The organism is Pseudomonas sp. WS 5051 (assembly GCF_012985715.1).
GTDB lineage: Bacteria > Pseudomonadota > Gammaproteobacteria > Pseudomonadales > Pseudomonadaceae > Aquipseudomonas > Aquipseudomonas bubulae.
Map to the genome: position 1 here is coordinate 114167 of NZ_JAAQWV010000010.1, position 52893 is coordinate 167059.

Below are 52893 nucleotides of genomic sequence, written 5' to 3' on the forward strand. Positions count from 1 at the left end.
CGGTGGTTTTGTGGTGGACGAAGGCGCGGCAGGTGCCGACCGAATTGTCGAAGACAGTACTGTGCTGCAATACCCCTTCAAAACCGCCAAAGACCTGTTGCGCCAATGCGTAACCCATCACCTGTCGATCAGTGAAGTGATGATGGCCAATGAAAGCGCCTGGCGCCCGGAAGCCGAGACCCGCAGCGGCCTGTTGAAAATCTGGCAGGTCATGCAGGACTGCGTAAGTGCCGGCTGTCGCAATGAAGGGATTTTACCCGGCGGTTTGAAGGTCAAGCGCCGTGCCCCGGCCTTGCACCGTCAGCTCTGTGCCAACCCGGAAGCCGCGCTGCGCGATGCCTTGTCAGTACTGGACTGGGTGAACCTGTACGCCCTGGCCGTCAATGAAGAAAACGCCAACGGCGGGCGCGTGGTCACAGCGCCTACCAACGGTGCGGCGGGAATTATCCCGGCCGTTTTGCATTACTACATGCGCTTTATCGGCGGCGCCAATGAAGACGGCGTGGTGCGTTTTCTGCTCACTGCCGCCGCCATCGGCATTCTGTACAAGGAAAACGCTTCGATTTCGGGGGCCGAAGTCGGCTGCCAGGGTGAAGTCGGCGTGGCCTGTTCAATGGCGGCCGGCGCGTTGTGTGAAGTGCTGGGCGGCAGCGTGCAACAAGTCGAGAACGCCGCCGAGATCGGCATGGAGCACAACCTCGGCCTGACCTGCGATCCGATTGGCGGGCTGGTGCAAGTGCCGTGCATCGAACGGAACGCGATGGGCTCGGTCAAGGCCATCAACGCAGTGCGCATGGCCCTGCGAGGTGATGGTCAGCACTTTGTCTCGCTCGACAAGGTGATCCGCACCATGCGCCAGACCGGCGCCGACATGAAAAGCAAATACAAGGAGACCGCCCGCGGCGGTCTCGCCGTCAACATTATTGAGTGCTGATTTTCAAGGAGTCTCGAATGTCCACCGAACAACTGCTTAAAACCCCGCTGCATGCACTGCACCTTGAACTCGGCGCCCGCATGGTGCCGTTTGCCGGCTACGACATGCCCGTGCAGTACCCGCTAGGGGTGATGAAAGAGCACCAGCACACCCGTGAACAGGCCGGGTTATTCGATGTATCGCACATGGGCCAGATCCGTCTGACCGGTGCTGACGCGGCCAAGGCCCTGGAAGCACTGGTACCGGTGGATATCATCGACCTGCCGGTGGGTATGCAGCGCTATGCCATGTTCACCAACGAACAGGGCGGCATCCTCGATGACCTGATGGTCGCCAACCTGGGCAATGACGAGCTGTTCCTGGTGGTCAACGCCGCCTGCAAGGATCAGGACCTGGCCCACCTGCGCAAGCATTTGAGCGCCCACTGCCAGATCCAGCCGCTGTTTGAAGAGCGCGCCCTGCTTGCCCTGCAAGGCCCGGCTGCAGTCAGCGTACTGCAACGCCTGGCACCGCAAGTGGCGAACATGACCTTTATGCAATTTGCCCCGGTGACCTTACTGGGCGCGGATTGCTACGTCAGCCGCTCGGGTTATACCGGCGAAGACGGTTTTGAGATTTCAGTGCCGGCCGAGCACGCCGAAGCACTGGCCCGCCGCCTGCTGGCCGAGCCAGAGGTTCAGGCCATCGGCCTGGGCGCACGGGATTCGCTGCGCCTGGAAGCGGGCCTGTGCCTGTACGGCCACGACATGAACGACACCACGACGCCTATCGAAGCCAGCCTGCTCTGGGCCATCTCCAAGGCCCGTCGCGCTGACGGCCCGCGGGCCGGTGGTTTCCCGGGTGCCGAGAGCATCTTTGCCCAGCAGCAAAACGGCGTAGCGCGTAAACGAGTGGGCTTGCTGCCCCAGGAACGTACCCCGGTGCGTGAAGGCGCACAAATCGTCGATGCCGACGGCACCGAGATCGGCACCGTATGCAGCGGCGGCTTTGGGCCAACGTTGGGCGCACCCTTGGCAATGGGTTATCTGGATATCGCATTCACACCTGTGGACACTGAAGTCTGGGCCATCGTGCGGGGCAAGCGCGTGCCGATGAAAGTGTCGAAAATGCCGTTTGTAGCGCAACGTTATTACAGGGGTTAAACAGTAAGTTATACAGTTGCATGTTCACGGTGCGTACGTGTCATGCAACTGCTACATAACAGTGCAAACTTTCGATAGCGAAAACAGTCTTTATTACACGAAAATAATTGAACACCTCTATAACGATCCGCTCTTTGACTCTGCGTTTAGAGTATTAAAAACAGCGGCCCTGCGGCGTATTTAAAGGGGCTTGTTTTTTCAATTACAGTTTCGTAGAGTTTGCCCACTGTGTTTGCATGGGTCGCTGGAATCGTGACCTGGGCAGTAGCTCAATGCTTGCTACATCCCGTTCTGCGTCTCTTACTTTCCTGCAACCCAGCACCAGTACTCTTTCATGTGAAAGAGGCTGTCATTAATTGTTAGCGTCAAGGAATTAAGAAATGTCTCAACGTCAGAGCGGTACGGTCAAGTGGTTCAACGACGAGAAGGGGTTTGGTTTCATCACCCCTGAAAGCGGCCCGGACCTGTTTGTGCACTTCCGTGCCATCCAGGGCAACGGCTTCAAAAGCCTGAAGGAAGGCCAGAAAGTGACCTTCATCTCGGTACAGGGCCAAAAAGGCCTGCAGGCTGACGAAGTTCAAGCAGAAGCTTAAATCTCGTGCACAAAAGCCTCTGATGGTGACATCAGAGGCTTTTTTATGGCCGTTATTCCGTAAGATGGCTGTTTTCCTTCACGAGACCCTGCCATGTCGAAACAACCGCTTAGCCCTCAAGGCGACTTTCCCGCCGTTGGCCTGGGGCGCCGCCTGGCAGCCATGTTCTACGACTTTCTGCTGTGTACCGCCCTGCTGATCGTCACGACCTTTATCTACAAGCTGATCATGATGGGCTTTATCGGCGAAGCCAAAATGCGCGAACTGTCAGAAGCAGGCGCCCTGGATGGTGACCCGCTGCTGTCGACCCTCCTGTTTTTCGTCCTGTTCGGTTTCTTTGCCAAGTTCTGGACCCACTCCGGGCAAACCCTGGGCATGCAGGTCTGGGGAGTTCGCGTACAGAACGCCGACGGCACGGCAATCAGCCTGTGGCAGGCCCTTCTGCGTTTTATCGTGTCCATAGGCTCGTGGTTGTGCCTGGGGCTGGGGTTTGTCTGGTCGATCTTCGACAAGCAAAAACGCACCTGGCATGACATGTATTCCAATACGCAGTTGGTACGCGTCCCCAAGCAGAAGAAATAAAAAAAAGCCCGTATCTCGCGATACGGGCTTTTTTATTGCCCTTGTGGGAGCGGGCTTGCTCTCGATGAAGGCAACGCGGTTTCGCCGTTGAACCGCGCCGATGCTATCGCAAGCAAGCCCTCTCCCTCACGGCTGTGCGGCTTACTCCGCCAGCTTGAACGTGATAAAGCTGGCACGCCCCTGACGCAGAACCCGCATCGACACCGAACGGTTCTTCGGCAATGCCTTGGCGATCTCGGTGAACTCCTTGCCATTGGTGATGGCCTGATTGTTCAAGTGCGTAATCACGTCGCCAGGCTGCAGGCCGATCAAGGCCGCAGGACCGTCCTGAACGTCAGTAATGATCACACCGCCCTTGATGTCGTTGGCTTTCTTCTGCTCTTCACTCAAGTCCGCTACGGACACGCCCAGGCGGTTGCTGCTTTGTTCAGCGCCGCCACCCGAAGCGATGTCTTTTGCATCATCAGGGATAGCGCCCACGGTCAGCTCCAGATTCTGGCGCTTGCCGTTACGAATAACTTCAAGGTTGGCCTTGCTGCCGGCCTTGAGTGCGCCAACCAGGTGCGGCAAATCTGCCGACATGACGATCGGCTGACCATTCATGCTCAGAATCACGTCGCCCACTTGCAGACCGCCTTTGGCAGCCGGGCCGTCATCCAGTACCTGCGCCACCAGTGCACCGGCAGGTTTTTCCAGACCGAAAGACTCGGCCAGGTCCTTGTTGACCTCCTGGATCACCACGCCCAACCAGCCACGGCTGACTTTGCCGCCAGCCTTGAGCTGATTGGCAACGTCCATCGCCACATCGATCGGGATTGCAAAGGACACGCCCATGAAACCGCCCGAACGGGTATAGATTTGCGAGTTGATGCCCACGACTTCGCCCGCCAGGTTGAACAGCGGACCACCCGAGTTGCCCGGGTTGATCGGCACGTCAGTCTGGATAAATGGCACATAGCTTTCATTCGGCAGGCTGCGGCCCATGGCGCTGATGATGCCCTGGGTCACGGTGTGGTCGAAACCAAATGGCGAACCGATCGCAACCACCCACTGGCCGGCCTTGAGGTCCTGGGACTTGCCCAGTTTGAGCACCGGCAGGTTCTTGCCATCGATTTTCAGCAAGGCCACGTCAGAGCGCGGGTCAGTGCCCACCAGCTTGGCTTTCATTTCACTGCGATCGGACAGGCGCACAATGATTTCATCGGCATCTGCAACCACGTGGTTGTTGGTCAGGATGTAGCCATCGGGCGAGATGATAAAGCCCGAGCCCAGGGACTGGGCCTCGCGCTGACGCCCGCCTTTGCCACCGGGTGCAGGTGGCAGGCTGCGCTCAAAAAAGTCGCGCAGGCCAGGCGGCAGGCCTTCCAGGTCGGGCATTTGGCCCATGCTGGAAACCCGACGCTCAGGCAGCTTTTGCGTGGTACTGATATTCACTACGGCTGGCGAAGCCTGTTCAACCAGTTGGGTGAAATCAGGCAACTGCGCTTCAGCCATCACCGGCACTGCCTGCCCGAGCATCAGCACGGCTGCAAAAATGGGTAGATAAGATTTCAATCGCGGCATCGACATACAGCTCCCGTTAATAACAGCAGAGTTAAGCGACAGGCACCTAAAAACAAGTCAAAAGCATAGACCGTTTTTCAGACCCCGGAAAACAAACAAGGCCAAAGCCCTTTGGGGCTCTGACCTTTATAAAAAGAGATAAAAATGGCAAATCGAAAATTGTCACCCGCCATGTCGATGCAACCCTATGGTTTAGCCTGAGCATCGTTTTCACCGACACGCATCGACAGGGCAATTCGTTCAGCAGTGCCCATGGGAATTTCACCCACCACCGTGGCCATCATGTCTCCCTGAGGCGTGCTCAGGTGGCGCGTGACCGCAGCTGTGGGCCCGAGCTGGACGCGGGCATCTGGAACAGCAGCGCCCTTGACCGGCTCGATAAACACCGAAAAACGGGCAAGGCCATCGTCATACAGAAGGCTGGTGACTTCGGATTTGGTCCGCGGATCACGGCGCACCGTACTGCTGACCTGCTCAAAACCGGAGGGCAGCCAGTCAGAGTGCCAGGCCTGAACCGAATTGACCTGCCCGGCCCCTTTGTCGGCAGGGGCAACAGCACGGCACTGCCCCGCAGGCGTGAGCTGGCTGTCATCAGGAGGCGTGGTGGCAAAGGTCGTAAACTGGTAGCGCTCAAGCAACTGCCCCTTGTCATTGAGCAACAAGGACTTCAGAGGCAAACCGGTTTCACGATCCAGATACAGCTCAAAACCGTAGCGATGCTGATCACGCGGAGCAAACGATATGACCACTACCGGGCGACCGGCGACCCTGGAGTTGCCCTCGATTGCCACGGCATACAAGTCATTGAACTTCTGGACATCGAATTGACGCGCCGCGACAGCCGTGACATCGCCCAACCCGGAGGCCTGTTTGCCAGTGACACATTCAGTGCGCCCATCCGAGCGGATCACCTCTTGCGCAGTGCCATCAAGCTGCATCAACCGCTCACGAACCTTGCCATCCTGCACGCGGTGCCAGATGCTGTGGGTAGAAAAACTACCGTTACGCTCGTAAACGAAAGTACCCTGATAGCTATGCTGTTGCTCGGCCTGCCCAAGACGTTTTAACCAGTCCTGGGCTTCATCGGCGTGGGCCGGTACTGCAAACCAGCCACTGAGCAGAAGAGGTAGCAAAGGTAGGACGCGCATGATGGTCCTTAACGGTTTTCGAGGCTCGCAGCACGAGCATAAGGCAGAGGGCTTTCAGCCCCTTTCAGCGCTGCTTGCTCTGCGTGCTGGCGCAGGTAGCCAGGCAAACGCTGATCTTGCCAGCCCGGCTGACCTTGCAGGACACCGTTGGCCATCGGGCCGGTGGCCTGATCGGCACTCTCGCTGTAGTTGGCCAGTACTGCCGGACCTTTGGCCATCGGTGCACTCAGGCTCTGCGCAGGGTTCTGCTGGGCGAGCTGGTTGCCAACGATGTCATCCTGGTTGTACAGCCGCACACCCGCCAGAACAGCGACGGTAACCGACGCGGCTACGGCCAGGCGACCAATGCTGCGCCACGGCCCGCGGACAACCTTGGCCGGGGTTTGCTCTTCAGCCAGCGCGGCCGAAACGGCAGATGCGATGTCCAGGCGCGGAATCAACAGGTCCTTGTGCATCACAGCACGGGCCACCTGATAACGGGACCAGGTGTCACGGGTTTGTGTGTCGTCGAAGGCATTCAATACCCGACGTAGTTCCAGTTCGTCCGCTTCGTTATCCATCACTGCGGACAGCGATTCCTGCAGGGCTTCACGACTCATGGCGGTTCCTCTCTTGGCTGTCGCCGCTGTCTCAGTTTTCCTGCAACAACGGCTGCAGGGCTTTATCTATGGCTTCCCGGGCGCGGAAAATCCGGGAGCGCACGGTACCCACCGGGCATTGCATGACGCTCGCAATGTCCTCGTAACTCAGACCATCAAATTCACGTAAAGTTAAAGCCGTACGCAAATCTTCTGGCAGTAGCTGAATAGTGCGATGAACGGTGCCTTCGATCTCGTCTCGGAGCAAAGCGCGCTCCGGCGATTCGAGGTCCTTGAGACCGTGATCACCATCATAAAACTCGGCATCTTCCGAACTCACATCGCTGTCAGGCGGACGTCGACCGCGTGACACCAGATAGTTTTTCGCCGTGTTAATGGCGATGCGATATAGCCATGTGTAAAAGGCACTGTCGCCGCGAAAATTACCAAGTGCCCGGTACGCCTTGATAAAGGCCTCCTGGGCAACGTCCTGGGCTTCATGGGTGTCGTGCACGAAACGCACGATCAACCCGAGAATTTTGTGTTGATACTTCAACACCAGCAGATCGAACGCGCGCTTGTCGCCACGCTGTACGCGCTCGACCAGCTGCTGATCCTCTTCCTGGGCTAGCATGAATACTCCTCATAAGACCGGGAGGAAGATTGCTGTGCTAATTGATCAGGCTTGCAAACATAGACTCGGGCTTTTCGCAAAAGTTCTCTCCCCCCTGGCAAGTTTCCTGCGTGCCCGGATTTGGCACACACGAAAACGCAGCTCGGGCCTGGCCGGCTGCGTCAATAATCTTGTCGTCAAATTCAGCTGTCGAGTCGAAAAAACAAACCCCGCATCAATCTGGACGCCGTTCCCCTGCATCAAGGGCAGCCCACTATGGAACCCCTGGCTATACGAAAAGTTCAAAAACTTCGTATAAAACAAGCCCTGCAGTACCTTGGAAGCGTATCAGAACCCGCGCCATTCCAGAGCACTGCCCCAGCATGCAGATTAATTGTGCAAATCAACATGCAGACCCTTCGTGTCTGAGGCACACTTTGCGCCCGCTGTAATTTCACAATGCCATAAAGGCCCGGCCATTGTGCCGATCCCCCCCTCTATATACTAGAGATACCAGAGGGCGTTTTTTTGCGGATGTGAGAAGAATGAGCCAACATTTTCAACATGATGTGCTGGTGATTGGCAGCGGCGCTGCCGGCTTGAGCCTTGCGCTCACGTTACCCAGCCATATGCGTATTGCAGTGCTGAGCAAAGGCGATCTGGCCAATGGTTCGACGTTCTGGGCCCAGGGCGGCGTCGCCGCTGTCCTGGATGACACCGACACGGTGCAGTCCCACGTCGAAGACACCCTCAATGCCGGTGGCGGGCTGTGCCACGAAGACGCGGTACGCTTTACCGTCGAGCACAGCCGCGAAGCCATCCAGTGGCTGATCGATCAGGGCGTACCCTTCACCCGCGATGACAGCATCGACCCCGAGCAACAGGGCTTTGAGTTCCACCTCACCCGAGAAGGCGGGCACAGCCACCGGCGCATCATCCATGCGGCCGACGCCACCGGCGCGGCGATTTTCAAGACATTGCTCGAACAGGCCCGCCAGCGCCCCAATATCGAACTGCTCGAACAGCGCGTTGCCGTCGATCTGATTACCGAACGCCGCCTGGGCCTGGAAGGTGATCGCTGCCTCGGTGCCTATGTGCTGGATCGTGCCACGGGTGAAGTCGACACCTTTGGCTCGCGCTTCACCATTCTGGCAACCGGTGGCGCAGCCAAGGTGTACCTCTATACCAGCAACCCGGACGGTGCCTGCGGTGATGGCATTGCCATGGCCTGGCGCTCGGGTTGCCGGGTGGCCAACCTGGAGTTCAACCAGTTCCACCCCACCTGCCTGTATCACCCGCAAGCCAAGAGCTTTTTAATCACTGAAGCCCTGCGGGGCGAAGGCGCGCACCTCAAGCTGCCCAACGGCGAGCGTTTCATGCATCGCTTCGACCCGCGGGGCGAACTGGCCCCGCGGGACATCGTCGCCCGGGCCATCGACCATGAAATGAAGCGTCTGGGCATCGATTGTGTGTACCTGGATATCAGCCATGAGCCCGATAGCTTTATCAAGGCCCACTTCCCGACTGTATATGAGCGCTGCCTGGCATTTGGTATCGACATCACTCAACAGGCCATCCCGGTAGTACCTGCGGCGCATTACACCTGCGGCGGCGTGATGGTCGACGAACATGGCCACACCGATGTGCCGGGCCTGTACGCCATCGGCGAAACCAGCTTCACCGGCCTGCATGGTGCCAACCGCATGGCCAGCAACTCGCTGCTCGAGTGCTTTGTGTACGCCAAGTCGGCAGCGGCAGACATCCTTGCCCAGTCGCCCGAAATCGCCGCCCCCGTCGCACTGCCGAGTTGGGATGCCAGCCAGGTGACCGACTCCGATGAAGACGTAATCATCGCCCACAACTGGGATGAGCTACGGCGCTTTATGTGGGACTACGTGGGCATCGTGCGCACCAACAAGCGCCTGCAGCGGGCCCAGCACCGGGTGCGCCTGCTGCTGGATGAAATTGACGAGTTCTACAGCAACTACAAGGTCAGCCGTGACCTGATCGAGTTGCGCAACCTGGCGCAGGTGGCCGAGTTGATGATCCGCAGTGCCATGACCCGCAAGGAGTCGCGCGGCCTGCACTACACCCTCGACTACCCGCACATGCTGCCCGAAGCGCTGGACACTATTCTGGTGCCAGCCACCTACGCCGACTGAACTTCAGTCGCACGCGCAGGCGCCGGTGCTGATCCGGTGCCAGCGCGGCGGCAGGAATGCACACCGCACGCACCCGCCGCTCACCCGGCAAGCGAAAGCGCACCACTACCACCAGGGGTAGCGCCAGGCTGTCACGGCGCAGTTGCACGGCCTGCCAGCCTTGGTCACGACTCCACAACTGCCAGCCATCAACATCATGACGCAACCGGGTAATGGCACTGCCATGGGTCAGGCGGATATGCCTTGGCGACACCCAGGCCCCGTGAGCCAGACACAGCAATGCGCCGAGCAGGTGTGCCCAGGCAGGGATTGAAAGAAGGCAAATAGATATCAGCGCCAGCGACTGGGCTGCAAGATACGCCGCCAGCAATTGCCCCGAGGCATGCCAGCGGCATTCAAAATAATTACTTGGGCTGGACACGGTCCAGAATCATCCGGACCATGCGCTGCAGCTCAGGGTCCTCGGACTCGCTGCGCTCCATAAACCAGCCAAACATGTCCTGGTCTTCGCACTCCAGCAGCTTGCGATAGCATTCGCGGTCTACGTCATTAAGGGTGGCGTACACCTCCTTGACGAAAGGCACCAGCAACACGTCAAGTTCAAGCATGCCGCGGCGGCTGTGCCAGTAGAGACGATTGAGTTCAACATCTTCGACCATGGAGCGCTCCTCAAATAGAACGCAAGTATACAGGCCGATCCGTCATAGAACAGTCGGCTTTGGTCGGCCCCGTCCATCCTTTGCGAACTACCCATTTGCAGGGCGCACCTCTATGATGTATTCCAGACTTATTCAACTGCGATGACCCATGGCCGACTCTGCTTTTTTTTGCACCCTGAACCACGAAGGCATCCTTGCTGTGATCGGCAACGACGCCAGCAAGTTTCTGCAAGGGCAGCTGACCTGCAACCTCAACTATTTGAGTGAAACCCGCTCAAGCCTTGGCGCCCGCTGCACGCAAAAAGGCCGTATGCAGTCGAGCTTTCGCATCGTGCTGCAAGACAACGGCTGCCTGCTGGCAATGGCGCGCGAACTGGTTGAACCGCAGTTGGCGGACCTGAAAAAGTACGCGGTGTTCTCCAAGTCCAAACTGACCGATGACAGTGCCAACTGGGTACGCTTTGGCCTGGTAAATGCCGACTCGGTGCTGCAAAGCCTGGGCCTGGACCTGCCAGCTGAAACTGACAGCGTTGCCCGCGCCAGCGACCTGATCGCCATTCGCGCTTCTGAAGGCCGCGCGGAACTCTGGGCCCCTGTCGAACAGACTGAAAGCCTCGTTCAGCACCTCAAGGCACAGCTGCCCGAGGCCGACCTCAACCAATGGCTGCTGGGCCAGGTTCGCGCCGGCATTGGCCAGGTCATGGCCCAAACCCGTGAGTTGTTCATTCCGCAAATGATCAACCTGCAGGCCGTAGGCGGTGTCAGCTTCAAAAAAGGCTGCTACACCGGCCAGGAAATCGTTGCCCGCATGCAATACCTGGGCAAACTCAAACGCCACCTCTACCGCCTGTCCCTTGAGGCGGGGCATGCTGCGCCCGCCCCCGGCACGCCGCTGTTTACCCCGTCCCACGCCAGTTCCGTGGGCGAAGTGGTACTGGCCGCTAACGCCGAAAACGGTGTTGAGCTGCTAGCCGTGCTGACCAGCGATGCTGCGCAAGCCGGAGATATTCACTTGGGTGACCTGCAAGGCCCTGGCCTTTCACTGCTTGAGCTGCCGTATCAACTGGACCGCGATCGCGAAATCCAGCGTTGATTGCCACACATTGAAATGCAGTACCTAGAGAAATGAGCATGCTGGCGCACAGAGTCCAAATGGACTTGCTTAAGGCCATTGATAGAGATGACCTGGTTCTACCCACACTACCGGAAGTAGCGTTAAACATTCGCAAGGCCGCGGAAAACCCTGAAATCAGCGTCAGTAACTTGAGCAAGGTCATAGGTCGTGACACCGCGCTGTCAGCCCGACTGATCAAAGTGGTCAACAGCCCGATGTTGCGTGCCACCCGTGAGGTGACTGACCTGCACACGGCCATCACCCGCCTGGGTGTTAACTACAGCAGCAATCTGGCGATCGGGCTGGTGATGGAGCAGATTTTCCATGCCCGCTCCGAGGTGGTCGAGCAGAAAATGCGCGATGTATGGCGCCAGAGCCTGGAAGTGGCCGGCATCTGCTACACCCTGTGCCGCCGTCATACCTTGCTCAAGCCTGACCAGGCGGCACTGGGCGGCCTGGTGCACCAGATCGGCGTCTTGCCCATCCTGACCTACGCCGAAGAGCACAACGAACTGCTTTCCGATCCGGTTTCGCTTAACCACGTCATCGACAGCATTCACCCGCTGATTGGTGACAAGCTGCTGGCAGGCTGGGAGTTTCCGGAAATGCTGCTAAAGATTCCCGGGCAGTATCAGGACTTTTCCCGGCAAACCAAAGCCATCGACTACATCGATCTGGTGCAAATCGCTACCGTGTTTATGGGGCAAGACATGGAAGCACTGGTCGCCCTGCCCGCGCTCAAGAAGTTGAAGGTGCAAGCTGATGACCTGAAGTTTCAGGAGCAACTGCACGAAGCGCGCTGGATGCTTATCTGAACCTCTGAATCTGTGGGAGCGGGCTTGCTCGCGATGCAGACGACGCGGTCTGTCAGTTACACCGAATCGATTCAATCGCGGGCAAGCCCGCTCCCACAGGGGATTTGACGCCGGGTCGACTGGCCAGGGTATTTATCCATCCATGTCACAGGACTAGCGCCCATTGGCCGGCACAAAACTCACCCGCACTTTCAACCCGCCCTGCACGCCATCATGCAAACTGATATGGGCAAGGTGGGCGCGACAGATTTCACCCACAATCGCCAGCCCCAGCCCCGACCCGGCCACCTGCTGATTACGTCGATAGAAGCGTTCAAATACCCGTTCGCGATCTTCATGGGGAATGCCCGGACCATCATCTTCGACTTCCAGCACGGCAGGCGCTGTCACGCGCAAAATCACATTGCCACCCACCGGTGTGTGAGCCATGGCGTTGTCCACCAGATTGCTCAGCAGTTCATGCAGCAACGTAGGCTCACCGTACAGCCAGACCGGCTGGTCGGCCTCAAGCGCCAGGGCAAACCCGCGGGCATGGGCCAGCGGCGCCATGGCCATGCCCAGCTCGCGGGCCAACTGACTCAGGTCGAGCAACTGCGCACCGCCTTCGGCAATAGCCCGGGCGCCGTTTTCGATGCGCGCCAGCGACAGCAACTGATTGGCCAAATGGGTCAACCGGTCCGTACCCTGGGCCGCTTGCTCAAGGGTATGGCGCAAGGTCTGCGGTTCCTTTGCACGCAAGCCCAATTCAAGCTGGGCCTTGAGGACTGCCAGAGGTGTGCGCAACTCATGGGCAGCGTCAGCAATAAACTGCGCCTGACGAGCGAACTGCCCACGCAAACGCTCGGTAAAATGATTGAGTGCCTGCACCAATGGCCGTAGTTCTCGCTGCACCGACACCAGCGGCAAGGGTCGCAGATCATCCATCTCGCGCTCCTCCACGGCGCTGCGCAAACGCTCCAGCGGGCGCAGTGCGGCGCTTACGGCAAACCACACCACCAGTAATGCCCCCAACCCCAGCATGCCCAGGCGCAGCAAGGTGTCCGCCATCAAGCTACGGGCCATGGCCACCCGTGCTTCGTCGGTCTCGGCCACACGAATTTCCGCCATGCCGTTCATGCTGGGTTCGCTCACAGCCTTGAGCAAACTCACAACGCGCACGTTCTGGCCGAGATAAGTGCCATCATAAAAACGCGCCAACGCCGGATAATCATCGGTCCGCGGCGTGCCAGCTGGCGGCGCGGGCAGATTTTCATAACCGGAAATCAGCTTCTGATGAATATCATTGACCTGGTAGTAGATTCGCCCGGCGCTGTCGTAGGCAAAGGTATCAAGGGCAACGTAGGGCACATCCGCACTCAGGCTGCCATCACGCTGCGAGAGCCCGGCGGCAATGGTTCGTGCCGATGCCAGCAGGGTTCGGTCATACGCCGTATCGGCGGCCTCGCGACCGTTGAAGTAAGCGCTCAAGCTGCTCGCCAGCATCAACACAACCAGCAACAGCGTAAGGTGCCACAACAGGCTCCAGCGCAAGCTGTCGAGCTTAAACATCGCGGCCTTCCAGCAAATACCCCAGGCCCCTGAACGTCACGATCGCCACTGCCTGGCCGTCGAGTTTTTTACGCAGTCGGTGAATGTAAATCTCGATGGCGTCCGGGCTTGCCTCCTCATCCAGGCCAAACACCTGAGCGGCCAGTTGCTCCTTGCTCATGACCCTGCCAGGGCGCGCTATCAGCGCTTCCAGTACCGCCTGCTCGCGGGAGGTCAGCACCAGCAGCTCATCACCAAGGGTGAAGCGCCGGGTTCCGAGGTCGTACACCAGGGCGCCGCATTGCTGCAGCCGCTCACCACCCAGCACACTGCGCCGCAGCAGCGCCTTGACCCGGGCTTCCAGCTCCGTCAGCTCAAATGGCTTGGCCAGGTAATCATCGGCCCCCAGGTTAAGCCCGTGAACCCGGTCCTTGACGTCACTGCGCGCAGTCAACATCAACACCGGCAAGGTTTTGCCACGGCCTCGCAAACGCGCCAGCACTTCAAAACCATCCATGCGCGGCAAGCCTACATCCAGAATTGCCACGGCATACTCTTCACTGCTCAAGGCCAGGTCGGCGGCTACGCCATCATGCAATACATCCACGGTCAGGCCTGTGCCTTTCAGGGCTTGGGCAACACTCTCGGCCAGCTGTAGCTGATCCTCGACCAAAAGCACACGCATCGGTTTTACCTCGATTTTTTGTCCTGGCCGCAGCCTTTTGTGCGCGGAGTGTACAGACGGCAGGAGTGCTGTGAAGCGCAAAAACAGTGAATCTGTTTTGAAAGGTTAGCGAAAGGTTGGCCGGTTAGCATCGCGAGACTGACAGTAATGCCTGTCGCCGTCATGCGCTGCATAACGGCCCGAAAAACGCCTCGAAGCGTTTTCGCCAATAAGAACAATAATGGAGCACCTGCATGCTGACTTATCAGCCAAAAGCCCGCCATCTCTATATTTTTTCCGTACTAGCCCCATGCGCCTCTGCGCCTGCGAGCCGCTTTGTGCTGCCTGCACACTGCCCTCACTACGGCCGAGGATCGGCTCTGCAGCGATGAATTTGCACAATCAAAAACTGCTCTATAAAAACAAAAATTCCTGAGGAGACACTATGAAACTGCCCCTGCGCACTCTGGCTATTGCGGCCGGCTGCATGCTCTTCACTGGCCAACTGCTGGCTGAACCCAAACGCCCCGAATGCATTGCCCCGGCGTCCCCTGGCGGTGGCTTTGACCTGACCTGCAAACTGGCGCAAAGCGCACTGGTCAACGAGAAGCTGCTGAGCAAACCCATGCGTGTGACCTACATGCCGGGTGGCGTGGGGGCTGTTGCCTATAACGCCGTGGTCGCCCAGCGCCCGGCCGATGCCGGCACCCTGGTAGCCTGGTCCAGTGGCTCATTGCTTAACCTGGCCCAGGGCAAGTTCGGCCGCTTCGATGAAAGCGCCGTGCGCTGGCTGGCAGCGGTCGGCACCAGCTACGGGGCCATTGCGGTGAAGAAGGACTCGCCCTACAAAAATCTTGATGATCTGGTCCAGGCCCTGAAAAAAGACCCGAGCAAAGTGGTCATTGGCTCAGGCGGCACCGTGGGCAGCCAGGACTGGATGCAGACCGCCCTGATCGCCAAGGCCGCCGGGATCAACCCCCGTGACCTGCGTTATGTGGCCCTGGAGGGTGGCGGTGAAATCGCTACCGCGCTGCTGGGCGGCCATATTCAGGTAGGCAGTACGGATATTTCCGACTCCATGCCCCATATCCAGAGCGGTGATATGCGCCTGCTCGCCGTATTCGCCAACGAGCGCCTCGATGAGCCGGAGATGAAGGACATCCCGACGGCCAAGGAACAGGGCTACGACATTGTCTGGCCTGTCGTACGCGGCTTCTACCTGGGGCCAAAAGTCAGCGATGCAGAGTACGCCTGGTGGAAAGAGGCTTTTGACAAGCTGCTGGCGTCCGAAGACTTCGCCACATTGCGTGATCAGCGCGAACTGTTCCCCTTCGCCATGACCGGCCCGGAGCTGGACACCTATGTGAAAAAGCAGGTGGCTGACTACAAAGTCCTGGCCCAGGAATTCGGCCTGATCCAGTAACCGCCGCCGACCACTGGCTGTGCCCCTGCACCCAGGGGCACAGCCCAGGAGTAAACCATGCTTGCACAACGCGTATTTGCTTCGGCCCTGCTGCTTGTCTGCGCCGGTTTGGCGGCGATGGCCTGGCCTTATCAGGCAGCCTTTTCCTACGAACCCGTTGGTCCTCGCGCTTTCCCTTTGCTGATGCTGGCATTAATGGGACTGGGGCTGACCTACATGATCTTTCGCCCCTCCCCCGTGGTGCACAGCGAAGATGACCCCAAACTGGATCGTGAAACCCTGACCAAGATCGGCCTGTGTATCGTGCTGTTGCTGATCTTCGCCGGCACCTTCGAACCTCTCGGTTTTATCCTCAGCAGCATCCTGGTCGGCATCCCGCTGGCGCGTCTGTATGGCGGTCGCTGGCTGCCCAGCAGCGTGATCATCAGCTTGGTGAGCGTTGGCCTTTATTTACTCTTTGATAAAGCCATGGACGTTCCGCTGCCGCTTGGCCTGCTCGACGTTCTGGAGGACTGATATGGATACTTTCGGCTATTTGGGCCAGGGCTTCGGCGTCGCGCTCAGCCCGTACAATCTGGTCACAGCCCTGTGCGGCACCTTGATCGGCACCGTGGTCGGCCTGCTGCCGGGGCTTGGCCCAATCAACGGGGTCGCCCTGCTGATCCCCATCGCATTTGCCTTGGGCCTGCCACCGGAATCGGCGCTGATCCTGCTGGCGGCGGTGTATCTGGGCTGTGAATACGGCGGGCGTATCAGCTCGATCCTGCTGAACATCCCTGGCGAAGCTTCGACCGTGATGACCACCCTCGACGGCTACCCGATGGCGCGTAAAGGCCTGGCTGGCGTGGCGTTGTCGCTGTCGGCCTGGAGCTCATTTATTGGCGCCTTTATCGCCACCTGCGGCATGGTGCTGTTTGCTCCGCTACTGGCCAAGTGGGCGATAGCCTTCGGCCCGGCGGAGTATTTCGTGCTGATGGTGTTTGCCATTGTCTGCCTCGGCGGCATGGCCGGGGACCGTCCGCTCAAAACCTTTATCGCTGCGCTTATCGGCCTGTTTCTGGCCTGCGTGGGGATTGACGCCAACAGTGGCGTATACCGCTTCACCGGCGACAACATCCACCTGACTGACGGCATTCAATTTGTCGTGCTGGTACTGGGTTTGTTCTCCATCAGCGAAATCCTGTTGCTGCTGGAAAAAACCCATCGCGGCCAGGAAGCGGTTAAGGCCACCGGGCGCATGATGTTCAATTTCAAGGAAGCGTCTGCGGTATTCGCGGTGAATATCCGTTGCGGGCTGCTCGGTTTTATCATGGGCGTCCTGCCGGGTGCAGGTGCCACACTGGCCAGCGCCGTGTCCTATATGACGGAAAAACGCCTGGCGGGTACTTCCGGCAAATTCGGCGAGGGTGACATGCGCGGTCTGGCGGCCCCCGAAACCGCAATCGGTGCTTCCGCTTGTGGGGCGCTGGTACCCATGCTGACCCTGGGCGTGCCGGGTTCGGGCACCACGGCAGTGATGATCGGCGCCCTCTCGCTGTACAACATCACCCCCGGCCCGCTGTTGTTTCAGCAGCAGCCGGATATCGTCTGGGGTCTGATCGCGTCATTGTTTATCGCCAACGTCATGCTGGTGATCCTCAACATCCCGATGATCCGTATCTTCACCCGGATTCTGTCGGTGCCTAACTGGGCGCTGGTGCCCGCAATCGCCATCATCACGGCCATTGGTGTATACGCCGTGCACGCGACCACCTTCGATCTGTTCCTGATGATCGGTATCGGCATCTTCGGCTATATCCTGCGCAAGCTCGACTTCCCGCTGTCTCCGGTATTGCTGGGGTTTATTCTGGGCGGGCTGATGGAGCAGAACCTGCGTCGCGCACTGTCGATATCCAACGGTGCGCTGGATATCCTGTGGGCGAGCCCGATCACCCTGGGTGTCTGGGTACTGACGACAATCATGTTGTTGCTGCCTGTCATTCGTATCTGGCGCAAACGCAGCGCTCAACGTCGCGCTCTGGCCAATGCCTGATTCAGGACTCAAGCACTGGTGGGGCACGCCGCTGGTCGGCCTGGCTGGCGGCTACCTCGCCAGCCAGATCGGCTGGCCGTTACCGTGGATGGTCGGCTCTCTGCTGGCGATCATCCTGGTGCGTTGCCTGACACCCTGGCAACTGGCCGAGATTCCCGGCGGGCGTAAATGCGGGCAGTGGATTGTGGGCATCGGTATCGGCCTGCATTTCACACCTGTGGTGATGGAGCAGGTGCTGGCGCATTTCTGGCTGATCCTGGCGGGCGCCCTGCTCACCAGTGTGTCGAGTGTGATCGGTGTATGGCTGATGCGCCGCAGCGGTGAGGATCGCGCCACTGCGTTCTTCTCCAGCATGCCCGGCGGTTCGGGGGAGATGGTCAACCTCGGCGCACGCAATGGCGCCGTATTGAGCCGCGTCGCTGCTGGGCAGAGCCTGCGCGTACTGACCGTTGTGCTGTGCGTTCCGGCAGCCTTCAAGTATTTGTTGGGCGAAGGCACACCCGCCATGCATCCTGCTGCCATTAACCCTTACTGGCTCGCGGTGCTGTTTCCGGCAGGTGCCTTGCTGGCCTGGATCTGGCAACGCCTGCGCCAGCCAAACCCGTGGCTGTTCGGGCCGCTGCTGGTCAGTGCCAGCGTGAGTATTTCATGGGATTTGCATATAGGCCTGCCAGACGGCAGCAGTCAGATGGGGCAGTGGCTGATTGGCAGCGGGCTGGGCTGTCATTTCAATCGGGCATTCTTTCGGCGGGCGCCGTCTTTTATCGGCAAAACCCTGCTGGGCACAGCCCTGACCATGTTGATAGCCAGCCTGTGTGCACTGGGCTTGAGCGCCCTCACCCAACTCGATCTGCGCTCGATGACCCTGGGGATGATGCCGGGCGGCATTGCAGAAATGAGCCTCACCGCAGAAACATTGCAACTGTCAGTGCCCTTGGTTACCGCGTTGCAGGTGATGCGCCTGATCTTCGTGCTGTTTTTGGCTGAACCCCTGTTCCGCTATTGGGCTCGCCAGGATGAAGCCAACCCTTCCTGACAACAAGTGCTGGCACACCGGCTATTGCGCTGAGTGTGCCTTGTACCGCTGAGTCATGACTTAAACCGGTGGCAGTTTCCAGTCGATCGCAGCCAGGCCGTTTTGCTCAAGGAACTTGTTGGTTCGGCTGAAGTGGCCGTTGCCTATAAAGCCCCGATACGCCGATAGCGGCGATGGATGCACCGACGTCAGCACCAGGTGTTTGGTCGCATCGATCAGTTTTTGCTTGCTCTGGGCATGGGCGCCCCACAGCAGGAACACCAGCTTGGGTTGCTGCTCGCTGACCACCTGGATAATCCGGTCAGTAAAATGCTCCCAGCCCTTCTTGGCATGGGAGGCGGCATTGGCGCGCTCCACCGTCATCGTGGTATTGAGCAGCAAAACGCCCTGCTCTGCCCAGTGTTGCAAGCAGCCGTGAGGGGCGATATCAATATTCAGGTCACGCTTGAGCTCTTTATAGATATTGACCAGCGACGGCGGTGTCGGGATACCGGGCTGTACTGAAAAACACAAACCATGGGCCTGACCGGGGCCGTGATAAGGGTCCTGACCAAGAATGACCACCTTGATCTTGTCCAGCGGCGTCAGGTTAAGGGCATTGAAAATAAGCGGACCCGGTGGGTAAATCTCTTTTCCGGCCGCATGTTCCTGGCGCAGGAACTCGCGCAGCTCGGCCATGTAAGGTTTATCGAACTCCTCACGCAATGCCTGTTTCCAGACAGGTTCAAGTTTTATACGGTCATCCGGGGTCATGGGTAAGTCCTGAGAAACAATGGGGCGGACACTAGAAAACCCCGTCCCTGTTGTCAACATCCCCATCCGTCGCGTCCGGCGCCATGCAAGCGGGTCAGGTGCTTGTGCCGGGGTCATTGCCGGTTCGACCGTGAACGCTGATCTTGCTGAACCTTTAATACTGAATGAGGGGTGCCTGAACCTCTTGCACAAGCACAGGGCTATTAATCCCTTGATGATTCAGCTGTTCGCGCTGAATCAGCGGCGCCTGAACCTCTCGCACAAGCACAGGACTATTGATCCCTTGCTGATTCAGCTGTTCGCGCTGAATCAGCGGCGCCTGAACCTCTCGCACAAGCACAGGACTATTGACCCCTTGCTGATTCAGCTGTTCGCGCTGAATCAGCGGCGCCTGAACCTCTCGCACCAGCACAGGGCTATTGATCCTTTGCTGATTCAGCTGTTCGCGCCGAATAAGCGGCGCCTTAACTTTTTGCCTGACCACAGGGCTATTTACGCCCTGATTTAACAGTGGGGCGGAACGCACGTCGGCTCGCTGATGGTGCCTGGGATACACAGGATAATTTATACAAGCAGACAAGAATGCACTTATTAAAACAACAGTTATAACGCGAATATACATAAAAACCTCTCAAACCAAAGACAGTGCTCCCGCCCCATCGGAAGATATAAAAAACCGCGCACACTTCATTCAATATCTAAGAAACCAACCAAACACTCTCGAATTCACACCCCACAGCCATGCAGAGTAGTCAGCCAGACTCCCTGCCTGGCCGCATCAGCTGGATAAGGCATTACCGGACACGCAAATCAATTCCGTACCGAAAACGAGCACCCATTGGTGTCAGATGAGTTGCACTCATAAAAAGCCAGCCCAAACCCGCTGGTATACATCTTCCAGTTTCTAGCCTCCACCAGAGTCATGGCGTCACCGGAAGCATCCGGATTATTATAATGCAAGTTCAGAAGTGACCTGTCCGCCGCCCTGTACTCGCAATACCCGATCCGCCCCGTAGACCCTGCCTCGTTATTGGCTGGATAAAAAACAGCGGCTTCGAATGTTTTCAACGGTGACGCTGTCGGGGCGCTTGCCACAGCGATCCATTCAGCTGCGGAAGCATTGGCTGGCGCCGTATAGATACCATTTCTGAGCGTCACGGTTTCAGCACGCGGACAACTTTCAACCACACTGGCTAAAGAAACCGAAGAATAAAACAACATCGCACACAACAAGTACACGTATTTCATATACGCCCCCAATCAAATACTGAAAATTGTTCACGACAAGCAACTTGCCGCCCCCCCAATCCTAAACGGACATTATTATTTAACAACAGGTTATTATGTAGGGAATTTCCTGAGGATACGTGCGATCTTCTTTATCCTCAGCACCTAATCAAAAAGACCCAACCTCCACACTGATTATAAATAACGATCGTTTTCCTACCCTTGTAAGGATTATTATCAAGCCATCAACTATTTCCATGGACATGCTGAAATGACCACCCCTGACCTGTGCCCAGCATGCGGCGCTCGAAACGACTGCGCCATGGCCAGCCCGGATATCGCGGCTCAATCCTGCTGGTGCCATACCGTCAATATTGATCCCAAGGTCATACAGGCATTACCACTTGAGCTACGTGACCTCGCCTGCCTGTGCCCTCGTTGCGCGAACGTTGCAAGTCAATTGCCGCCTGCACGGGCGCAGAGCCTCACGTAAGATACGCGCATGAATTCCTTGTGATTGATCGCTATGCGTTTAGACCGTTTTCTGAGCAACCGCCCCCAGTTCAACCGCCAGCAAGTACGCTTGCTCCTGATAGAGAAGCGCATCCAGGTTGATGGGCAGGTTATCTGCGATCCACGTCACGAAATCCGGGCATTCAGCCAGGTTGAGTTCGACGGGCAAATCTTGCAGGCAGGCAAACCGGCGCGTTACTTCATGCTGCACAAGCCACCCGGATGTGTAAGCGCCACCCAGGATGCGGAACATCCTACGGTGATCGACTTGCTGGATGAGCCGGACAAACACGACCTGCATATCGCAGGTCGGCTGGACTTCAACACCAGCGGGTTGATGCTGATTACCAATGACGGCCAATGGTCGCGTCATGTCACTCAGCCCGAGACCAAGATGCCCAAGGTGTATTACGTCGAGACCGAGCAGGAAATTACCAACGCGTATATCAGCAAATTTCGTGAGGGCGTCTATTTCGCTTTTGAAGACCTGACCACGCAGCCCGCCGGGCTGGAACTGCTTGGCCCTTGCAGTGCGCGCCTGAGCATCGTTGAGGGCCGTTATCATCAGGTCAAACGCATGTTTGGCTTCTTCAACAACAAGGTCGTGCGCCTGCACCGCGAAAGCATCGGCCCCTTGGTGCTCGACAGCCTGCTGGCCCCCGGCGAGTACCGGGCGCTGAGCGAGCAGGAAGTTGTGCAATTCCAACCCACTCCAGCAAATTAGCCGGCAACGAGGCCCACCCCTTTCTGTAACAATCACAGAGCACCATCAGTCAGACCGACGCTCGATTCACTGGAATCTGACGCCATGATGAAGCCCGAAATTGCCGTGCTCGACATTCAAGGCCAATACCGTATCCATACCGAGCTTTATCGTTGCGATACGGCGCTAAACACCATCATCCTGGTGAATGGTTCGATGGCCACCACTGCGTCCTTTGGCCAGACCCTGAAAAACCTCCACCCGCATTTAAACGTTGTTCTCTATGACCAGCCCTACGCGGGCAACTCCAGGCCTCATAACCCTCATCAGAAGATGCTGACGAGGGAAATAGAAGCTCAAATTTTGCTGGAGCTGATAGAGCATTTTGACGCGAACTACCTGCTGTCATTTTCATGGGGCGGGACAGCGGCACTTACCGCCCTGGCGTGTGCGCCGCGACGCATCGAAAAGGCCGTGATCAGTTCGTTTTCGCCGCTGATCAACGACGCCATGCGCGATTACCTGGAGCGTGGCCGTCATTGCCTGGCAGCTTGCAACCGCACTCAGGTGGGCAACCTGGTCAACGACACACTGGGCAAGCATTTGCCGCCATTGTTCAAGCGTTTCAACTTCAGGCACGTCAGCAGCCTGGCCGAGCATGAATACGCGCAAATGCACTTTCATATAGACCAGGTCCTGAACAACGATCAGCAAGGCTTTCTCAGTGCCACGCAGGGTATCGATATACCGGTGCTGTTTATCAATGGCCAATGGGACGAATACACCGTGGCCAGCGACGCCCGGCACTTTGCCCAGCCGATTGCCAACAGCCGGTTCATCAGCCTGGAAAACACCGGGCATTTTCTCGATATGGAAAACAGGAGCGCCAGCCACAGCAGTAAAAACGCCCTGCTCGAGTTTTTAAAGCCAACCCGACCTCACCCACCCTCACTGTCGTTGTGAGGGTGCCCGAGGCAATCAACAGAACGAAAAAGCTGCTAAAACAACACATTTCAAGAATAAAACTTCTCATCGCTGCCATCTTCTGGTACAAAGTCAGCCGCTCTGAGCGGGTGTCGTATAATGGTATTACTCCAGCTTCCCAAGCTGATCACGCGGGTTCGATTCCCGCCACCCGCTCCATTTTTATGTTTCAACATGCTCAGACATGTAGCGAAACCCTAGAGAAACCGGCCCCTGTAGCCGGTTTTTTTGTGCCAGCATGTTCATGCTTGTCACCGCTTATCCTTGTATGTTTTGTATGGCTCTGTGTATGGTGCGGAAATCACATAAGTTTTCCATACAAAAAAGCCATGAAAAGATCTGATATCAAGCGTCGTCCCCTTGCTGATACCGTCCTCTCGACCCTCGAAGCAGAACTCAAGGAGTACCGAGAGTCATACGGTATCGATCGGCTGTACTTCGTTGTAAGCGCTAATGGCCGCAAGCGCTGGGAGGTACGTTATAAAAAGCCAGATGGCAAATGGGGTTGGCATGGCCTTGGAAGCTACCCAGACGTGACGGCCAAGAAGGCCCGCGAAAAGGCACAAGCAGCACAGACGCTGGTATCAGATGGTATCGACCCAATACACCACAAAGCAGCCCTGAAGGCTGCCCGCGAAGCCTCTGTCCTGAATCCTTTCCACGAGTCAGTAGCCTACTGGTTTCAGCGTAAAACCGATGACGGCCTTGCCGAAAGTACCCTGCGACTGATGCGCGGTTATCTGGACAACGACATATTGCCGGCCTTGGGCAATAAACCGATCGCCGAGATCACCCCGAGGGACTGCGCATTGCTTCAGGAGAAAATCGAGGCCAGGGGCGCAACCAACACCAGGGACAAGATTCGCGTGGCCCTACGCCAGATATTCAGCCAGGCAATCGCTCGAGGCTTATGCGAAGTCAATCCCGCCTCCGAACTGGTGAGCATCGCCACCAAGACTCCGAAGGCGAAGCACTACCCTCACCTGCTGGAACCTGAGTTACCGGCCTTCCTGCAAGCACTCTGCACCAGCACCAGCCGCACGCCAGCCCGAACGGCAACTTGGCTATGTCTGTGGACAGCATCCCGGCCCGGTATGGTTCGCTGGGCTGAGTGGTCAGAAATAGACTTCGTCACCGCTCTATGGACGATCCCTGCTGACAAGATGAAGATGCGCCGCGCTCATATGGTGCCACTGAGCAAGCAAGCCTTGGAGGCCCTACGCGAACTTCATCGAATCACCGGTCGGGGTCGCTATTTGTTCCCCGGCATCGGTGCGAAGCAGCCGGTTATCAGTGAGAACACCATAAACCTGACGCTACGCAAGATCGGCTACAAGGGCCGCTTGGTCGGCCACGGTACACGCCACACGGCCAGTACCCTCCTGCGCGAACACGGCTGGGACAAGGATCATGTCGAGGTACAGCTCGCACACAAGGAAGAAGGTGTAGCGGGCATCTACAACCAAGCCCAGTACCTACCACAGCGTCGCGCCATGATGCAGTGGTATGCCGACTATCTCGACTGCCTGGCCAGCGGCATGACGCCAGCCCAACGCGCCGACTTTGACCGACGCATCAACACCGTAGAAAGCAACGTTATCGAATTAGTGAAGCGGGCATAACCGGTTTTCGGTTGGCCTAGGGGAGCTCCCGAAAAGCAGGCACCCACCTGCGAGGCTGGCCGTTCTTTTTGTAGTTTTGGGCTCTTGAGGAAGAGAGAAAGTGAACGGTTCAACGAGAGTTGTAGATTATCTCCCGATCAAAGAGGCGGCCAAGTTTTTAACGGAACGTACCGGAAGAGAGTTCAAGGAACTGGACATTTTTCAGGAGGCCAGAAACGGTCACATAACGCTCTCTGCCGACTTTCTCGCCACAACCAAAGTCAATGTTGGCACTGTAGAGCCAATGATCAGCCTTCCTGGGAGCCGTGTTCAATATGAAGAATATCGGCATAACCCGCACTTCGGCGTAGTAAGTGGCACTTTCGACCTCTGGATAGAGGCGCCCGGCTCGAATATGCACGAAGTCATAGATGGTGACCTGCAAATTGGACGCACCCTTCCAGACGGCCTTCACTTCAGGACAGACCGTCTCCTTCGAGTCATTGAGCTACTCAACGACGATGGCACAAAAGCAAAAAAGCTGCCCAAGTATGCGCGCTGGGTCGTTCGCAGATCATCGCTGGAGCGCTATCTAAACCCCAATACTGCGCCTGCCGAAGAAGAAACATTTCAATCAAGGATTCAGACATATAGCAGGCTCGAATGGCTTACCTTAGAGCAGGCAAGCGACTGGATTGAGATTATCTCCGGCTCGGCAGTGGACGACAGCTATCTCTATGCAATGGCTGAGTTTGGCTACTGCTCAATGTACGTCGATGCCTTAGGCTTGGAAGGGCAAGCCGAGGTGAAGCAACGGCCATTTACTCAGCAAGCCGTTCGCGGCCTCGGAATATGCGAAGTCATTACACCCGTGGTAGGCAAAGGGGAGAACACGTACCTTTGCGGGCCGGCTGAGCCGATAGAAAGCTACGACGACGATAGGCAGGAACCAATCGGCCATTGGTGGATATCTCCAAATCAGGATTACGAGCCTCTGTTCAAACCTACCGAAGTCGAAAAAATCGGGAAGATGACTACAGCCTCTGGCTGGTCGTCACATACATCCGCTGTTGCCAAAGCCCCGCTAGCCGTCAAGCCAGCTGATGAAATCATCGAGGAAGCCGAAAGCAGCCAGGTTAGCGCCGAAAATGAATCTGGCGACCCCGTAGGCATGGCCCCGTCAGAGCACAACCAAACCCAGGACACACCCAAGCCTGAACAAACCGCAAAGAGGGCCGCTATGCAGGCAGCCTGCACTATGGCGACAGAACTATGGAAAGACCCCGAGTTTGAGAGCCTGCGTAAAATGGATATGGCTGGGCTAATTCGCGGGAGGCTAGTGGAGACAGAGCATAAAGACGTGTTACCCAATACAGCTGCCGCCATAGCTAAATGGCTGTTAGCCGGAGGCGTCGTGCCCGAGCACGCCAAAAAACCAGGCAGGGGAAAAGGTTTGTAGAGAGAGTTGGAAACGGTTATCTAGATTTCAGGCACGGTTATCTAGATTTCGAGGTGGCGAGATAGTTTTTTGCCCGCGTTTCCACCAATAGTCTTGGCATCGCCGATCAAATGGAGACAAGGCGATGCAAAACAACACTATCCTTCAAAACATTCAGGCCCACGTTCCTGGCCTGGCTCAATTGCTCACTATCAGCGACGTGTGTGGCCTGCTTCGCAAATCGCGCGGCGGCCTCTACCGTCTCATGGATACTGACCCTGCCTTCCCCCGCCCACTCAAGGACGGCGAAGCCCGAAGCGCACGTGCATTCTTCGTGGCAAGTGAGATTGCCAGCTGGCAACAGAACAAGCTGCAGGCGAGGGCTGCCTAAGTGACGGACACAAAAAAGGCCAACCAAACGGCCAGCCCTAAAAAAACTCACGTTGATCATACCAGTGAAGAGTCGCTCATCAAAGCGGCCAGCGCATTCAGTAAGCAATCTCGCATCCTGGCTCACCTGCTGGCTGGCGAGTCGCTTAACCGCTTTGATGCTGAGCGTTTGGGTGATCATTGCCTGCCGACCACTATCAGCAGCCTGACAAGTCGCTTCGGCCTGCTGTTCCAGCATGAGCCAGAGCAGGTGCCAAATCGCTTTGGTGGCCTTACTCGCGTGGTACGTCACAGCCTGCCGGAAAGCCAGCGTGACAATGCCCGCAGCGCCCTGGTGCGGATGTTGGACGGTAAAAATCTGAAGGTGGCGGCATGATCGCTCTTGCTAACACTCCTACCTGCATGTATCGTTTCTCTGTCGCTGCAAATTCAGCGATCGGGATTGGCGTCCCGAAGATTAGGCGGACACACCGCCACAAGAGCGGTTTTTTTGTGTCCGCAGCATGGCAGGCCTTTATGGGCGGGCCGTGTGGGGCCTCTTCGGAGGCGCCGGAACCTAATCCCGGTACGCCAACCTGCACGGTTCCTCCCACCCTGATTGGCGTCAGGAGGGCGGAGTCTAAAAATCAGATTAGGACTCAAGCCATGACTACTCGTCACATCCTCAGCCTCACCCCCTCCAAAGCTCGTGCTGCTTATCACCGCGCTATTGCTATGGCAGCCCTGCATGCCGACTCCTCCCTGTCCGTTCGCCTGAAACGCTACAACGCCGCCATGGCCAAAGCCCGTAGCTTTGAAGCACAGGAGGTGGCCCAATGAGCGCCGTTGCCCAACTGAAGAAAGCAGCACCTGCTAAACCGGCCGTGGACTTCCAAGCGCATGCCGAAAGCGATGCCATCCTTATGCGCCGATCTGGCCGCGCCATGGGGGCGATCGCGGGGTTGATAGGCGAGAACCTAAGCCGTCTTGATATCGAAGACGACAGCGACTTCCTGACCCCCTCCGCCTTGAGCGGCCTTCTGGAAGCCGTCCAGCTCCTTGCAGATCAACTGGCAGAGCGTGGTGAAGATCTTGGCGAAATTATCGCCGCTGGGGGTGTGTAATGAGCGCACCACTCACGGCAGTGCAAATCATCAAGAGCACTCACGACGGCATTAACAGTGCCTCAACCGTATTCGAACTCGATAGCGCGATGAACGCGGGCGATGGCTGCCTGAACACGTTGCGCCAGCTTGAGTTGATCGATAACGGCCAGTGGATCCGAGAAACCAACGATCTTTGCTCTCGCACGGAACGTCGTCGCACCGAACTGTTGGGGAACTAACTGAACATGAATAACCAAACCTGCAACACAGTGGGTGCGCTCCCGGCTTGCTCGAAGAAAGCCACCGAACTCTGGTACGTCACCCATCCGAAAGCCCCCAAGGCACTTCTCGGCCCCTTCCTGACTGAGGCCGATGCCGAGTGTGGCCGCGTCGTGATGCGCAGCGCCGATGCCGTGGTGACAGCCTGCCTGGTCGACTCAATCGATGAACTCACCTACTGGCACGGCGTGAACAACGGCCAGGTCTGCCGAGCCTTTGCTGGCGCTGATCGCCAAGGGGTGAACCATGAGTAAGACAACCTATCTCACACCTCAGCAGCTCTTCGAGGAATCGATGCGCAATATCGCCCGGTCGACTAGCCCTGCCGAAGTTGATCGGGCTGGGAATAAGGCCATGGATCGCTTCGACGCACTCCTGCTCATCGGCGAGATTGACCTGGCTCAAGCAGGAGATTGGGCCATGCAAGCCTGCCACAAGGCTACCGATATGTTGCTGCTGATCCGCGAGGCTGATAAACGCGCTGCTGAGGCTGGCGACGCCCAAGGGGGTGATTAATGGCCGGCGACTGGATCAAGATGCGCGTTTCCCTGGCAACTGACCCTGCAGTAATTGGCATGGCCACAAGTCTCGATCGCTCGGAGTTCGAAGTGGTTGGCATGCTCCACCATCTTTGGTGCTGGGCAGACGCTCATTCACGTGATGGTCACGCTGACGGCGTGACAGGGAAGTGGATTAACCGCTTCATCCAGTGTGACGGCTTCGCTGACTCCATGGTGAAGGTGGGTTGGTTGCAGATCACCGATACTGGAATCGTCTTCCCTGATTTCGACCGTCACAACGGTCAAAGTGCCAAGGCGCGGGGCTTGGCGGCCACTCGCAAGCAGAAACAGCGATCTACTGTCACGGAGCAAGCGGGACAATTGTCACGCATTGAGCGTGACAAAGACGTGACCAGAGAAGAGAAGAATAGAGAAGAGAAGAATAGAAGCAATACCCCCCCTCCCCCCGCGGGGGAGGATGGCAACGGCGCGCCGAAAGAGGTTGAACAGGACGGGCATGGATCTGGCCAATCGGGGCAGATGAGCCACGAAAATGATCTGCCTGAAGGCTTTGAAACGTTCTGGAAAACATACCCACGCAAGACAGCCAAGACGAACGCGTTGAAGGCTTGGGCGAAGCTGAAACCAAATGCCGAGTTGATCTACAAGATCATGCAGTCAGTTGCCTATCACTGTCTGTGCGCGGACTGGCTCAAGGATGATGGCCAGTACATCCCACACCCTGCCACTTGGTTGAACGGTAAGCGCTGGGAGGACGAACTTCGTCCTGTCGATAATGTTCATCACCTACCCGCGCGCCGGGGGGCAATAGAGCCTATCGACTTTGATTCGACCGACTGGCTCGAAAGGGCGACAGACGAGATGAACCAATGAAGCCAGCCAATAACGTCGCCAAGCCAGTCCAGCAGATAATCGCGCCCTACAAGGTTCGCGACGGCCATCTGCCAAGGGCTGCCCCATCTCGTCCGGCGCCCGCCGAAGTCCTTGCCACCATGACCCCGGAGGCCAAGCGCGCGGTAACCGTGCTGGTCAACTCGCTGTTCAAGGAAATCCGCGCCTGCTGCTCAGCGTGGGAGCAAGCCTGGGGAAAGACTGATCAGCTGGAGGCTGCAAAAATCCAGTGGGTGAAAGCCTTCATCGAAAACGACATCCGGGACTGGCAGCAGGTCGAGTACGGGCTTCGTGGCCTCAGAGCCTATGGCAAGGACTTTGTGCCGTCGCCCGGGGCGTTTCTCGGCTGGTGCCGCCCAAAGCCAGAAGATCTTGGTTTGCCGGCGGTGGATATCGCCTACACCGAGGCCTGCACGAAGTCGCACCCGTCGGCCCGGAGTGGAGCCAGGTGGAGCCATCGAGCCGTTTACCAGGCAGCGATCGAGGTGGGAATGGATTGTCTGGCCAGCCTATCCCGAGAGGCAAGCCTAAAGCTGTTCACTCATGCCTACACGGTGATAACTCGCCGAGCCATGGACGGGAAGGCGCTCGATGGTGGGCTGGCTTTGGCGATCGGGCACGACAGCCAGAAAGCCCCGCCGGTATTGGCTGATGAATTAGCTGAGCAGCTGCTGCGTCAGCGCATGGAGCGCCAAGGTATTCCGGAGAGTGGCCACGCCGCGCGCGACATCCTGAGAGCGAGAATGGGGCGCTCTGTCATGAACACCACCTAGCTTTGGGCTGTGAAACCTATGAGGCGTATCTGAGTCGGTCTGCAAGACATGCGTGGTTAGATTGCATGGTTGAAACATTCCCCCATTTTTGATTATTGCTCGGAGTACCAATGAACGCTGTCATGCAAGACGATGCGCCGAGAAAAACCATGGTGAACCCCGCCAAGGTAGCGGTGAAACAGCCTGTTTCAGATGAGCAACGCCGCCAGGTGCTAGACCTACGCCGCCGTCACTCTCTGCGCGAAGTGGCCGAGGCTACCGGCCTGCCCTTGGGGACAGTGAAGACCCTAGTTTCACGCTCCGGGGCGTTCCGCGACAACGACCAGCACCGCGCCCTGTTCACCTTGCCGCCGATCAAGGTCAGCCAAGAAACCCTGCCCAGCGTGCCTGAGCTGCCGCCGCAAGAGGTCGTTACCGGCGACAAGGAAGTGGACGCCGTGCTGTGGCTGCGCTCGATCATCAACACCGGCCTGGCCGCGCTGATCGAACTGGCCATGGAAGCGGCCAAGCGGATCAAGACGTCGCATGATGTGCTGGAGAGGCGGTACCGGGATTACCTGACTGCTACCAATCCCGGCAACCCGTTCGCCGCGATGTCATCGTTTGGCTTCGCTGACCTTGAGTTGCTGGCAAGTCGGGCAATCGAGCAGCACCAGCTACGACTGGAGGGTGTCGCCCGCTTTGATGGCGATCTGTTGGCTGATACCGAGGCTGACACTTTCTGTATAGACGCACTGCGAGGCCTGGAGGCATCAGGCCAGTTTGGAGACTTCGACAAGAGCGAAGTAGCCGCCCGCTTCAGCGCCCACCCGGAGCTACTGCCGCACACCCTGGCGGATTGTCTTTACGAGCTGGACTATTGGAATCAGCTCTACCGGCTACGCAATGCGGTAGACAGGGACGCCAGCGACGGGCCAGCCGAAGCGACGGCGCGAGATTGGTTTGTGTTCAGCCTACTGGCAGAGATCCGGCCACGGAACAAAGCGGAAGCGCTGGCAGTGTTCCGCTACCTGATCGCCAGTCAACGCGACGATATGACAGAAAGCGAAGCCATTCTCTGCAACCTGATTGGTTGATGCTGATTTCGAATCACCTGAGCTCACCTTGTTGATCAGAGCGCAGCCTTGCTAGGTTAGAAGTGACCACGTCCTTGACCCTCAAGTAGGATCGCACCAATGAACACGGATCAAACCACGCAAGAAACACAGCATGCCGATCTGTGTCAGCCCAAACCAATCAGCCCTATTGGTTCGGCAGCTCCATGTATCCGCCAGCTTGCGCAAGTCAACAGACTGGTCGGGGAACGCGTGAGGGAGGCCAGACGTCTGGCAGGGCTCAGTCAGGTTGCGATGGCTGAAAGGCTGGGGTTTACGGCCGGTGATCTCGCCGCGATCGAGAGAGGTCAAGGCTCCTTTGAGTCTTGGCACCTCCGCCGCATTGCTACTGCTTGCAAGGTCACAACTGACTTTCTTTTGGGGCATTCCGAAGAGTCAGAAGTTGGCGAACTGTGCGACGTTGTCAGAGAGCTGTTGATTCAGACGGATAATGATTTAGAAGAAGCTCGAGCGAAAGACGTAGTAGATAATGTTCGCATCCAGTACGCGTTAGCCTCCATCAAGGCTCTCTCCGATAAGTACGCGAGCGCTGTCCAAGAGCTCGAAGACGCAATGGAAAGAGTGGAGGCTGCAAATGAGTGGGCCGATATGCGCGGCGGTCTACGCCTCGCATCCGCTGTTGAGGAGTGCTGCTTAAAGGCTCGCCAAATCAACCACCGACTCAAAGGGGTTGCCCGGGGCTGATCGCTCGAGGCAAATCCTGAATCACCTCGCCTGCTGTGCCGCACACCGTACTTAGGCCAACCTGCAGGAAACCCAGACAATATGGGGAAAAATGCAGGCGATTACGCCCGATGATTGCTCCGAAATAAATACTTGGAGCAGTGTATGGATCAGCCACCAGTTATCACATTCAACCTCAAAGACCGGGGGCGAGAGCACACCGGCGTCAAGCGTAACTTCGACATTCCGCGCATCGTCGCGGCGATCAACTCGCCCAAGTGTCAGGAGCGCGTGCGCAATCGCGAAATGCTTGGGTACCTCGGCCATTGGCCTCGAAACCACTTCGGCGCGATTCCAGCTCTGGGTGTGATTGCAGCTGGCAATTCTTTCCCATTAGAACCTGCATTGGTCACAGTGATGCTACGCGCCTACCCAGACGGCACGATCGAACACAAGACCGAGTTCTTACTGACTAACGAGATGGGCAAGATCGCGGCGCGCGCCTTCGCGGGCAAGATCGGCGGCTTCTCCAGCGTGATCGACCACAACGTGCCCGAGTTTTACGGCTTCGACTGGGTGAATGATCCGAACTTCTCCACCAACCGCGGCTATGGGTTGTCCATGGATAGCGCCACAGGTAGCCAGGTAAGTGTGGCAGCCGGCCATGCAGAGCAAATGTCCTTGATGCGTTCTCTGCTAGACACGGCCGAAGGAAAGATCTGCAAGCTGCTTGCCGAAAACGACGAGCTGCTGAATATCATCGCCATACGCCTGCCAGACAAAATACCAGCGCGTAAAGTTTTAACTGAAAGTACGCCAGGGTACGAACAGCTGGCAGGGCGGTTCTTTAGCCATGTTTGAGCCAGTGAAGGAAGGCCTGGGTGAGTTCTTGCAAGGCTTCTATGCCGAGCTGGTGCCCACCACCAAGGACATGAACGAGTTTGTGACTCGCGGTTTCCCATACTGCTTCGCCTGGGCGCCCTCGCGTATGATTGACCAGGTGAACGAGATGCTTGAGGCGTGGCAGAAGAACGACACGGAACAGAGCACGACGAAGCCTCACAGGCTGCCTGTCATCATCGTGGCGATCTCGAAGGACTACACCCCGGTAATGCACGACTTCGGCACGCAGATATCTGATCCGATAGACGTTCAGTTCCCTGAGGATCCCAAAGGGCGTTACTTCCGGATGAAGATGATTGCAGGCGACATTCGAGCCCAGGTAGTGATCATTGCCGGCGATGAACCGACGGCGAAGAGCATTGCCGCTCGGTTCTCGCTGTACCTGGACTCGCCAAGCCGCCGAGCATTCCACGGAATGTACCGGTTCGCGGGCCTCCAGCACGCCTATCCGGTGCAGATCGAGTCCCCGGACAACCCCGCTTCGAGCATTGATATTGGCTCGAAGAATATGACCTGCCTGGCCGTGGACATGACCTTGAAGGCGACGGTGCCGATGTTCATGGCGCCTAAGGTCGGCGAGGCCAATGACGGCAAGGGCGTTCCCGGTACCGACGACCCGGCCGGCTATCCGCTGGTGCAGGAGTTCTCGGCCAACTCTGTCGGCCTGGCGAGGGTGACACCATGATTAAGAATCAGGCCAATATCAGCGGCTGCCAGGGCACGTATACGCGCTGTGTCAATACGCTCAAACAGTTGCAAATGTCGCCAACCCAAATTGACACGCTCTTACGAGGCCCTGATGGACATTAAGCACGATTCCGAGGGGTTTCTACTTGGCGCCAAAATTGAGTCGATAACCGACCAACTTGGCGATATCCACAAAGAGCTAAAGGCAATCAAAAACGCCCTGGGCGACTCTTCGCCGGCGCCGACTGCGGGCGATGTTCAGCCATTAGCTGACACCGAGGCCACTGTTACCACGCCAGCTTTGGGCGATGGCTCGAGCGAGTCTCAGCCCCAGATCACTGTTATCGTTCAGCCTCCGGCCGAAACTGGCGCGCCGCCGCAGTCTCCTGCCTCGGCTCCCCCGCCGGGCGGCGCTCCGGTACCAACTCTGACGTCTACCCCTTCGCCTGCCGCCAGTCCGACCGCCGACACTGCGGCAAGCCCCGGGGCGGTGCCGAGCGCCAGCCAAGGGCTTCCTCCGGTTGTAGTGATTCCGGGGCCGCGCCTTGATCGCTCAAGGGCTGGCCCGCACGTACCACCTGCCAGCCCTGCGGCTGTGCCGAGCGGTCGTGACGAGCGAGGCCGGTTCCGGCGGACTGGGGGTGATGGGCCTGGCGAAGATGGTGGCGGCGGGGGCAGTATCTCTGGTGGGGATTCTGACGGTCGATCCGCTCGAGCTCTCGGAGGTATTGGCGAACGGCTGGTCGGAGCGATTCGTGAAGTTGGCCAGGGAAGCGGGGAAGCTGATCCGTCAGTAAAAGCGTTCAACGAAATAGCAGAGCCCCTCTCCCGTGGGTTCGGCAAGATCTTTGGTGGCGGTGAGGACAAGAAGCAAGACCGCTGGTACCGCAAGTTTTGGCGGGAGATGACCCAGAAGCGGCGAGATGACGAGGTCAATAACCGCGCCACACGACGCAGTCTGCGCGACCTTCTGCTGGCTAATCGTGGCGGAGAGTCTGGTGGCGGCATCATGGGCATTCTGGCCATGCTGTTCGGCCCTCTGCTGGCGATGTTCGCCAAGTTCTTCGCGGGTTTCAGCAAAATTTTCAAGCTGCTGGGGGCTCTGCCTGGAGTCAAGGCGCTTTCAAATCTGATTCCCGGCAGGTCGAGAGGTGGCGCTGGCGACCCTGGTCGTGGCGGTGCCGGAAATCCCGGAGGCGGACGGGGCGGCCCAGGCTCAAGGAATCCGCCGGATGCTGGCGGCCCGGGCGGGCGCGGAGGACGTGGGCCATCACCTCCTCCGATTCCACCAGGCGGAGGTGGAGCTGGTCGCGGCCTGCTTAAACGTCTCCCCTTAATAGGATCGCTACTCAGCCTCGGCTTTATGGCCAGCGATGTCATGGCCAGCGAGAGCGGAGAAGGCACCAGGGAAGAGAAAGACCGCTCTACCGGGTCTGCGGTCGGGCGCGGCGTCGGTAGTATTGGTGGCATGGCTGCTGGCGCTGCTGCTGGCGCCGCCCTGGGCTCCATCGTGCCAGGCCTCGGTACCGCCATTGGCGGGATCATCGGGGGCGTGGTCGGTGGCTTCATGGGGGACAAGGCCGGCGACATCATCGGCGAATCCGTTGGCGGTTGGGTTAGCGACCTGCGGAACTCCAATATTGGAAGTGTCATTACTGAGAAGTGGGTATACACGACTGAATTCATGGGCAGTCTGTGGAGCCAGTCGACAGCTGGTTTATCCGAGCGGTGGGCGGCAGTCAGCGAGACCGTGTCCGGCATGTGGACAACCGTATCTGACACTGCAAGCGCCACATGGGCAGCCATGTCGGCTGGGTCGACCGCTTTCTGGGAGGGTGTCTCGTCAGCTCTAACCGGAGCATGGACGGCAGCCGTAGACAAGATGCAGGCCGGCTGGTCAAGCGCTGTAGATCTTGCCTCCAAAGGATGGGAGGCGCTTTCTGGCCTAGCTGGATCGGCGAAGGACTGGCTCAAGGAGAAGACTGGCGTAGATCTGGAAAAGGTCTATGAAAACGTAGGCGCCAGGGCGACCGAGATTGTTGGGGGTGCTAAGGATGCCGCTAGCAGTGCATGGAGCAAAGTCACGGACGTTGCCGCAAGCGCAAAATCAGCGGTCGCATCAGGGGCAAGCAAGGTCGCAGATGCAACTGGAGTTACTGCCGTTGCCGGTGCTTTCAGAACTGCAAGGAACGCGGCAGACAATAAGGTAAGTAGTCTCCGCGCGGACAACAACTGGGCTAGCGCGAAGGACGACCTTGTTGGCGCTTCGGAAGCGGCCGGCGTTGATCCGGGAGTTCTTGCGAAGATTGCGAAATATGAAAGCAACTTCGATGCCGGCGCTACACCTACCCGGCGAGACGGCACAAAAATTTCAAGCGCCCACGGCTATGGTCAGTTTCTCGACGGTACTTGGACGGACTCAATAAACAAGCACGGCGCCAAATATGGGGTTAAGGGAGCGGGCAAGCTGAATACAGAGCAAGCGGCCAAGTATCGAAACGATCCCAAGATACAAGCCGCGATGCTGGCCGAGTTCACGAAGGAAAACATCGATCAAGGTCGCAAGTATGGTGGGCGCGACGACGATGCGAACGTGTATGCATTTCACAACCTGGGTGGCGGCGACGCGAAGAAGATGCTGAGCGGCATGAGTGCCGGCATGGATGTTCGCCAGTCACTCATGCAGGGCGTTAACAGCGAAAAGGGTCGGGCCCGGGTGGAGCAAGTCATTGCCGGAAACAAGGATCTATACGGCGACGGCAGCAGATCAGCTAAGGACGCCTACAAGGTAATGGGCGAGCGTATGCGTGCCGGGGATTCATATGCCGAGGACGCTAGATCTCATTTGCTGGCCAGGAATCAGGCCGCTTCAGCCCCGGCAGAGATGACCGCTTCGGCGGCCCAGTCTCCCGTCTCTCCACTTGATCAGCCGATGGCGCCCACGGCTACCAGTCCGGCGGCCAACGCCTTTGCGGGTGTCGATACGGTCAGGCAGGGCGCGTCGGCAGCTGTTGCGAGCGCGCCATCTCCTGCGACCCATGGCCTCTCGACGGACAACTCGTTCGCGCCGCCTCAGTCCAGCGGTGGCATGGTGGCCACTCTATTCGCCGGCGCCAAGGTTGCCCAGGCACCAACGGCCAGCGCCCCGGCCTCGCTCGCCTCTGGCAGGGCTCCGCCAGCTATGACGGCTGTTCCCTCTGCTCCTGCCGTCTCGATACCGACAGCGCCTGCTGTCGCAGCGATCGCCGAAGCGCCAGAGGTTGAGCCGACGCTCATGGGAAGCCCTGGCCGGCGCCAGTCCGCGACCCCCGCAGCCCCCGCAAACATTCCGCGCGACATTGAGGATCGCCGGATTGCTCATATTGTCACTGGCGCCTACAGCGGCGCCGTCTGACCAGAAAAGACGCCTGGTCGCGCAATGCTGCCGGGCGTGGCATGGCTAAAATGAAGTATACGAAGACAGCTGCACGGCTTCACATGTGCTCGGTTAGCTGATCGCGAATTCTCATCACCGTGGTAGTTGAGCATTGAGCATGCCTTGCTGCTGCTCGAACCCCCAAGCCCGCGGCGAGCAGTTCGCGCACGCGCTTATGCAGGTCATCGTCAGTTGGGCGGCCCTTATAGGCGCCATCGGCTTTAGCCTTTGAAATGCCCTGCGCTTGTCGCTCCCGGCGCTGCTCGTAATCCTTGCGTGCGATTGCGGCCATCATTTCCACCAGCATTGAGTTGATGGCGCCCAGCATGCGGTTGGTGAATTCGTCGCCACCGCTGTCTTTGATGCCTTGATGGCTGGTCGGCAGATCGAGCGCGACAATGCGCAAGCCCCTGGAATCAATCGCCGCCTTGAGACGCTTCCAGTCGCTTTCTGGCAGCCGTGACAACCGGTCAATACTCTCCACCAGCAGCACGTCACCTGCTCGTGCGTCGGCCAGCAGGCGCAGCAGCTCTGGCCGATCTGCTTTGGCGCCGCTCTCGTTCTCTACGTATTCGCAAGCGATCCGCTGGCTATGCTCGGCCGCAAACCGTTCTAGGGCGCCACTGGCGCGTGTCGCGTCCTGGCCGGCGGTGGAGGCGCGAAGGTATGCGCGAATGAACATGGCGGTTACTCTCCCTGTATCAGTTTAGGCGTTACCTTAATAACGTATCACTTTGAGTGTCACTAAACAATGAGGCTACGCCTTACGGGAGGTGAATAGAGCGTGCCACTTTATCTACACCCAAAAATAACGCCCCATACGACCCAGAGTTAGGCCCGAGCTGAGAGTTTGTTTGGGGAGAGAGGCAATCAGCCGACGGACTTACGAGCTGTGGAGCTGGTCAATCACTGCCAAATAGCGCTGAAATGGCTCCGCAAGACGTTTGGGCAAAATGCGGTGCCAGGTTCCACGTCGATACTCGTTCCAAACGTCCTCTTCAGGCCGGTCATTGATGATGCTGCGCCGGTGCTTGTATCCCACCAGCGCATTACCTTTTCCCGCCAGCAATGCGGCGATAGCAATGTGCATGAGGTGAGTCGGCACATCCTGCAGAGTTCGTGGACGATCGAGTGTGATCGTCAGGCATCGCTCTTCGTTGAATTCACGCCAATCCGGGCCTGCGATATCGCCAAGGTTGGCCACCTGAGTGGCAGCAGATGCGCTTTTTCCATTGATGATCCCCATCAGAACTACAGGACTTTGAAGCCCAAGCGCGAGACTGGCCTTGGTAAGGGTCGCCTTCACCTGTTCCAGATGGTCATCAGCGGCAAATACGATGAACTGATGCCGGAAGTTCTTTCCCTCTATCAGTTCTGGCGGCAATTGGACGTAGAGGGGATAAAGCAGGTCGTTCAGGTAGATGAACGTCTTGCGCCGGCCCTCATCATCGCTGGCCTTGGTTGCTGTCAGCGCCTGCCGGGCCCATTGCGGTGTCAGTTGATCCAGGCTCATGTCGGTGATGTCGATGGATATGAGTGGAAAGCCCATTGAGCGACCAGCCAGAGCCTTTCGCCCATCAAATGCATGGCCGAGTTCAATTTCGATTCCAGCCAGCACCATCGGATGCCGAAGAATGGGCTTGCCGAGCACCGCCACATCAAGGCGATAGGAGTTGCCAAACGGTGTCTTGATGCTCTGCTCTTGGGTAACGCCATCAGCCCCCAGCAGGAGATTGCCGGCCAGGTGATATTGGCTGATCGTTTCATCACTGTAGTACCAGGGCATGGCCAGTCCTACATCAAGTCGGCGTTTAAGTTCATCGGCTATCAGCTGCTTGGCTCGCCTATGCTCCGCGCTTTCGCCAATTTGACGCTGCCGGGCTTGCTCCTCGCTGTCGAAGTAGTCCGCGGCTCGAACGCCGCGTTTGCCGGTGTACGTTCTGAAATAGCTGCGTGTTTTCAGCTTTCCGTCATCGTTGAAACAAGGGCTCACCCACCTTACGAGGCGGTGGGGCTTATCGGAAGTGACCAAGGGCCACATCTTTCGATAGTGCTCCCTGCTTTTAATTTCGTAAGCTGTAATCGGAGTTTGGAAGAGGCCTTTCCGTGAAAAGACCACCAGTGCGTCATCCATAGCAATGTAATCCGAAGATGTATTGCCAGGGAGAATAGCGCTTCGCTTTCAGGCGTGAAACCGTCACGGCATGAGCTCTTCCAGCCCAAAATGCAGGCTCAGCGCCTTGAGCTTTTGAGCAAGCCAGTCGGCCCGCTTCCGCTCTGTCTCTGCCTCCCGAATGGCTTTCTCTGCTGCCGCATGGGCCTTTGCCAGCTCCCGATCGAATTCACCCACCTGATCAACTTGGGCTTCTAGCCTGGCCTCAAGGTTATCCAAGGCGCGACGCTGATGCTTTAGCTCGGCGTCCTGCTGATCGAGTGCGGCCCGCCGATCAGCCAGGGCTTTGGTGTTTGCCCGGTCTTGGGCGCGCATCACCGTGGCCGTCTCGGCAGCGGCCTTCACAGCACGGAAGTTAGCTGTCCAGATCCCCGTTGCAGCTGCAGCGCAGTCGGTACGGGTCAGAGTTGGCGCCGTCGTAGCTGCCTCCAGACCTTTGTAGTAGCGACTGACGCTCTGGTGGGTGGCTTTCGAGCCCTCAATGCCCCGCTTCAGGCCGAGGGGCTTGCCACATTGCTGGTGGAAGTCGGTTTGCATCTTTCGGAGCTTGGCCGTGCCGCCGAGATACTCTCGGGCAGAGAGTCGTCCATCCCGGGTGATAGGCATGATGTAGGCCACCAGGTGCGGCGTTCGCTCATCGAGGTGAATGGTGGCGCAGACGATGTTCTGTCCACCGTGCCGTGCCTTCAGCCAAGCCATGGCACGGTCAAAGTAGCCTGCTCTGGTACTGGGAAGCCTGCCACTGTCGTCGAGGTGGCCGCCATGCCTGGCAAACGCTTCAGGGCTGGCCGTCACCAGGTATTCGATGCACAGAACAGCATCCCTTCGGCGCTTCTCCGGTAGCTTGGCGCGTACAGCGTCCGCCAGTTCCCCAGCGCTTTTGGCACCAATCAGATGCTGATTCGGTGAGCCATTAGAATTTGAGGTGGGGATCTCCCGGAATGTGTGGCAGCCAGATCCGAAAACCCCGGCCATGCTCTTCAGTTTTTTTGTTCTTAGTATCGCGAATGGCATGTAAGCCTCCCCCGCGCTGAATGTGTCTATCTTCAGCGTGCGGGTGGAGCAAATGAGTGCGCAAGCCCCACCCCAAGCCTTTAGGGCTTGTGTACTCACTACACCTTGTTCCAAGGTTGTTCGGCCTTCGGCGGCAAGGCAACCGCTATACCGCCTACCGGAACTCGGCCGGCTTGGACAGGTAAGCCAGGGTGTTTTCCATGTCCTGAGCACGGTCGCTATAGGAGGCCGCGAGACACTCGGTCGAGCGACAAGCATTTCGCTCTTTTAGCCAGGCCTGTTGATCCTTCTTGACCCCTTCCTTGTCTTCCGCGCTGGAGCGCAGCGCCTTGTAGGCGGCAGCCACCCGAACATCCAGCGCCGCAAGCTCTTCATTGCCGCAAATCATCCCCTCCACGGCGGTGGAAGCCTTGGAACAGTTGAAGCTTGCCGCTATAGGGCTCGCCTTCTTGGTTGACGCTGGCTGAGCGGTGACGATCTCTGGCTCCGGCTCCGATGCAGGTGCTACCTGCTGCCGTGCTGCGACGGGCGCGACCGTCTTGCCGATCGCCGCGTAGTCCATGTCGGTAAGCTTGCGAATAAAGCTTAGGTGTATTTTCACCCCGCTCACCGTGGTCATGGTGCCTTGCCCAAAGCGAACGGATAGCGTGGTCAAACTACCGGAGTCATCCAGCAGATTGACAGTGCCATTAGCTGGATCCGTCGAGTGGATTGGCATCATGTTGCTCTTTCCGCCCTGCTCCATCACCAAGTTGTCGCCGTCAGCGTAATCGATCCGCATTGGTGCCTGACGCCCCTGTCCAGCCCCGAACATGATGACGGAATAGACGCCAGACACGTCCTTGCGGATGTAGTCCTCCGGCTCGGCTGCGAAAGAAAGCGAGGCCGATAGCGCTAAAAATACGCCTGCAATGAGAGTTCCGCTTATAGCTTTGAACATGATCTCAATCCTTGATGGTGTTAACTGGATGTTGGTGGCACTTTGCCCCGGCCTCCTTATATCAGAGATCAGTTCGCCAATAGCCAGAACCGAGTGCTGTTGGAGTCGTGGGCCACCGCATAGACATTGTCGTCCCGCGCATGGACTCCACTCCCCTGTTTCGGGGTAGTGGTTTGCCTGGGTGTCGGGGCGGAAGCGCTCGGGATCAGCGTTGTTTGGGGGTCGAGGGGGGGCAACGAATCGTTACACCCTGCAGGACGCGACGCTTTGCATTGATCGGTAACGGCCTTGGCTACAATCGAAGCGCGTCGCCAGGTGATGATGTATTGGGGTGGTAGCGGCCTGCTGATCCAGGGTAGGCGAAATGCCCACCCAACCGAACGATATGACTTTCATCTGCCGACCTGACCCGTCATCTCAACGGGGCAGGTTTTGGGCGCTTTGCAATGATCAACAAAGGCCTTGGCCGCAAACGAAGTGCTTCGCCAGGTGTAAATGCGCTTGGAGTGGTCGCTGTCTGCGGATCAAGGGTGTGAATCGGATTCACTCCCGTCGGCCAGCGGGCCTTGCACTGCGTGGCTCAAAACGGGGCCATCAGTCGTCATCCAGCTCGTTGTCGATCGTCAAACCAAGACGCGCGCCACGATCGACCATGCTGGCCTGAACGGCGGCAGCATGATCAAGGGCATTGCGGTAGATGGCCTCCATCGCCTCTTTGTCGACCAGGGCAATAGACGGCATCTCGACGATCTCAACCTTCTCTTTCCATAGTTCAGGCTGGCGGTTTTTGAGCCAGAAGGTAGCCAAGTGCGGGTTGGGTGGGTAATGCTTCATTGTGGGTACCCGGACGACCTCCTCACCAATCACTTTGATTTCCTCGTGATGGTGCGAATAGCCGATGGCGGCACGGTAAACGGAGTTGGCCACGTTGGCATCGGCAAGGGCCATACCGGCCTTGAGGGCAGTTTTGAAGCCGGCGTGACGCCCCTGCCACTCGTAGAAAGTGCTCTCCGATATCTCGAGAATCTCGGCTATCCGCTTATGCGAAATGCCGAGTTGCGCCAGCTTGTAGGCCAGCTCGGCATACTTGGGCCTGTACTTGCCTGGCTCATCGGAAGGGAACAATCCATGCAGGCCCGTATCGGTAAAATAATAGTCCCCGACAGTGTCATCAATCACCCCCTCGATGGTTTCTCCCTCGCGTGCGTGCGCGTTGGCCTCCGATTCTGGCGCTACCGATCCATTCCCGGCCCGTTCCACTTCCCGATCAAACTCACCGCACCCCCCGCCAGCACTGGCCTTTGCCTTACTTTTCGAGCCGCCAGCCATGGTTTCGCTGATGGTTTCTCCCATGGTTTCGATGGTTTCGCTAGCGAGCTTCGGCCCACCCCCGCGCTTTGCCTTCGATTTGGCCCTTGGAGCGCCTACGAATTCAACGCCGGATGGTTTCTTGCCGGATGCTTTTCGTTTCTCCCACCCCTGCTTTGCGGCTGTCTTGCGAACGCCCGGGGCTGATACGGATAACCCCAGTTCTTTGACCAACCAGGTGTAGCCGTCGCGTGGGTCTTGCTCCCATGCGTCGCGAACCTCCTCCCACTGGTCTGGGGTTAGCTTGGGTGCCTGGGCCATTACGCAAATGCTCGCCGTGGCTCTTTGGTGCGGCGCCGGCCGTGCTTCGCAGCAGCAACAGCCCGCTCTACGGCACTCAGCAGGCGCGTTCCTCCACGCAACTTGAGCCACCTATAAGGATTAAGGGTCTCAACTCGAGCAATAGCCTCCAACGCCTCTTGGGCCGCCATTTCAACATCTGTCAAAGCAGTTTCCAGAAGAGCTGTGCGACACAGAAGTGCCTGCTGAGCGATAACGTCACGGTTAGTCATGCGGGCCCACTCAGCTTTCATGGCCTCAATCATTTCCTCCATCACAGCGCTCGGCATCCCGTCGCCCTGCATACGATCGCTAGTGCACAGTAAGTAATCGACGGAGACGCCGTAGACGCCGGCGGCTCTCTTGAGCATCCATACCGGTATCTGGCTGGAGTGCAGGCCGCGTTCGATCTTGGCGAGCTTGCTGGAATTGGCATAACCGAGGTGCTTGGCGGCGTTGAGCTGGCTGAAACCTGCAGCTAGGCGAGCCTCACGCAAACGTAGACCGATGGCCTGGACTAAGGCGATTTGCTCGTCTTTAGACGGGATAACATTTGCTGCGGTCATGGTTTCACCTGGCGGGGTTGCTCAAGAGCGAGTAGCCGGCCTTCTGAAAGTGCGATCAGTAAGGCTTTAGCGAGGTGGTCGCCACCATTCGCAGCCACACGCAGATCACGCCAGTAGCTGCGAATGGTGGCAGCACAAGGACGAATTTTCTTCTTATTTGGGGTGACCGGTGGGGATGATGTTTGAGCGGTGTTCAAGGCCTTTATTCTCCACTTCCTGTTGAGCAAAACTGCAGCCCGCGATGGGGCTGCGTCAGCAACGAGTGCGTTACTCGATGGCGGGGAGTGGATAGAGGTAGTTCACCTTGGCCTCGGATGAGCTCACCGCTGCCCTCAGTGCGGAAACCTTGCCTGGCATAGCTTTGGCCTCGCTGAGCTTCGCCTCGATGTCAGCCAAGGAGGGCTTAGCCACTGACAGGGCTGTTGCCTCTGAAACACCGTCCTCAATGAGGCTGGCAACTTTTGCATTGCGCGTGCTGCGCATGTTGTTGGCCATCGCCCGAAGATCGCTAGCCATTGAGTCAGCGTCGCTGAGCTGCCGGAACAGATCGTTCAGTTTGTTTCCGCCTACACCGACAGCCAAGGCGCTGCGCGCTTGCTGAATGTCGTTTGCAGCAACGGATATTTGATTAGCCTGGCTCAGTGCGTAATCACGACGCTGTTTTTCTGCCTGCAATGCCTTTTCAGGGCTGCCATGCGCTCGAACAGATGCCAGCCAACGTACATGAAAGCGGGCGTGTTTAAAGCGTTGAAAAAGGCGGTCGGCTTCGGTAGCTAGTTCTAAAAACTCTTCGATATCTGCCCCCGCAACCGAATCCACCAACTTGGCGTGGGACAACAATTCTTCACGTTGTTCTGGGGTGAGGTTCGTGTTGTTCATGTCTATTCCTTGGTTGGTTTTAGACATGATGGCAATGGTGTCGAAGGCTCTGAGCTGGATTTTCTTATTCCGGTTAATTCGTGCTGATTTAGCCAAATCGGGCCAAATCTAGCCAAATTGAGCGAGATTGGTTTTGCGGGAAAACCCGCCCAGACAGCTCGCCTAGCGCCCTCGACAATGCGACTCAACCACTGCATAGGGCTGCGAGCCAGGCTCCGCGAAAACTAGCGGCCCTGCATATGACCGCTTTTTACAGGGATACGAAAATGCCAGTAGTTACAGGAACGGGTGCCGCCTCGGCATCGATAAATTTGATGAACGAGATGACTTCCATTTGGGACGGGCTGAATCCGCACCTGGTCGCCAAGTTTTATGAGGTGGATCATCTCGGACGTATGGTCGATGACATCGTGGTCAAGGCTGCATTGACCGACGAAGCCGATATTCAGATGTCGTTTAACTGGCAGTCACCGTTTGAAGGCTCTGGCCCCGAGAGCAGAGCCCCGGCGCTGATGGGCATGCTCCAGTCTGGCGCGTTGAAACCGCTTATCGAGTCCATTGGGAATGCAGCGGGTCGCGCAGTTGGCAGCGATATTGGCGACAAGATCAAGTCGGCCGGCGCCAACATCGACGAAGCACGAGGCCGCACCGGGATGACAAAGCTGAATTCGACCCAGATTTTTAGCGGGTCAGCGCCACACAAGGTCAGCGTCACACTGCTTTTCCGTGCCTGGCGCGATCCAACTGCCGAGGTTGAAAGACCAATGGAACAGTTCCTGAATTGGGCTCACCCTCAGAAACTGGCGCCAGAGGGCACGATGCTAACGGGCGCCCTCAGTTTCCTGTCCGGCGAAAAAGGGTTGCTGGATGCCATGCTGCCCTCGTTTAGCCCGTGCATGATTGCAATGGTCTACAAAGGCCGGCGGTATGCGCCGTTGGTGATCGAATCGGTCGGGATGCCCTTGAGCGCTCCCATCGACGCGCTCGGCCGCTTCGTTCAGATGAGCCTGCAGGTCACCATGAGCACTCACCAGTCTTGGGACAAGAGCGATTGGCAGGCCACCCGGCGCATTTGAAAATTGCTTGGGGCGGTCAGACCAAGGTTAGGTTTGGCCGCATTGTGAGGCACCGTTGATTCAAGCACATGCAGGCCAGGTGCAAGGGGCCCAGTCCGGCCCGTCCTGGCTCCGCCCTGTAATTATCAGCGCAGTCCTCGGCGCCAGCAAGCACCAGCTCGGCCAAGGTGGCAGCACCTTGAAACTCGGCACGGCGGGTCGGGTTTACGTTGAGCACATCGCATAGCGCATCAAAGCCAAACGCTTCGATGGTGCCATGCTCACCGACCATAGTGTCCCAGGCATAGTTGGCCAAGGCTTCTAGCATCGCCTGCTCTTCGACCTTCAGGTTCAGGTCGGCGGCCAGGTCGAGCATCTCCACTTTTGGAGCTGTAAACGGGAGGCCTTGCTTGGCGATCGTGCTGCCCCGTCGATAATTTGCCCGGCTCTCTGCGATCCATGCCAAATCGCCCGCGTAGATCCGGCATATGCGCCGAATGCAAATCAGGCGCGCCCTTGGCTTCGCATCTGGCTTGTTGGCCAGGCGGCATAACTCACCGACCACTTTATTTCTGCCTATCATGTTTCTCGCTCCCAACGAATAGGCCACCAGTAGAGCCTGTTGGGCGGAACGTCAGAGGTGAGAGTTTCCGACGACCAAAAGCCAGTACCCCACCGCGGCATGAACAGGAATAAGTCCAGCAGGAAGCGGCTTGTATGGTGTGGTGTATGGCAGTATTTTTTATAGCCACGCAAGCCTTATAAAATATGAATAGTTAGGTTCCCGCCACCGCTCCACTTCTTCCTAGCTTTCAATCTACTTGAAAGCTTCGCTACACAGCAAAATCCTGCAACTGCATTGCCACCCAAGCCCTACCCCCCCCCTTTTTCATCCCCGATGACATTGTCCGCACTGCATCCCCCATGCCCGTTATTTCAAACGATCGCTTGCAACAATCCGGGCAGCGCATGCATCAGCGCACTGATGGCAAAGCCGATAAACATCACCCCGCACAGCCGGGTAATCAGTAACTCATGGCGCTGATAGAGCGCCCTGACATGGCCGGCGCCAACAACACCCACCAGAATCATGTAGGCCAGCGCCCCACCCACAAAGCTCAACGCAATCAACCAGGGCAACATGGCCCAGGTCAGTAACTCTGCGCGGCTGGACAACAGCGCAGTGAACGTCGCCACTGCCACCGGATACGCTTTGGGGTTGGTCAATCCGAAAAAAATCCCGTGGGCAAACGGCTGTCGCGCCGGGCCTTGTTGAGCACTGCTGCCCTGGGCGCGAACGGCACGCAGGCCCAGCCAGAAAAGGTACAAGCCGCTAATCAAGCCCAGCACGTTGAAGGCAGTGCTGCCAAATTCACGTGCGCCGACAATGGCAATCAGCGCCGTGCTGCACCAGATCACATCGCCGAGCAAATGCCCGCACAGAAAACCGGCGCCGGCACGTCGCCCACGGGCAGCGCCAATGCCGAAAACAGCCAGCACGCCCGGGCCCGGCGTGATCCCATAGATAAAGCCTGAGGCCAGAACGGCCAATAACAACGAAGGTGTCATGCAAAACGCTCCAGATAATCATGCCTCACGTTCGTCCGCTGCCGTGAAGTGGCTCGATTTTGCACGTTATCAACGCTTAAGTAACCGCGTGCAGGGCGAAATTCAGTGGCGCCGCCCCAAAATATTCACCACCAGCCGGTCAACCCAGCCCCAGATGCGCTGCTTCACCCGTCGCCAGAGGGGGCGTGATTGCCAGTCTTGCAGGCTGACGGGCTGACTTTGGGCGAAGTCGGCGATAAAGCTGGCCGCCACCGCCTGGGTAAGCGCCGGATCCAGCGCCTCAAGGTTGGCTTCAAGGTTGAAACGCAGGTTCCAGTGGTCAAAATTGCATGAGCCAACGCTGACCCAATCGTCGATCAGGACCATTTTCAAATGCAGAAAACAGGGCTGATATTCCAGTATCTGCACTCCGGACTTGAGCAGCCGCGGGTAATAACGGTGCCCGGCGTAGCGCACCGAAGGGTGGTCTGTGCGCGGCCCGGTGAGCAGCAGCCGCACATCGACACCCCGCGCTGCTGCCCGGCGCAATGAACGGCGCACGCTCCAGGTCGGCAGAAAGTAAGGCGTGGCCAGCCAGATGCGCTGCTTGGCGCTGTTGATCGCGCGCACCAGCGATTGCAGGATATCGCGATGTTGATGGGCATCGGCGTAGGCCACGCGCCCCATACCCTCAGCCTCGTCGGGCACACCGGGCAAGCGCGCCAGGCCGAAGTGGGTCGCCGGTTTCCAGGCCTTGCGGCTGATATTGGCCCGCCACTGGCGATCAAACAGCATCTGCCAGTCCAGCACCAGCGGACCTTGCATCTGCACCATCACCTCATGCCAGTCGCAGCTGTTTTCAGTGGGGCGCCAGAACTCATCGGTGACGCCGGTGCCACCCACCACAGCCAATTGCTGATCCACCAACAACAGCTTGCGATGATCGCGATACAGATTGTTGAGGCCACGGCGCCAGCTCAGCGGGTTGTAATGCCGCAGCTCAACCCCGGCTTCGATCAGCCTGCGGCGCAACGCCGGGCCCAATCCCAGACTTCCGTAGGCGTCAAACAGGCAACGCACCCGCACCTCGCGCCAGGCCGCCTGTTCCAGGGCTTGGACGATGGTTTCGGCACAGTCACCGGCCTCAACCAGATACAACTCCAGATCGATCTGCTCCTGAGCCTGTTCAATGACGGCCAGCATGCGCGGGAAAAACTGCGGCCCGTCGATCAGCAACTCAAAACTATTGTCACTGCGCCAGCCAAACACTGCGCCGGCCATCTTAACGGGCCGTGAAAATCAGCACCGCATTCACCGGTACTGAAAAGCTGATGGCCGAAAGCCCGGCCAGTTTGCGCAAGGTTTCAAGCTCCGGTTGCAGGCCAAAATCTTCGGCTTGCAGCATCAGCGGCTCCAGGGTCACGACCTGAAAGCGTCGTTCATCCAGACGGGTGGCCAATAGCTCGGCTTGATAGGTGTGCTGTTTGCCGCGCAAGCTGACCGTTACCGGCAAGCGCAATTCCAGTTGCGCACCGGAGGCCAGGTCATTGATCGGTTGCAGGTCGATCTGCGCGCTGATCTGCGCTTCCGGGAAGTGCTTGAAATCAAACAACACGTCACGCATGCGCTCATCACGCAGTGGCACTGAGCTGTTGACCGAGTCCATCTCAATACGCAATTGCGCCAGGCCTTTGCGGTCAACCTTGCCATGCAGGACCAGAAAGCGGTGCACATCGGCGATATTGGCATTTTGCGTGGTGATAAATGACAGCCGTGACGACTCACCGTCCAGGTACCAGTTGGCCTGGGCAGACAGGCTCACACCCAGGGTCAGCAACAAGGCACAGGCAGAAGATAACAGCGCTTTAAGCATAAAAACTCATCAACCAATAAACGTGGGTGAACATTAAACCCGGCGAGCGGTTTTGGCAGGACTTATTTCACCCTCTTGAGACGTCAGGCGCTACCGACAGTTCCTCCCGCCCCCCTGTCACACAAGCATCATCCAAACGTCACAGTGGTGACATTGCACCTGCTTAGCCTGAAGTTGCACACCTCAGTCGATTGGCAGATACCCAGAGCGGGCACAGTGCCTGCACGGAGATTCGCAATGTCCCAGATCGCCCGTATCCGCGACACCGCTCCAGAACGTCGCTTGCAGGCTGAGCGTTTGCTCGGCCCCGCGGCATTGCGCGAGGCTCAGACCCTGCGTTTTCGTGTGTTCAGCGACGAGTTGAAGGCCAAACTCAAAAGCGCCGAACATGGGCTGGACGAGGACGGCTATGACGCTTATTGCGAACATATCGGGGTACGCGATCTCAATAGCGGCCAGTTGGTTGCCACCACCCGCCTGCTGGATCACAGCGCGGCACAACGTATCGGCCATTTTTACAGCGAAGAAGAGTTCAACCTTCACGGGTTGGCCAACCTGCAGGGGCCGCTGCTTGAAATCGGGCGCACCTGCGTCGACCCGGCCTACCGCAATGGTGGCACCATCGCCGTGCTGTGGGGTGAACTGGCCGAAGTCCTTAACCAGGGCAATTATCGCTACCTGATGGGCTGCGCCAGCATCCCGATGCAGGATGGTGGCATTCAGGCCCGGGCGATCATGCAGCGTCTGCGCGAGCGTTACTTGTGTACGGAGCATCTACGCGCCGAGCCGAAAAATCCGCTGCCGGCGCAGGAAGTGCCCAGCAACGTCATCACGGAAATGCCGCCGCTGCTCAAGGCCTATATGCGCCTGGGCGCGAGGATTTGCGGCGAGCCCTGCTGGGATGAAGACTTCCAGGTGGCCGACGTCTTCATCCTGCTCAAGCGTGATGAACTGTGCCCGCGCTATGCGCGTCACTTCAAGGCGGCCGTGTGATGCGCCGCTTGCGCCGGTATGCCCGGGTGGCACGGGTGCTCGGGGTGGTCAGTCTGGGGCTGGGCATGGCGGGAATGTTCGGGCTGCTGGAGCGCCTGGGCCTGAACAGCACAATGGATCGCCGCCAGCGCTGGTCGCAGTTTTTTATGACACGCCTGAGCAGCGCCCTGCCCTTTCGCGTCACCGTGGTCGGGGAAATCCCGGCAACGCCGATGCTGTGGGTGAGCAATCACGTGTCCTGGACCGATATTGCACTGCTGGGGCAACTGGCCCCGCTGTCATTTCTGTCCAAAGCCGAGGTGCGTGGCTGGCCGGTGGCCGGGTGGTTGGCGGCCAAGGCAGGCAGTTTGTTTATCCGCCGTGGTGCGGGAGACAGCCAGGTGATTCGTGAGCAAATGACCCGTCACCTGCAACAGCCGCTACCCCTGCTGATGTTTCCCGAAGGCACCACCACGGATGGGTGCTCGGTGCGTACCTTTCATGGGCGGTTGCTGTCGGCGGCCATTGACAGCCGGGTACCACTGCAACCTGTAGCCATCCGCTATTTGCGCAATGGCGAGGTCGATGCGATAGCGCCGTTTATTGGCAATGACGATTTGCTCTCACATCTGCTGCGACTGTTTAGCCATGAGCAGAGCGACGTTGAGATTCATCTGCTGGAGCCCATTGCCAGCCAGGCACAAGAGCGGGCCGTGCTGGCGTTCAGAGCGCAGGAAGCGATCCGGCGGGTGGTGTCAGCACCGGTGACGCAAACAGATCCGCTGCCGGAGAGAGTGGGGGCGATGATTTGAGCCGGGAGCCAGGTAAGGGGATGTTGTGGGAGCGGGCTTGCTCGCGATGCAGGCGACACGGTGCAACGATAAAGTCGCGTTGCAACAGTAAAGGTACATTGCACATTAACTGGCCCACCGCGTACATATCCGGCATTTGCGTCTAACTGAAATATTGGTTTCGCCCTTACGGCGAGTCCCTTTTTGAAGGACCAAAAAGGAACCAAAAAGTCCTCGCCCCATCGTACGGCCTTCGCTACGCTCAGGTTCCCTCGCTCCGGCTCTGCTCCGTGGGCACGCCGCCACGGGCCATCCTTGGCCCATCGCGGCTCTCCCGGCATCCATGCCGGTCGACCCACTCCTCAGAACCTCCTCTCGGCCTCCCGGGAGGGCAGGCAGATCAAAAGCACTACGCCGAGGCGGCCGACCGGCCGGCCTGTTTGGTTCACATTTACTGCGCAATCCCCTGTCGTCACTGCCGAAGGAACAAGGCTGCGATTTTTAACGCGAATATCGGTTATGTACTCAATGCATCAGTTATAAAAACGCTATCAAGCAGGCCTCAACCGCCAGCCCAGCACATCCAGCAAATCACACCCATCACGCAGCAATTGCGCCGAAACAGTAGCCATATGCTTAAGATCTACAGAGTCAGCCTCTTGCACTTCCCGACTGGAAAACGATTCCATCAGTTGGGTGACGGCCAGTACGCGAGCGGCGGCGTTGGCATGAAGTACGTCGAGGGGCGCGTTGCGGTCGATCAATAAAGCAGGGATGGTGCAATCGATGGCGGTAAGCGGGACAAACGATGAGTCGGTCATTAATCAAACTCCTAAATGTCGAATTTGAGCCGACCGTTTTCGTCGCCAAACAAAAGCAGGTGGCTGCTGTACGCGGGTTGGCGAACCGGTAACATTTAGGAAAACCCGGCAGACCCGAAGATCTCCCACGCACAGCTGCCATAGAGCAACGCGAGCAAAATACACGCTCTGCCATATAGAACAATCGCATGCTAACTAAATGTTAAGCAGGTCGCCAAACCCGGCCGCCTTATCGGCGAACACCGACTATAAGCGTCGTCCCCTAGCCCCAGCAATTGGCAAACCTGTGAGAAAAATCCCGAAAAAACGTGAGCTTATAGTTTCTGTAGTCGCTGCCGAGGAACACTGCAACTGTGGGAGCGAGCCTGCTCGCGAAGGTCGTTCGCGAGCAGGCTCGCTCCCACAAATAGGGCTTGACCTGCAACAGAGTATCTACAGAGATTGCGCAGTACACGCGAACCGAACAGGCCGGCCGGTCGGCCGCCTCGGGACGCAGTGCTTTTGATCTGCCCGCCCCTTCGGGAGGCCGAGAGGAGGTTCTGTGGAGTGGGTCGACCGGCATGGATGCCGGGAGAGCCGCGATGGGCCATGGATGGCCCGTGGCGGCGGGCCCACGGAGCAGGACCGGAACGAGGGAACCTGAGCGCAGCGAAGGCCGTACGCCGGGGCAAGCCTTTTTGGTTACTTTTTCGGCGTCTGGAAAAAGTGACTCGCTGTAAGAGCGAAACCAATATCCCAGTTAGACATGAATGCCGGATATGTACTCAACACTCCAGTTAAACAAACAAGATCAAGCAGGCCGCAACCGCCAGCCGAGTACATCCATCAGATCGCACCCGTCACGCAGCAATTGCGCCGAAACAATAGCCAGATGTTTGAGATCAACGGAATCAGCCTCTCGCACTTCCCGACTGGAGAACGATTCCATCAGTTGGGTGACGGCCAGTACGCGAGCGGCGGCGTTGGCGTGAAGTACGTCGAGGGGCGCGTGACGGTCGATCAATAAAGCGGGGATGGTGCAGTCGATGGCAGTAAGCGGGACAAACGGTGAGTCAGTCATAGGTAAACCTCTTGGGTAATCGTTTGAGCCATTCATTTCCGTCGCCAAACGAAAACAGGTGGCCGCTGTACGCGGGTTGGCGAACCGGTATACCCAAGGAAACCCGGCAGACCCGAAGATCTCCCACGCACAGCTGCCATAAAACGTAGCGAGAAAAATACACGCTCCGACACTTATAGCAATTCCGTTTTTTCCTTAGGTAGTTTACAGGTCGCCAAACCCGCCCGCCTTATCGGCGAGCTCCGACTATAAGCGTCGTCCCCTCGCCCCAGCAATTGGCAAACCTGTGAGAAAAATCCCGAAAAAACGTGAGCTTGTAGTTTCTGTAGCCGCTGCCGAGGAACACTGCAACTGTGGGAGCGAGCCTGCTCGCGAAGGTCGTTCGCGAGCAGGCTCGCTCCCACAAATAGGGCTTGACCTGCAACAGAGTATCTACAGAGATTGCGCAGTACACGCGAACCAAACAGGCCGGCCGGTCGGCCGCCTCGGTGCGCAGTGCTTTTGATCTGCCCGCCCCTTCGGGAGGCCGAGAGGAGGTTCTGAGGAGTGGGTCGACCGGCATGGATGCCGGGAGAGCCGCGATGGGCCATGGATGGCCCGTGGCGGCGGGCCCACGGAGCAGAGCCGGAGCGAGGGAACCTGAGCGCAGCGAAGGCCGTACGCCGGGGCAAGCCTTTTTGGTTACTTTTTCGGCGTCTGGAAAAAGTGACTCGCTGTAAGAGCGAAACCAATATCCCACTTAGACACGAATGCCGGATATGTACTCAACACACCAGTCAAACAAGATCAAACAACCGTAAACCCTGAAAACCTGGTGTAACTGACACAACCCATTGCCTGATTTTGCGACGACTTCGTCGGAGTGCCGCATCACGCCGAACGCAGCCTTCGTTCCTCGGCAGCTGCTTGTATGTTTTCCCGGTGCCCAAGAAAATGCCGGGGCGTGTACAAAAAGCGTTTCGGGGAGGCCGATAGCTGCTTAAGGCAGGATTTGCTCCTGACCTTGTCTGTAGAGAGGCCCCCCGCCT

58 protein-coding genes and 1 tRNA gene (1 of these 59 running past the window's edge) are annotated in these 52893 nt (G+C 57.9%); 36 read left to right on the forward strand and 23 right to left on the reverse strand.

What is annotated here, in order from left to right:
* The 4 genes from HBN79_RS16960 to HBN79_RS16975 all read left to right on the forward strand — a co-directional run.
* Window positions 1-934, forward strand: the 3' portion of a protein-coding gene (locus HBN79_RS16960; RefSeq protein WP_095001370.1) for an L-serine ammonia-lyase. The gene continues 443 nt to the left of window position 1, outside the view; 934 of the gene's 1377 nt are visible here — the last part of the coding sequence; the start codon falls outside the window, past its left edge; the stop codon is at window positions 932-934.
* Window positions 935-951: 17 nt separating this feature from the next.
* Window positions 952-2076, forward strand: a complete 1125-nt coding sequence (gcvT, locus tag HBN79_RS16965) for a glycine cleavage system aminomethyltransferase GcvT (protein WP_095001369.1) — start codon at window positions 952-954, stop codon at window positions 2074-2076.
* A 380-nt stretch (window positions 2077-2456) separates the two neighbouring features.
* Window positions 2457-2669 (forward strand): cold-shock protein, encoded by a 213-nt coding sequence (locus tag HBN79_RS16970; protein WP_016782052.1) that lies wholly within the window; start codon window positions 2457-2459, stop codon window positions 2667-2669.
* Window positions 2670-2762: 93 nt separating this feature from the next.
* The gene (locus HBN79_RS16975) at window positions 2763-3251 is read left to right on the forward strand and encodes an RDD family protein (protein WP_095019738.1); all 489 of its coding nucleotides are present in this window, start codon (window positions 2763-2765) and stop codon (window positions 3249-3251) included.
* A gap of 141 nt (window positions 3252-3392) precedes the next feature.
* On the opposite strand, the gene HBN79_RS16980 is transcribed toward HBN79_RS16975, so the two are convergent.
* From HBN79_RS16980 to rpoE, 4 genes are all read right to left on the reverse strand, one after another.
* Window positions 3393-4820 carry a DegQ family serine endoprotease gene (locus HBN79_RS16980; RefSeq protein ID WP_095019737.1) on the reverse strand — a complete coding sequence of 476 codons (1428 nt, stop codon included), beginning with the start codon at window positions 4818-4820 and terminating at the stop codon, window positions 3393-3395.
* A 179-nt stretch (window positions 4821-4999) separates the two neighbouring features.
* Window positions 5000-5962: a MucB/RseB C-terminal domain-containing protein gene (locus tag HBN79_RS16985; RefSeq protein WP_095027214.1), complete on the reverse strand. Its 963-nt coding sequence runs from the start codon at window positions 5960-5962 to the stop codon at window positions 5000-5002.
* A gap of 8 nt (window positions 5963-5970) precedes the next feature.
* Complete coding sequence (locus tag HBN79_RS16990; protein ID WP_095019735.1) at window positions 5971-6561, reverse strand: RseA family anti-sigma factor; 591 nt, start codon at window positions 6559-6561, stop codon at window positions 5971-5973.
* 31 nt (window positions 6562-6592) lie between these two features.
* Window positions 6593-7174, reverse strand: a complete 582-nt coding sequence (gene rpoE, locus HBN79_RS16995) for an RNA polymerase sigma factor RpoE (protein ID WP_016782046.1) — start codon at window positions 7172-7174, stop codon at window positions 6593-6595.
* A 524-nt stretch (window positions 7175-7698) separates the two neighbouring features.
* On the opposite strand from rpoE, the gene nadB reads away from it, so the two are divergent.
* Window positions 7699-9315, forward strand: a complete 1617-nt coding sequence (gene nadB / locus HBN79_RS17000; protein WP_095024516.1) for an L-aspartate oxidase — start codon at window positions 7699-7701, stop codon at window positions 9313-9315.
* On the opposite strand, the gene HBN79_RS17005 is transcribed toward nadB, so the two are convergent.
* Both HBN79_RS17005 and HBN79_RS17010 read right to left on the reverse strand, forming a co-directional pair.
* Complete coding sequence (locus HBN79_RS17005) at window positions 9284-9736, reverse strand: protein YgfX (protein WP_169916920.1); 453 nt, start codon at window positions 9734-9736, stop codon at window positions 9284-9286. The genes nadB and HBN79_RS17005 overlap by 32 nt on opposite strands.
* Window positions 9720-9974: a succinate dehydrogenase assembly factor 2 gene (locus HBN79_RS17010; protein WP_048363403.1), complete on the reverse strand. Its 255-nt coding sequence runs from the start codon at window positions 9972-9974 to the stop codon at window positions 9720-9722. The genes HBN79_RS17005 and HBN79_RS17010 overlap by 17 nt, the downstream gene beginning before the upstream one ends.
* Before the next feature lie 148 nt (window positions 9975-10122).
* Between HBN79_RS17010 and HBN79_RS17015 the strand changes: the two genes are divergently transcribed.
* Window positions 10123-11067 (forward strand): folate-binding protein YgfZ, encoded by a 945-nt coding sequence (locus HBN79_RS17015; protein WP_095001355.1) that lies wholly within the window; start codon window positions 10123-10125, stop codon window positions 11065-11067.
* Between the two features lie 32 nt (window positions 11068-11099).
* Window positions 11100-11903, forward strand: a complete 804-nt coding sequence (locus HBN79_RS17020; protein WP_095001354.1) for an HDOD domain-containing protein — start codon at window positions 11100-11102, stop codon at window positions 11901-11903.
* A 153-nt stretch (window positions 11904-12056) separates the two neighbouring features.
* On the opposite strand, the gene HBN79_RS17025 is transcribed toward HBN79_RS17020, so the two are convergent.
* A complete protein-coding gene (locus tag HBN79_RS17025; RefSeq protein ID WP_095001353.1) occupies window positions 12057-13451 on the reverse strand; it encodes a sensor histidine kinase in 1395 nt (464 codons plus the stop codon).
* Window positions 13444-14115, reverse strand: a complete 672-nt coding sequence (locus HBN79_RS17030; protein WP_095001352.1) for a response regulator — start codon at window positions 14113-14115, stop codon at window positions 13444-13446. The genes HBN79_RS17025 and HBN79_RS17030 overlap by 8 nt, the downstream gene beginning before the upstream one ends.
* Before the next feature lie 424 nt (window positions 14116-14539).
* Between HBN79_RS17030 and HBN79_RS17035 the strand changes: the two genes are divergently transcribed.
* From HBN79_RS17035 to HBN79_RS17050, 4 genes are read left to right on the forward strand one after another with little or no spacing between them, the layout of a single operon-like run.
* The gene (locus HBN79_RS17035) at window positions 14540-15517 is read left to right on the forward strand and encodes a tripartite tricarboxylate transporter substrate binding protein (RefSeq protein WP_095001351.1); all 978 of its coding nucleotides are present in this window, start codon (window positions 14540-14542) and stop codon (window positions 15515-15517) included.
* 57 nt (window positions 15518-15574) lie between these two features.
* The gene (locus HBN79_RS17040) at window positions 15575-16033 is read left to right on the forward strand and encodes a tripartite tricarboxylate transporter TctB family protein (RefSeq protein ID WP_095019724.1); all 459 of its coding nucleotides are present in this window, start codon (window positions 15575-15577) and stop codon (window positions 16031-16033) included.
* 1 nt (window position 16034) lies between these two features.
* Window positions 16035-17549, forward strand: coding sequence for a tripartite tricarboxylate transporter permease (locus HBN79_RS17045; RefSeq protein ID WP_095001349.1), 1515 nt, complete (start codon window positions 16035-16037; stop codon window positions 17547-17549).
* Window positions 17542-18585 carry an AbrB family transcriptional regulator gene (locus HBN79_RS17050; protein ID WP_153400206.1) on the forward strand — a complete coding sequence of 348 codons (1044 nt, stop codon included), beginning with the start codon at window positions 17542-17544 and terminating at the stop codon, window positions 18583-18585. Before HBN79_RS17045 ends, HBN79_RS17050 begins: the two co-directional genes overlap by 8 nt.
* 60 nt (window positions 18586-18645) lie before the next feature.
* Here the strand turns inward: HBN79_RS17050 and ung are convergent, their stop codons facing one another.
* The gene (gene ung, locus HBN79_RS17055) at window positions 18646-19338 is read right to left on the reverse strand and encodes a uracil-DNA glycosylase (RefSeq protein WP_095001347.1); all 693 of its coding nucleotides are present in this window, start codon (window positions 19336-19338) and stop codon (window positions 18646-18648) included.
* Between the two features lie 130 nt (window positions 19339-19468).
* Here ung and HBN79_RS17060 point away from each other — a divergent pair, with 130 nt between their 5' ends.
* On the forward strand, window positions 19469-19846 hold the full coding sequence (locus tag HBN79_RS17060) for a hypothetical protein (RefSeq protein WP_169916921.1): 378 nt from the start codon (window positions 19469-19471) through the stop codon (window positions 19844-19846).
* A 302-nt stretch (window positions 19847-20148) separates the two neighbouring features.
* Here the strand turns inward: HBN79_RS17060 and HBN79_RS17065 are convergent, their stop codons facing one another.
* Window positions 20149-20586, reverse strand: coding sequence for a DUF3757 domain-containing protein (locus HBN79_RS17065; RefSeq protein WP_095001345.1), 438 nt, complete (start codon window positions 20584-20586; stop codon window positions 20149-20151).
* A 250-nt stretch (window positions 20587-20836) separates the two neighbouring features.
* On the opposite strand from HBN79_RS17065, the gene HBN79_RS17070 reads away from it, so the two are divergent.
* The 21 genes from HBN79_RS17070 (at window position 20837) to HBN79_RS17170 (ending at window position 36505) form a co-directional block, all read left to right on the forward strand.
* A complete protein-coding gene (locus HBN79_RS17070; RefSeq protein WP_095001344.1) occupies window positions 20837-21058 on the forward strand; it encodes a cysteine-rich CWC family protein in 222 nt (73 codons plus the stop codon).
* A 33-nt stretch (window positions 21059-21091) separates the two neighbouring features.
* Window positions 21092-21802: a pseudouridine synthase gene (locus HBN79_RS17075; protein WP_095019718.1), complete on the forward strand. Its 711-nt coding sequence runs from the start codon at window positions 21092-21094 to the stop codon at window positions 21800-21802.
* Between the two features lie 87 nt (window positions 21803-21889).
* Complete coding sequence (locus HBN79_RS17080) at window positions 21890-22744, forward strand: alpha/beta hydrolase (protein WP_169916950.1); 855 nt, start codon at window positions 21890-21892, stop codon at window positions 22742-22744.
* 106 nt (window positions 22745-22850) lie between these two features.
* A tRNA-Gly gene (locus HBN79_RS17085) sits at window positions 22851-22924 on the forward strand.
* A gap of 170 nt (window positions 22925-23094) precedes the next feature.
* The gene (locus HBN79_RS17090) at window positions 23095-24387 is read left to right on the forward strand and encodes a tyrosine-type recombinase/integrase (protein ID WP_169916922.1); all 1293 of its coding nucleotides are present in this window, start codon (window positions 23095-23097) and stop codon (window positions 24385-24387) included.
* 100 nt (window positions 24388-24487) lie between these two features.
* Complete coding sequence (locus tag HBN79_RS17095) at window positions 24488-25825, forward strand: hypothetical protein (protein ID WP_169916923.1); 1338 nt, start codon at window positions 24488-24490, stop codon at window positions 25823-25825.
* A 124-nt stretch (window positions 25826-25949) separates the two neighbouring features.
* Window positions 25950-26195 (forward strand): transcriptional regulator, encoded by a 246-nt coding sequence (locus HBN79_RS17100; protein WP_169916924.1) that lies wholly within the window; start codon window positions 25950-25952, stop codon window positions 26193-26195.
* Complete coding sequence (locus HBN79_RS17105; RefSeq protein ID WP_169916925.1) at window positions 26196-26570, forward strand: hypothetical protein; 375 nt, start codon at window positions 26196-26198, stop codon at window positions 26568-26570.
* Between the two features lie 269 nt (window positions 26571-26839).
* On the forward strand, window positions 26840-27013 hold the full coding sequence (locus HBN79_RS17110) for a hypothetical protein (RefSeq protein WP_169916893.1): 174 nt from the start codon (window positions 26840-26842) through the stop codon (window positions 27011-27013).
* Window positions 27010-27297 (forward strand): hypothetical protein, encoded by a 288-nt coding sequence (locus tag HBN79_RS17115; RefSeq protein WP_169916926.1) that lies wholly within the window; start codon window positions 27010-27012, stop codon window positions 27295-27297. Before HBN79_RS17110 ends, HBN79_RS17115 begins: the two co-directional genes overlap by 4 nt.
* Window positions 27297-27518, forward strand: coding sequence for a hypothetical protein (locus HBN79_RS17120; protein ID WP_153367455.1), 222 nt, complete (start codon window positions 27297-27299; stop codon window positions 27516-27518). Before HBN79_RS17115 ends, HBN79_RS17120 begins: the two co-directional genes overlap by 1 nt.
* Window positions 27519-27524: 6 nt before the next feature.
* Window positions 27525-27812, forward strand: coding sequence for a hypothetical protein (locus HBN79_RS17125; protein ID WP_153438701.1), 288 nt, complete (start codon window positions 27525-27527; stop codon window positions 27810-27812).
* Entirely contained in the window at window positions 27805-28074 is a 270-nt protein-coding gene (locus HBN79_RS17130) for a hypothetical protein (RefSeq protein ID WP_169916927.1), read from the forward strand. Before HBN79_RS17125 ends, HBN79_RS17130 begins: the two co-directional genes overlap by 8 nt.
* Window positions 28074-28952: a Pyocin large subunit-like protein gene (locus HBN79_RS17135; protein ID WP_169916928.1), complete on the forward strand. Its 879-nt coding sequence runs from the start codon at window positions 28074-28076 to the stop codon at window positions 28950-28952. The genes HBN79_RS17130 and HBN79_RS17135 overlap by 1 nt, the downstream gene beginning before the upstream one ends.
* Window positions 28949-29743 (forward strand): replication protein P, encoded by a 795-nt coding sequence (locus HBN79_RS17140; protein ID WP_169916929.1) that lies wholly within the window; start codon window positions 28949-28951, stop codon window positions 29741-29743. The genes HBN79_RS17135 and HBN79_RS17140 overlap by 4 nt, the downstream gene beginning before the upstream one ends.
* A 110-nt stretch (window positions 29744-29853) precedes the next feature.
* On the forward strand, window positions 29854-30819 hold the full coding sequence (locus tag HBN79_RS17145; RefSeq protein ID WP_262372619.1) for a hypothetical protein: 966 nt from the start codon (window positions 29854-29856) through the stop codon (window positions 30817-30819).
* 99 nt (window positions 30820-30918) lie between these two features.
* A complete protein-coding gene (locus HBN79_RS17150; protein ID WP_169916930.1) occupies window positions 30919-31542 on the forward strand; it encodes a helix-turn-helix transcriptional regulator in 624 nt (207 codons plus the stop codon).
* A 144-nt stretch (window positions 31543-31686) separates the two neighbouring features.
* Window positions 31687-32382 carry a hypothetical protein gene (locus HBN79_RS17155; RefSeq protein WP_169916931.1) on the forward strand — a complete coding sequence of 232 codons (696 nt, stop codon included), beginning with the start codon at window positions 31687-31689 and terminating at the stop codon, window positions 32380-32382.
* Window positions 32375-33109: a hypothetical protein gene (locus HBN79_RS17160; RefSeq protein WP_169916932.1), complete on the forward strand. Its 735-nt coding sequence runs from the start codon at window positions 32375-32377 to the stop codon at window positions 33107-33109. The genes HBN79_RS17155 and HBN79_RS17160 overlap by 8 nt, the downstream gene beginning before the upstream one ends.
* 547 nt (window positions 33110-33656) lie before the next feature.
* The gene (locus HBN79_RS17165; RefSeq protein ID WP_169916933.1) at window positions 33657-33908 is read left to right on the forward strand and encodes a hypothetical protein; all 252 of its coding nucleotides are present in this window, start codon (window positions 33657-33659) and stop codon (window positions 33906-33908) included.
* 566 nt (window positions 33909-34474) lie between these two features.
* Entirely contained in the window at window positions 34475-36505 is a 2031-nt protein-coding gene (locus HBN79_RS17170; protein ID WP_169916934.1) for a hypothetical protein, read from the forward strand.
* Window positions 36506-36584: 79 nt separating this feature from the next.
* Here the strand turns inward: HBN79_RS17170 and HBN79_RS17175 are convergent, their stop codons facing one another.
* The 7 genes from HBN79_RS17175 to HBN79_RS17205 all read right to left on the reverse strand — a co-directional run bounded on the left by HBN79_RS17175 (window position 36585) and on the right by HBN79_RS17205 (window position 43745).
* On the reverse strand, window positions 36585-37208 hold the full coding sequence (locus HBN79_RS17175) for a recombinase family protein (protein WP_169916935.1): 624 nt from the start codon (window positions 37206-37208) through the stop codon (window positions 36585-36587).
* Between the two features lie 201 nt (window positions 37209-37409).
* Complete coding sequence (locus HBN79_RS17180; protein WP_169916936.1) at window positions 37410-38660, reverse strand: hypothetical protein; 1251 nt, start codon at window positions 38658-38660, stop codon at window positions 37410-37412.
* Between the two features lie 63 nt (window positions 38661-38723).
* Entirely contained in the window at window positions 38724-39713 is a 990-nt protein-coding gene (gene mobV, locus HBN79_RS17185) for a MobV family relaxase (protein ID WP_169916937.1), read from the reverse strand.
* A 154-nt stretch (window positions 39714-39867) separates the two neighbouring features.
* Complete coding sequence (locus HBN79_RS17190; RefSeq protein ID WP_169916938.1) at window positions 39868-40653, reverse strand: lysozyme inhibitor LprI family protein; 786 nt, start codon at window positions 40651-40653, stop codon at window positions 39868-39870.
* 594 nt (window positions 40654-41247) lie between these two features.
* Window positions 41248-42282 (reverse strand): hypothetical protein, encoded by a 1035-nt coding sequence (locus tag HBN79_RS17195; RefSeq protein ID WP_169916939.1) that lies wholly within the window; start codon window positions 42280-42282, stop codon window positions 41248-41250.
* Window positions 42282-42866: a helix-turn-helix transcriptional regulator gene (locus tag HBN79_RS17200; RefSeq protein WP_169916940.1), complete on the reverse strand. Its 585-nt coding sequence runs from the start codon at window positions 42864-42866 to the stop codon at window positions 42282-42284. The genes HBN79_RS17195 and HBN79_RS17200 overlap by 1 nt, the downstream gene beginning before the upstream one ends.
* A 267-nt stretch (window positions 42867-43133) precedes the next feature.
* On the reverse strand, window positions 43134-43745 hold the full coding sequence (locus HBN79_RS17205) for a hypothetical protein (protein WP_169916941.1): 612 nt from the start codon (window positions 43743-43745) through the stop codon (window positions 43134-43136).
* A gap of 314 nt (window positions 43746-44059) precedes the next feature.
* On the opposite strand from HBN79_RS17205, the gene HBN79_RS17210 reads away from it, so the two are divergent.
* Complete coding sequence (locus HBN79_RS17210; protein ID WP_169916942.1) at window positions 44060-44821, forward strand: hypothetical protein; 762 nt, start codon at window positions 44060-44062, stop codon at window positions 44819-44821.
* 16 nt (window positions 44822-44837) lie between these two features.
* On the opposite strand, the gene HBN79_RS17215 is transcribed toward HBN79_RS17210, so the two are convergent.
* The 4 genes from HBN79_RS17215 to HBN79_RS17230 form a co-directional block, all read right to left on the reverse strand.
* Window positions 44838-45383: a hypothetical protein gene (locus HBN79_RS17215; RefSeq protein ID WP_169916943.1), complete on the reverse strand. Its 546-nt coding sequence runs from the start codon at window positions 45381-45383 to the stop codon at window positions 44838-44840.
* 353 nt (window positions 45384-45736) lie between these two features.
* Window positions 45737-46369, reverse strand: coding sequence for a LysE family transporter (locus HBN79_RS17220; protein WP_169916944.1), 633 nt, complete (start codon window positions 46367-46369; stop codon window positions 45737-45739).
* Window positions 46370-46471: 102 nt separating this feature from the next.
* A complete protein-coding gene (locus HBN79_RS17225; protein WP_095001340.1) occupies window positions 46472-47629 on the reverse strand; it encodes a phosphatidylserine/phosphatidylglycerophosphate/cardiolipin synthase family protein in 1158 nt (385 codons plus the stop codon).
* 1 nt (window position 47630) lies between these two features.
* On the reverse strand, window positions 47631-48221 hold the full coding sequence (locus HBN79_RS17230; RefSeq protein WP_095001339.1) for a YceI family protein: 591 nt from the start codon (window positions 48219-48221) through the stop codon (window positions 47631-47633).
* Window positions 48222-48458: 237 nt separating this feature from the next.
* On the opposite strand from HBN79_RS17230, the gene olsB reads away from it, so the two are divergent.
* Both olsB and HBN79_RS17240 read left to right on the forward strand, forming a co-directional pair.
* The gene (gene olsB / locus HBN79_RS17235) at window positions 48459-49214 is read left to right on the forward strand and encodes an L-ornithine N(alpha)-acyltransferase (RefSeq protein ID WP_095001338.1); all 756 of its coding nucleotides are present in this window, start codon (window positions 48459-48461) and stop codon (window positions 49212-49214) included.
* The gene (locus tag HBN79_RS17240; RefSeq protein WP_095019715.1) at window positions 49214-50005 is read left to right on the forward strand and encodes a lysophospholipid acyltransferase family protein; all 792 of its coding nucleotides are present in this window, start codon (window positions 49214-49216) and stop codon (window positions 50003-50005) included. Before olsB ends, HBN79_RS17240 begins: the two co-directional genes overlap by 1 nt.
* Before the next feature lie 530 nt (window positions 50006-50535).
* Here the strand turns inward: HBN79_RS17240 and HBN79_RS17245 are convergent.
* Window positions 50536-50805, reverse strand: coding sequence for a short-chain dehydrogenase (locus HBN79_RS17245; protein ID WP_095001336.1), 270 nt, complete (start codon window positions 50803-50805; stop codon window positions 50536-50538).
* Between the two features lie 790 nt (window positions 50806-51595).
* The gene (locus HBN79_RS17250) at window positions 51596-51865 is read right to left on the reverse strand and encodes a short-chain dehydrogenase (RefSeq protein WP_169916945.1); all 270 of its coding nucleotides are present in this window, start codon (window positions 51863-51865) and stop codon (window positions 51596-51598) included.
* Window positions 51866-52893: the final 1028 nt, after the last annotated feature.

Bases quoted from the DNA above. Each gene is read 5' to 3' on its own strand.
- gcvT (WP_095001369.1), top strand. From the start codon at position 952: ATGTCCACCGAACAACTGCTTAAAACCCCGCTGCATGCACTGCACCTT.
- HBN79_RS16975 (WP_095019738.1), top strand. From the start codon at position 2,763: ATGTCGAAACAACCGCTTAGCCCTCAAGGCGACTTTCCCGCCGTTGGC.
- HBN79_RS16990 (WP_095019735.1), bottom strand. From the start codon at position 6,561: ATGAGTCGTGAAGCCCTGCAGGAATCGCTGTCCGCAGTGATGGATAAC.
- HBN79_RS17120 (WP_153367455.1), top strand. From the start codon at position 27,297: ATGAGCGCACCACTCACGGCAGTGCAAATCATCAAGAGCACTCACGAC.
- HBN79_RS17130 (WP_169916927.1), top strand. From the start codon at position 27,805: ATGAGTAAGACAACCTATCTCACACCTCAGCAGCTCTTCGAGGAATCG.
- HBN79_RS17080 (WP_169916950.1), top strand. From the start codon at position 21,890: ATGAAGCCCGAAATTGCCGTGCTCGACATTCAAGGCCAATACCGTATC.
- HBN79_RS17195 (WP_169916939.1), bottom strand. From the start codon at position 42,282: ATGGCCCAGGCACCCAAGCTAACCCCAGACCAGTGGGAGGAGGTTCGC.
- HBN79_RS17050 (WP_153400206.1), top strand. From the start codon at position 17,542: ATGCCTGATTCAGGACTCAAGCACTGGTGGGGCACGCCGCTGGTCGGC.
- HBN79_RS17115 (WP_169916926.1), top strand. From the start codon at position 27,010: ATGAGCGCCGTTGCCCAACTGAAGAAAGCAGCACCTGCTAAACCGGCC.
- HBN79_RS17135 (WP_169916928.1), top strand. From the start codon at position 28,074: ATGGCCGGCGACTGGATCAAGATGCGCGTTTCCCTGGCAACTGACCCT.
- HBN79_RS17175 (WP_169916935.1), bottom strand. From the start codon at position 37,208: ATGTTCATTCGCGCATACCTTCGCGCCTCCACCGCCGGCCAGGACGCG.
- HBN79_RS17100 (WP_169916924.1), top strand. From the start codon at position 25,950: ATGCAAAACAACACTATCCTTCAAAACATTCAGGCCCACGTTCCTGGC.
- HBN79_RS17170 (WP_169916934.1), top strand. From the start codon at position 34,475: ATGGCCAGCGATGTCATGGCCAGCGAGAGCGGAGAAGGCACCAGGGAA.
- HBN79_RS17150 (WP_169916930.1), top strand. From the start codon at position 30,919: ATGAACACGGATCAAACCACGCAAGAAACACAGCATGCCGATCTGTGT.
- HBN79_RS16980 (WP_095019737.1), bottom strand. From the start codon at position 4,820: ATGTCGATGCCGCGATTGAAATCTTATCTACCCATTTTTGCAGCCGTG.
- HBN79_RS17070 (WP_095001344.1), top strand. From the start codon at position 20,837: ATGACCACCCCTGACCTGTGCCCAGCATGCGGCGCTCGAAACGACTGC.
- HBN79_RS17140 (WP_169916929.1), top strand. From the start codon at position 28,949: ATGAAGCCAGCCAATAACGTCGCCAAGCCAGTCCAGCAGATAATCGCG.
- HBN79_RS17045 (WP_095001349.1), top strand. From the start codon at position 16,035: ATGGATACTTTCGGCTATTTGGGCCAGGGCTTCGGCGTCGCGCTCAGC.
- HBN79_RS17020 (WP_095001354.1), top strand. From the start codon at position 11,100: ATGAGCATGCTGGCGCACAGAGTCCAAATGGACTTGCTTAAGGCCATT.
- HBN79_RS17180 (WP_169916936.1), bottom strand. From the start codon at position 38,660: ATGGATGACGCACTGGTGGTCTTTTCACGGAAAGGCCTCTTCCAAACT.
- HBN79_RS17230 (WP_095001339.1), bottom strand. From the start codon at position 48,221: ATGCTTAAAGCGCTGTTATCTTCTGCCTGTGCCTTGTTGCTGACCCTG.
- HBN79_RS17075 (WP_095019718.1), top strand. From the start codon at position 21,092: ATGCGTTTAGACCGTTTTCTGAGCAACCGCCCCCAGTTCAACCGCCAG.
- HBN79_RS17210 (WP_169916942.1), top strand. From the start codon at position 44,060: ATGAACGAGATGACTTCCATTTGGGACGGGCTGAATCCGCACCTGGTC.
- mobV (WP_169916937.1), bottom strand. From the start codon at position 39,713: ATGCCATTCGCGATACTAAGAACAAAAAAACTGAAGAGCATGGCCGGG.
- HBN79_RS17030 (WP_095001352.1), bottom strand. From the start codon at position 14,115: ATGCGTGTGCTTTTGGTCGAGGATCAGCTACAGCTGGCCGAGAGTGTT.
- HBN79_RS17205 (WP_169916941.1), bottom strand. From the start codon at position 43,745: ATGAACAACACGAACCTCACCCCAGAACAACGTGAAGAATTGTTGTCC.
- HBN79_RS17090 (WP_169916922.1), top strand. From the start codon at position 23,095: ATGAAAAGATCTGATATCAAGCGTCGTCCCCTTGCTGATACCGTCCTC.
- HBN79_RS17160 (WP_169916932.1), top strand. From the start codon at position 32,375: ATGTTTGAGCCAGTGAAGGAAGGCCTGGGTGAGTTCTTGCAAGGCTTC.
- olsB (WP_095001338.1), top strand. From the start codon at position 48,459: ATGTCCCAGATCGCCCGTATCCGCGACACCGCTCCAGAACGTCGCTTG.
- HBN79_RS17245 (WP_095001336.1), bottom strand. From the start codon at position 50,805: ATGACCGACTCATCGTTTGTCCCGCTTACCGCCATCGATTGCACCATC.
- HBN79_RS16985 (WP_095027214.1), bottom strand. From the start codon at position 5,962: ATGCGCGTCCTACCTTTGCTACCTCTTCTGCTCAGTGGCTGGTTTGCA.
- HBN79_RS17250 (WP_169916945.1), bottom strand. From the start codon at position 51,865: ATGACTGACTCACCGTTTGTCCCGCTTACTGCCATCGACTGCACCATC.
- HBN79_RS17225 (WP_095001340.1), bottom strand. From the start codon at position 47,629: ATGGCCGGCGCAGTGTTTGGCTGGCGCAGTGACAATAGTTTTGAGTTG.
- HBN79_RS17215 (WP_169916943.1), bottom strand. From the start codon at position 45,383: ATGATAGGCAGAAATAAAGTGGTCGGTGAGTTATGCCGCCTGGCCAAC.
- HBN79_RS17040 (WP_095019724.1), top strand. From the start codon at position 15,575: ATGCTTGCACAACGCGTATTTGCTTCGGCCCTGCTGCTTGTCTGCGCC.
- HBN79_RS16970 (WP_016782052.1), top strand. From the start codon at position 2,457: ATGTCTCAACGTCAGAGCGGTACGGTCAAGTGGTTCAACGACGAGAAG.
- HBN79_RS17065 (WP_095001345.1), bottom strand. From the start codon at position 20,586: ATGAAATACGTGTACTTGTTGTGTGCGATGTTGTTTTATTCTTCGGTT.
- HBN79_RS17240 (WP_095019715.1), top strand. From the start codon at position 49,214: ATGCGCCGCTTGCGCCGGTATGCCCGGGTGGCACGGGTGCTCGGGGTG.
- HBN79_RS17155 (WP_169916931.1), top strand. From the start codon at position 31,687: ATGGATCAGCCACCAGTTATCACATTCAACCTCAAAGACCGGGGGCGA.
- HBN79_RS17110 (WP_169916893.1), top strand. From the start codon at position 26,840: ATGACTACTCGTCACATCCTCAGCCTCACCCCCTCCAAAGCTCGTGCT.
- HBN79_RS17010 (WP_048363403.1), bottom strand. From the start codon at position 9,974: ATGGTCGAAGATGTTGAACTCAATCGTCTCTACTGGCACAGCCGCCGC.
- HBN79_RS17190 (WP_169916938.1), bottom strand. From the start codon at position 40,653: ATGTTCAAAGCTATAAGCGGAACTCTCATTGCAGGCGTATTTTTAGCG.
- rpoE (WP_016782046.1), bottom strand. From the start codon at position 7,174: ATGCTAGCCCAGGAAGAGGATCAGCAGCTGGTCGAGCGCGTACAGCGT.
- HBN79_RS17125 (WP_153438701.1), top strand. From the start codon at position 27,525: ATGAATAACCAAACCTGCAACACAGTGGGTGCGCTCCCGGCTTGCTCG.
- HBN79_RS17145 (WP_262372619.1), top strand. From the start codon at position 29,854: ATGAACGCTGTCATGCAAGACGATGCGCCGAGAAAAACCATGGTGAAC.
- HBN79_RS17200 (WP_169916940.1), bottom strand. From the start codon at position 42,866: ATGACCGCAGCAAATGTTATCCCGTCTAAAGACGAGCAAATCGCCTTA.
- HBN79_RS17035 (WP_095001351.1), top strand. From the start codon at position 14,540: ATGAAACTGCCCCTGCGCACTCTGGCTATTGCGGCCGGCTGCATGCTC.
- HBN79_RS17220 (WP_169916944.1), bottom strand. From the start codon at position 46,369: ATGACACCTTCGTTGTTATTGGCCGTTCTGGCCTCAGGCTTTATCTAT.
- HBN79_RS17025 (WP_095001353.1), bottom strand. From the start codon at position 13,451: ATGTTTAAGCTCGACAGCTTGCGCTGGAGCCTGTTGTGGCACCTTACG.
- nadB (WP_095024516.1), top strand. From the start codon at position 7,699: ATGAGCCAACATTTTCAACATGATGTGCTGGTGATTGGCAGCGGCGCT.
- ung (WP_095001347.1), bottom strand. From the start codon at position 19,338: ATGACCCCGGATGACCGTATAAAACTTGAACCTGTCTGGAAACAGGCA.
- HBN79_RS17015 (WP_095001355.1), top strand. From the start codon at position 10,123: ATGGCCGACTCTGCTTTTTTTTGCACCCTGAACCACGAAGGCATCCTT.